Source organism: Lutibacter sp. B1 (genome assembly GCF_012524075.1).
In the GTDB taxonomy this organism is placed as follows: Bacteria; Bacteroidota; Bacteroidia; order Flavobacteriales; family Flavobacteriaceae; genus Lutibacter.
In genome coordinates, this window is the sequence record NZ_JAAZUI010000001.1 from 288,358 (window position 1) to 346,028 (window position 57,671).

Below are 57,671 nucleotides of genomic sequence, written 5' to 3' on the forward strand. Positions count from 1 at the left end.
CCTTATTTTAATAATATTAAAAACCCATTGTGTTAAACGCAATGGGTTTTTTTATAACTTTATTCAAATTTTTAAGTATGATTGTAGATATTCCAGGTTTTAAAAAAATTGAAATTCATCATTTAGTTTGTGATTATAATGGAACTATAGCTAATAACGGAAAACTTATTGAAGGTGTAGATATTTTAATAAATAAACTAAGTGAAAAAATTTCAGTTTACGTAATTACTGCCGATACTTTTGGTACTGTTGAAAAAGAATTGCAAAATACCAAGTGTACTGTTATCAAAATAGAGAAAAACAATCAGGCTGACCAAAAATTAAAATTGATACGCAAATTAAACCCTGAAAATACCGTAGCTTTTGGAAATGGAAGAAATGATGAGCTAATGTTGAAAGAAAGTATTATTGGTATTGGAATTTTAGAAAACGAAGGTATTTATACTAAAAATTTATTAAGTGCTGATATTTTATGTAAAAGTATTATTGATGCATTTGAATTACTTACAATTCCAAATAAATTAATTGCTACACTTCGAAATTAAATGCGTTAGGGATTGGAGCAAGTTACCGTGTAACGCGCAAAGCCCGACCGAACGGTTATTGAGCGTAGTCGAAATACTAGTGAAGGAACGCCCAAAAACAAAAAAACCTCCACAATTGTGAAGGTTTTTGTATAATTTTTAAACTAAAATTACTTTTTAAATTTAGCATATTTAGTTTTGAACTTGTCAATACGTCCAGCAGAATCAACCAATTTAGTTTTACCTGTGTAGTATGGATGTGAAGTTCTTGAAATCTCTAATTTTACTAAAGGGTATTCAACACCATCTACTTCCATAGTTTCCTTAGTGTTTACTGTTGAACGAGTCAAAAATACATCTTCATTAGACATATCTTTAAATGCTACCATTCTATAATTTTCTGGATGTATACCTTTTTTCATCGTAAACTCGTTTTAAATCTATTTTTATTTTTGAGACTGCAAATTTAACTATATTTTTGAAAATTCAAACAATTAATTTATTTTATTTACATAAATATTTACAAATCTTAGTTTTAATTATGTCACATAAACTTTTTATAAGCTTGCTTGCTATTTCAATATCACTATTTTCTTGCAATAGTGAGTACAAATTTATACTAAATTCTCCTAAACAAATTCAAATTAACCAAGAATTAAAAATTTCAATATCAGAAGAAAACAATAATCCTATTGATTCGGTTCAATTTTCTATTGATAGTAAAAAAATATATGCTACAGCAAATACTACAAGTTTGAAAATTAACGATTATAGACTTGGAAAGCATACACTAACTGCTATAGTTTTTTATAAAAATAAAACTAAAAAAGTAACTAAACCTATATATTTTATGGCTGATGAAGGTCCGGAAATTTATACTTATAAAGTTATAAACACGTACCCTCACGACAAAAGTGCTTACACCCAGGGTTTAGAATATTATAACGGATTTTTATATGAAGGTACCGGCAGAAAAGGAACTTCATCAATAAGAAAAGTAGATTTAAAAACCGGTAAAGTACTTCAAAGTTATGATTTGGATGATAAATATTTTGGAGAGGGAATCACTATTTTAAATAATAAACTTTATCAACTAACTTGGCAAAACGGAATTGGTTTTGTGTACAACTTAGAAACTTTTGAAAAAGAAAGTGAGTTTAAATACACTAAAAGTCGTGAAGGCTGGGGATTAACCAACAACGGTAAAAAACTGATTAAGACCGATGGTACAGAACGAATTTGGTTTCTGAATCCAGATACTTTATTGGAAGAAAACTACATTGAAGCTTACACAAATAAACAAAAAGTTGAAAAATTAAACGAACTTGAATATATTAACGGTAAAATTTACGCTAATATTTGGCAAAAAAATTCGATATTAATTGTTACTCCAAAAAACGGAAAAGTTGAAGGTGTTGCAGATTTGAACGGTTTAAAAGATTTAATTGAAAAAGAGCAAAAACTTGTAGATGATGATGAAGTTTTAAACGGAATAGCATTTGATAAAGAAAATAACAGGCTGTTTGTTACAGGTAAACATTGGAGTAAACTTTATGAAATTGAATTACTAAAAAAATAAATTTTAATAATAAATTAAGTAATTTTTACCAATATTAGCGTTTACCAACGTTTAATTTTTAATGAAATATGAAAAATGTAATATTAACAGGAACTAGTAGAGGAATTGGATTTGAACTGGCTCAGATTTTTGCTAATAATAATTATGAAGTTTTAGCTTTATCAAGAAATACAACTCCTTTAAATGAGTTGAACTTAAAAAATATAACCTCTATTTCTGTTGATTTAGCAAAAGAAGAAGATATTAAAAAAGTAATTGATTTTGTTTCCAATAACCGGAAAACTGTTGACATACTTATTAATAATGCAGGTAAATTAATAAACAAACCTTTTCAGCAATTAAATTCATCAGATTTTTTAGAGGTTTATAAAGTAAATGTTTTTGCTGTTGCTGAGTTAACTCGTCAACTTATACCTCACTTAACCAAAGGAAGTCATGTAGTTAATATAAGCAGTATTGGTGGTGTACAAGGAAGTGTTAAATTTCCTGGATTAGCTGCATACAGCTCTTCAAAAGGAGCTTTACTAACTCTCACTGAATTGTTAGCTGAAGAATATAAAGAACAACAAATAGCATTTAACGCACTTGCACTGGGCTCTGTACAAACAGAAATGTTAGAAGAAGCATTCCCCGGTTATAAAGCTCCTGTTTCAGCAAAAGAAATGGCACAATATTTTTTTAATTTTGCAACTACAGGGCATAAATACTATAATGGAAAAATATTGCAAGTTTCTTCAACAACGCCATAATTTATGATTGAAACACTTTCAAAATACATCCCTGAAAATGCTGTTGATTTAGTTGAAGAAATTCTGATAGAACACCCTATAAAAATAAAAATAGTAAATAAACGAAATACCAAACATGGTGATTTTAAAAGAACTGTTGATGGGAAATTTCAAATAACAATAAATAAAACTTTAAATAAATACCAGTTTTTACTTACATTAATACACGAAATAGCCCATTTTGTGACCTACAAAAAAAGTAAAAATGTGAAACCTCACGGAATTGAGTGGAAACGTAATTTTCAATATTTAATGCTTCCTTTTTTACAACCTAATATTTATCCACAAAATATACTTCCTCATTTAGCAAAATACCTTAAAAACCCCAAAGCAAGTACAGGAGCTGATGTAAATTTAACATATGTATTAAATCAGTATGATAAAATATCAGGAAAGAATTTTATCTTTGAGCTTCAACATGGTAGTATTTTTACATTTAATAACAAAACCTATAAAAAAGGAAATATAAGACGAACGCGTTTTGAATGTGTTGAACTATCAACAAACAAAATTTATTTATTCAATCAAAATGCCGAAGTAAAAAAACAATAAAACAACTATGAACAAAAATTATTATGCAGTTATAATGGCTGGTGGTGTTGGATCTCGTTTTTGGCCAATAAGTACACAAAAATTCCCAAAACAATTTCATGATATGTTAGGGACAGGTAATACACTTATACAAAAAACATTCAACCGTTTTGAAAATTTGATTCCTTCAGAAAATATTTTAATTGCGACAAACAAAAAATATGAAGACTTGGTTTTAAAACAATTACCTAAAGCAACAAAAAAACAATTGCTTTTAGAACCAGCCATGCGAAACACGGCACCATGCATTTTATACAGTGCATTTAAAATTTATAATGAAAACCCTGATGGAATAATGATTGTAGCTCCATCCGATCACTGGATTGAAAATGAAAGTGAGTTTTTAGAAAACATACAAACATCGTTTGATTTTTGTACTGAAAATGATGCTTTGTTAACACTAGGTATCCAACCAACACATCCCAATACAGGTTATGGTTATATACAATTTAAACAATCGGAAAACGCATTAAAAGAAGTTAAAAACTTTACTGAAAAACCTAATTTTGAAACCGCAAAACAGTTTTTAGAGAGCGGAGATTACCTTTGGAATGCAGGTATTTTTGTTTGGAGTGTAAAAAGTATTTTAAAGGCTTTTGAAACTTTTTTACCTGAAATGTTTGATCTATTTCAAAAAGGAAATACTTGTTACAATACTAAAACAGAAGAAAATTTTATTGAAGAAAACTATGCGTGTTCAGAAAATATTTCAATTGACTTTGGTATTATGGAAAAAGCAATAAATGTTTTTGTTTTACCTATAAACTTTGATTGGAATGATTTAGGCACTTGGGGTTCTTTATACAATAAATTAGGAAAAGATGAAAACCAAAACGCTACTGTTGGAGGAGAAATTATTTTTAGGGATGCCAAAAATAATATAGTAAAAACTCAAAAAGGAAAACGTGTTGTAATACAAGGATTAAATGATTATATTGTAGTTGAAAAAGAAGATGTTATTTTAATCTTCCCAAAAGACAAAGAACAAGAAATCAAACAAATAACCGAAGAAGTTAAAGTAAAATTTGGAGATAAATTTGTATAATAAAATTGAATATGGAAAATATCCCTTCAAACCAATCAACTAATCATTCAAACTCTAACACACCTAATAGTGAGAGTGACTTTAAAAATATTTGGGAAAGTATAAAAGCTTTTCTAAAAGACTTGTTAGATATTAGGAATGATACCGACAAAAAAGGCACCATTGAAGATATTAAAGGAAATATATCTATGAAAGGCCATACCGCTTGGGTTTTGGTTTTTTCAATTTTAATAGCCTCTATTGGTTTAAATGTTAGCAGTACGGCTGTTGTTATTGGAGCCATGCTTATTTCGCCTTTAATGGGTCCAATTTTAGGAATTGGCCTTTCTATAGGTATTAACGATGTTGATACACTAAGACGCTCTTTAATTAACTTAGGCGTTATGGTTGGACTTAGTTTAGCAACTTCATTTATATTCTTTTTAATTCCTTTATTTAGAACTGAAACTCCCGAACTTTTAGCAAGAACCGCACCTGATGTTCGCGATGTTTTTATTGCAATTGCAGGTGGTTTGGCATTAATTATTGCACTAAGTAGAAGAAACCAACAAACAAATACTATAGCAGGTGTAGCTATAGCAACAGCTTTAATGCCTCCTTTATGTACTGCAGGTTACGGTTTAGCAACCTGGAATTTAAGTTACTTTGGAGGCGCTATGTTTTTATTTACAATTAACACTATTTTTATTGCTTTGGCAACCTTTGTAATTGTAAAATTTCTACATTTTCCAATGGTAAAATATATAAATTCAGCTAAAAGAAAACGCATTTCACAAATAGCTTCTTTTATAGCTTTTATTGTTTTAGCAGGTAGTGTGTATATGTTTCTTAATTTATTAAAAGAAGACCAATTTAAACAAAATGCCCAAAAGTTAATAAATGATATAAAAGAGACAGGAATTAGTATTATTGATGAAGAAGACAAAAATATCAATTACAAAAAAAGAAGTGTTACACTTGTGGTTTATGGTAATAAATTACGAAAAGAAGAAATTGAAAATTGGGTTGCTAAACTTCCTGATTATGGGTTAGATAATACCAGTTTAATTGTGCATCAAGGTATAGATGATTCTGACATTAGAAATGAAGTGAAAAACTTAACCGATTTATATACCCAAAATCAGAAAATTATTTCTTCACGTGATGAATCTATCAAAGAAAAGGAAGACAGAATTAAACTTTTAGAATTAGAATTATCTAAGTATTACAACTCTCAAATTCCTTTTGTTCAAGTTAGCAAAGAAGCTCAAATAAATTACAACGGTTTATCTCAATTAAGCTTTGCTAAAGTTATTAAAACTAATTTTAATACTATAGACACTATAACGGTATTTAATGCAAAATGGTATGATACTGTACCAAATACTTCACAACAAGAAATACTCTTAAAAAAATGGCTTAAAACCCGTTTAAATTTAGATACTTTAATTGTTAATAAAGAATAAAAAAAGCGAGCAAATTATTTGCTCGCTTTTTTTGTGGTGAGAGGAGGATTCGAACCTCCGAAGCTTGCGCAGCAGATTTACAGTCTGCCCTCGTTGGCCACTTGAGTATCTCACCTTAGTTTTTAAACTAAAAAACTTCTCTAATAATGAGAAGTTTTAGTGACCGGGCTGGGGCTCGAACCCAGGACCACCTCCTTAAAAGGGAGGTGCTCTACCAACTGAGCTACCAGGTCATTTTTTTCCTTTTTAGCGGGTGCAAATATAAAGGTAATTTTTAAAAAAACAAACTTCTTTTCTATTTTGTTTCATTTAAATATGCTTCCCTAACTTTCATAAATAAATTAGAAGAATATACAAAATTTACAATCGCCTCATTTTCAGTTTTAAATATCTCTTTATTGGTTCCTTCCCACGCTTTTACACCATCTTTTAAAAAAATAATTTTTTCTCCAATTTCCATAACCGAATTCATATCATGTGAATTTATTACAGTTATCATTTCATATTCTTTTGTAATTTCCTGAATTAAATTATCAATTACAATCGCTGTATTTGGGTCTAAACCTGAATTTGGTTCGTCACAAAATAAATATTTTGGATTCATTACAATTGCTCTTGCAATTGCCACACGTTTTTGCATTCCGCCTGATAATTCTGCCGGGAATTTTTTATTTGAATTATCTAAATGTACCCTGTTCAACACAAAATTTACACGCTCTAACATTTCAGAATATGTTTTTTTTGTAAACATTTTCAAAGGAAACATTACATTCTCTTCTACAGTTAAAGAATCGTATAAAGCACCTCCTTGAAACACCATCCCAATTTCTTGTCTTAATTGCCTTTGCTGTTTAATATCTAATTCTGTATGCTTTCTTCCGTCAAAAGAAATAATTCCCTTTTCAGGAATATGTAATCCTAATAAGCATTTTAAAAAAACCGTTTTACCCGATCCGCTCTGGCCAATAATCATACTGGTTTTTCCTTTTTCAAATGTTGTGGAAATTCCTTTTAAAACAGGTACTTCTTTAAATTCCTTATATAAATTTTTAACTTCTATCATTTAACCTAAAAGCATTTGAGTTAAAAAATAATTTAATAAAATTATAACAACACTAGTCCAAACAACAGCTTGTGTACTTGCTCTTCCAACTTCTAAAGAACCTCCTTTAACATAGTAGCCATGATAAGCAGGTATAGTTACTATTACAAAAGCAAAAACCAATGTTTTTATTATTGCATATTTTACATAATACGGATTAAATTCAAATTGAATACCATATAAAAAATCTTCACTATAAAATAAATCGGTTAATAAACCCGCACAATACCCTCCCAGTATTCCTAAAAACATAGCTAATAAAATGAGTAAAGGATAAAATAATAATGTAGAAATAATTTTAGGTAATACTAAATAATTTAAAGAGTTAATTCCCATCACTTCTAACGCATCTATCTGTTCCGTAACTCTCATTGTTCCAATACTTGAAGCAATATATGAACCAACTTTACCTGCTAAAATAACAGACATAAATGTAGGTGCAAATTCTAAAATAACCGATCGCCTTGTTGCAAAACCGATAATAAATTTGGGTATAAACGGATTATCAACATTTAAAGCCATTTGTATAGCAATTACCGCTCCTACAAAAAATGAAATAAAAACTATTATTCCTAATGATTTTAAACCTAAATCTTCAATTTCTCTAAAGAACATTTCTTTAAAAACTGACCATTTTTGAGGCTTTTTAAAAACTTGTTTCAGCATTAAAAAATACTTTCCAACATGTTCTATGTAGTTCATTTAAATTACTTTTTGGCTAAAATATTAAATTAATGTAAGGTATATTCCTTTTGTAACATAAATTTAATATTACCCATTAAAAAAATAGTAATTTTGAAAATATTTATTCTTTTAAACTAATTTCTAATGAAGAAACTATTTTTATTAATTTTTGTAGGCTTTACGTTTATACAATGTATCGCTGTAAAATCAAGCACTACCACTGCCACACCTGTTAAAAATTCGAATGTAACTGTTGTTGAAAAAACAAATCAACCTAAAACAAAACTTGTTGTTGGTGTAGTAGTTGATCAAATGAGGTATGATTATTTAGTTAAATTTTATGATAAATATGGTGATGGCGGATTTAAACGGTTAATGAATGATGGCTATAATTTAAAAAATGTTCATTATAATTATATTCCTACTTATACAGCTGTTGGACATACATCAATATATACAGGAACAACACCTGTAAATCATGGAATTATTTCTAATAACTGGTATGATAAATATGAAAAAAAATCTATTTATTGTGTTGATGATGCTTCTTATCAAACCGTTGGAGCAAATTCCGGAGGAAATAAATCGCCTCACAGAATGTTAACCACTACCATTACCGATCAGCTACATTTAGCACAAAATATGAAAGGCAAAACTATAGGAATAGCCATTAAAGACAGGTCTGCTATTTTACCCGCAGGGCATACAGCAAATGCTGCCTATTGGTTTGAAGGAGGTGATGTAGGAAAATTTATAAGTAGTACTTTTTATATGAATAATTTACCTAGTTGGGTAACCGATTTTAATAATTCGGGTAAAGCAAACAATTATTTAAATGAAACTTGGGATACGTATTATGACATTTCAACATATACTGAAACTTTACCAGACAATAATGAGTTTGAAGGATTATTTAAAGGAAAAAACACACCTACTTTTCCTTATAATTTAGCCGAATTAAGAAAAACAAATGGTAATTACAACTTAATTAAAGGGATTCCTGCAGGAAATTCAATTACAACCGATTTTGCTGAAGCCGCTATAATTGGAGAAAATTTAGGTAAATCGGATTATACAGATTTTATAGCAATTAGTTACTCGAGTACTGACTATGTTGGTCATCAATTTGGAGTTAATGCAAAAGAGTTAGAAGATACTTATATTAGATTGGATAAAGACTTAGAAAGACTTTTAAATTTTTTAGATACACAAGTAGGTAAAAATAAATATACGCTTTTTTTAACTGCCGATCATGCAGCTGTACAAGTTCCTTCTTACTTAAATTCTTTAAAAATTCCTGCAGGCTATTTTAATGCAAGTGAATTTGAAGATTATGTAAATAATATTACTTTAAAATATTTTAATTCTTCTGATTTGGTAGAAGATATCTCTAACTATCAAATATTTTTAAATAAAGATAAAATAAGAGAATTGAATTTAGACGTTCATAAAGTATCTCAGGTAATAGCCGATGAGATCATCAGTTTTGAAAACGTCTATAAATCTGTTACAGCACTTACATTACAATCAACAAGTTTTTCATCAGGTATATTACAAATACTTCAAAAAGGCTATAACCAAAAATTTTCAGGTGATGTATTATTTATCCCTAATCCATCAACGGTAACTTACTCTAAAACCGGAACTACTCATGGCTCCGGATATATTTATGACACTCATGTGCCATTAATTTTTTATGGAAACAACATCAAACAAGGAAAATCGGATGTTTATTACCCAATTGTTGATATAGCTCCAACTATTTCAAGTTTATTAAATATTACCGAACCAAATGGTTGTACAGGAACAACCATTATTGAAGTTTTAAAATAAAAAAAAGCCCTCAAAATGAGGGCTTTTTTTTATTGATTATTTTCAGGAATTAATATTTTTTCTAACTCCTCTTTTTCTTTTTTTACTCTTTCTTTTTCCTTTTCAACTTTTTCATCAAGTTCATCTAGTTTTTGCTCTGCTTTTTTAATTTTTTCTTCTTTAAGTATGGCTTCTTCTTTGGTTATTTTTTTCTTTTCTTTTTCTTCATTTAACCTTTCTTTAGCTTTTTGAACTTTTTCTCTACCTGATCTCACAACCTCATCACTTTCACGAATTTTATCCTCTTTATCTTTCACTTTATTTTTGGCTTGTTCAGATCTCATTTTTCCAAATTCTCTTCCGCTCATGTCTCCTTTTTGCTTTCCATACTCATTACCTTTATCCATTTTTTCTTGAACCTGCTCTTTCTTTTCTTTCATTTTTCCCTCTCCTTCTCTCATCTTATCTTCCTTTTCTTTCATCATTTTATCCTTCTTTTCTTTCATTTCATCATCAACATCTTTCATTTTCTGCTCTTTCTTTTCCTTCATTTCTTTTGCTTTTTCAACATGCTCTTTTTTAGGTTCTTTCTTTTTTTGTTGAGCATTGATTGTACTAACTCCAACAAAAGCAAAAATCAAAAGTACTGATACAATAAATTTTAAATTCTTCATAATTGCGCTATTTTAAATACTGTCTAATTCTTTAACTGCATCTTCAACCTCTTTTACTGTTTCATCTAATTGTTTAGTAGACTCTTGTACATCGGTAGCTATTGAATCTATTTTTTGAATTGATTCTTCTACTTTTTTTTCTTCTTCCTTTTTATTATTGGTACAAGCTCCAAAAATAAATAGTGCTGTCATTAAAATTAAAAGTTTTTTCATAGAAATATATTTAATAATTAATATTAATAAGACACTAATTTGTCACATATATAATTAATGAACGCTAATATTTATAAACTATTGCATTTATATTCATTCCTGCTCCTACTGATGCAAAAATTACAATATCTCCTTTATGTATTTCTTGATCTTCTATTTCTCCCTTTTTAATTAGATCGAATAAGGTAGGTACAGTTGCTACAGAACTATTTCCCAAAGTATGAATACTCATAGGCATCACATTTTTAGGAACCGGCATCTTATGCAAACGATAAAATCGTTTAATTATAGCTTCATCCATTTTTTCATTTGCCTGATGAATAAATATCTTTTTAATATCTTTTATATCTATTTCACTTTTATCTAAGGCTGCTTTCATTGCTAAAGGAACATTATTTAATGCATACTCGTATATTTTGCGCCCATACATTTTTATATACCTTACATCCGGATCATCCGTTTTATCAAAAGAGTTTCCAAAAAACAGATAATAGCATTCATCTAATGTATCCGTTTGAGCTGCATAACTTAAAATTCCTTTTTTACTGGAGTTTTCTTCTGCTTCAACAATACATGCTCCTGCTCCGTCAGAATAAATCATAGAATCTCTGTCGTGATCATCAATAACTCTCGACAGTGTTTCAGTTCCAATAACCAAACATTTTTTGGCTATACCAACTTTAATATATGCTTCTGCCTGAATAACACCCTGTATCCAGCCTGGACAACCAAATAAAATATCGTACGCAACACATTTTGGGTTTTTAATACCTAACCTGTATTTAACTCTAGAGGCTAAACTAGGTAAAATATCACTTTGTATCGCCGCACTTTTTACATCTCCAAAATTGTGAGCTAAAATTATATAATCTAAATCTTCTTGGTTAATTCCTGCATCTTCAATTGCTTTTTTAGCGGCAAAATACCCTAAATCTGAAGAGTTTAAATCTTTAGTAGCGTAGCGCCTTTCTTCAATTCCTGTAATTGCTCTAAATTTTTCAATAACCACTTCATTTTCATATTCAAATGGACTGCCGTCTTCTTTTAAAAATTTATTAGTTAAAAAGTCTGAATTCTTTTTTACAAGTGTAGGAATATAACTTCCTGTACCTGTTATTACTGAATTTATTATCATAATTTATTTTTGAACGGTAAATTTAAAAATCTACGAATTATTTGACTCTGAAATTTTGATTTTCATTACGGTGGCTATCGATAGTGCTCTTAACTTTATTGCATGCGAATTTTCACCTTCAAACATGTCATCAACTGTAGCATTAAAGTCTGATAACCAACAATTAAAGTGATTGGAATTAATGGATGTTTTTTGATGTAATTTTTGGTGAATTTCCATGGCATTTTTACGATACCCACCCGAATAAAATAGAATGTTATCCCAAAAATCTACAAGTATTTGTAAGTGCTCTTCTAATAGTTTTGGATTGGTAAAATCTTCAAAAAAATGATACATTTTTTCATCACTCATCAATTTTACATAAAAGCATTTTACCAATAAATAAAGATCTTCTCTATTTTCAATATCTTTCTTCATAAAATCATTATAAAAACGACTTGTCGAAAGCAATTGGAAGTAAATCTAATACCGAATCTGTTTTTATTATTTTGCCTTCTTGACCCATAAAATAAACTTCAATCGTATCTTTTTGTTTTATTTCATATTCTGATAGTGTTTGCCTGCAAGCTCCACAAGGAGCAACGGGTTCTTTTACTATTTGGGAAGAAGAACTTGCTGAAATTGCTAATTTTAAAATTTTAATGTCTGGAAAATCGGAAGATGCTTTCCATATTGCAACACGTTCAGCACAAATTCCTGAAGGATAAGCTGCATTTTCCTGATTATTACCAATAATAATTTTGCCGTTTTCTAAAAGAAGTGCTGCACCTACAGTAAATTTTGAATATGGTGCGTATGCTTTTTGTTTAGCTTCAATAGCTTTATTCATTAAACTTTTGGCTAAATCCGGTAGTTCATTAATTGAATCGAATACGGTAATTTGAGTTTTAATTTCAACTTTTTTCATTAAAAATTGCTGTTACATTATTAATATGCCTCGTATAAATCTCCAAAATCAAACGATAGTGAAAAACGAAGTGTATTTTCCAGAGGATTATTAATATCAGAAGAATTAAATAAATATGAAATATCCATTCGTGTACTTTTAAATTTAAATCCGGAGCCAATTGTAAAATATTTTCGAGCTCCTTTCATATCACTTTCATTAAAATAACCAGCTCTTAGTGCAAATGAATTATCGTACATATACTCAGCACCTAATGCCCAAGTATATTCTTTTAGTTCTTCACTGCCTCCATCAGGAGCGTCACCAAACGATTTAAATATTCCACTAAAAAAACTAACATCTTCTTGTATATATGGAGGTTCTCCATCATCATTAATTGATACACTTGGCGTAGGAACAAGCAATTTATTTATTTCTAAATTTAAGCTCACTTTATTATCACCGTCTAGTATAAAATCAAAACCACCACCAATTTTTAAATTAGTTGGAATAAAATTATCTTGACCATCATCAGAATAAGATACTTTAGGTCCTATATTAGAAATGTTAAAACCACCTCTCCAAACTCCATTAAAATTTCCATAATTACTTTCTTCTGATTGGAAATAACCGGAAATATCAACCGCAAATGTATTAACAGGACTAATTGTTGAATTGGCAGACTCAATACCTAAATCGGAACGAATATAACGCAAGGTTACACCCATAGCATAGGTTTCATTTAATTTTAATGAGTAAGAACCATCAAGAGAAAATTCATTTAATTTCTCTGTACCTTCCGGTGCGCCGTTTATATCAGTTAAATCAATTTGTCCTAAATTAAAATACTTTAAACTTGCTGCCCAAGCACTTCTTTCATCAATTCGGTTTGCAAAAGAAAAACCACCTAAAAAAACATCGTTTGTAAGTTCTCTTAACCATGGTGTATAAATAACTCCTACCGAAAATTGTGAGGACATAAATGCAAATTTAGATGCATTCCAATGTTGAGAGTTTGAATCAGGTGAAGTTGCTACTCCGATATCACCCATACCTCCTGCTCTTGCATCTGGTGCTATTAATAAAAATGGTGCTGCTGTTGTAATTGGATTTGGTACTTCTTGAGCTTTAATTTCGAAAATAACTCCTAAAGTAATTATAAATAATACTATAAATTTTCTCATTAATCGATTAAATTTTACTTAACAAATATCTTAAATTATTATAGAAATAAAATTGTTTTTTAGCTTTTTGTACTAACAACCTTATTTATAAACACTTAATATAATATTCCACCTATCATTATTATTTAAATAAGCTATGCTATGCATATTGAACACTTCTATATAAGAAATTTTAACGTTATACATATATAATTATTGTTAAACAACCTAAATTAAATATTATGTTCAAGAATAGCTAAATTGGTTTGTTTAAAATACTAACTTAAACATATATACTCTAATTGTAAATAAAATTTAACAAAAAAATGAATATAATTTATACTTAACTATCTCTTTTATATAATAAATATTGAAAAGATTCGTTAAAAAAACATAATTAAAAAAATTTCTTGCGAAAAAATTTATTTAATGTAAATTGCAAAACATTAAACCCTATTAAGATTGAAATGAATATGAAAAATATATATAGCTTTTCTAAGTTATTACTAGCATCATTAATTATCTTATCTTTTGTGAGTTGTCACAATAGAACTAGTAGAAATAATGTATCACTCACCGGGTGGAGTTCCAAAGATAAAAAAGCAGCTGGTTTTATGGGTGAAGCTAAATACAAAGGTCAAAAAGCTCCTCCTGGAATGGTTTTAATTGAAGGAGGAACTTTTACAATGGGACATGTACAAGATGACGTTATGTTTGATTGGAATACAACACCTGTGAAACAACAAGTACGTTCATTTTATTTAGATGAAACTGAAGTAACAAATGCCGAATATTTATTTTATTTAGAATGGATTGAAAAAGTTTTTCCTCCAAGTGACGAAAATTACAAAAACATTTACCAATCTGCAGTGCCGGATACACTTGTTTGGAGAGATGTATTAGGTTTTAATGAACTACTTACAGAAAATTATTTAAGACATCCTTCCTATGCAGATTACCCTGTTGTTGGTGTTAGTTGGATTCAAGCAAATCAATATTGTAAATGGAGAACCGATAGAGTCAATGAAAAAATATTGATGGATAAAGATATTTTAAATCCGGTATTTGAGCTTGACTCAATGGATATTAAAGGCAAGCACTTCAGTACAGATCCTTATTTGGCGAATCCATATTTACTTTTTGAAGGAGATTCTACAATTTGGAAAAACAAAGGCGAATTTAAAGACCGATTTCCTAAAACTTCTGATGGCATTCTATCTCCTAAATTTAGATTGCCAACTGAATCTGAATGGGAATACGCAGCAAAAGCTGAAATTGAAAATAGAGAATATAATAACACTAGAGGAAGAAAAAAATATTCTTGGAATAGTAAATACACACGCAACAAATCTAAAAAATTTAGAGGAGACCAGTTAGCAAATTTTAAACAAGGTAAAGGTGATTATAGTGGTATAGCCGGTTGGAGTAACGATGGTGCCGATATAACTATTGCTGTAAAATCATACGATCCAAATGCTTTTGGCTTATACGATATGTCTGGAAATGTAGCCGAATGGGTTGCTGACGTTTACAGACCAATAATTGACAACGATGCTAATGATTTTAATTATTTTAGAGGGAATATTTTTACTAAAAAAATGATTGACCAAGAAGGAAAAGTTGTTATGGTTGATGATAACTCCATCGAATATGATACTTTAGATAATGGAAATATTGTTCCAAAAGCATTACCTGGAACACTTAAATACATCCCTATTACTAAACGTGATGCTTATATGAGAAATAATTATGAGAAGGCTTATAATATAGACTCAAAAGATGGAGATTTAGCTTCTACAAAAGTTTACTATAAAAATGAAGACGAATTAGAAACAAAACCCCGTATGTATAACTCACCTATTAAACCAAGAGAAATTGGTGAAAGTGGTTTTATAATGCAAAAGTATGATACCGAGCATCGTACAACTTTAATTAGTGATAAATCTCGTGTTTATAAAGGAGGCTCTTGGAAAGATAGAGAATATTGGCTAGACCCATCTCAACGTAGATATTTACCTGAGTATATGGCTACAAATTACATAGGTTTCCGTTGTGCAACGGATAGATTAGGACCTATGACATATAAACGAAGAAAACCTACAACTACAAAACCTAGATATTAAAAATATTATTCCATAAATTTATGCCTCACCGATTTATCTGTGAGGTTTTTTTATATTTAAACTATGACAATTGAAGAATTATATACTTTATATACTCAAAATTATTTAGTAGATACTGATACTAGAAAAATTAGAAAAAATAGCATGTTTTTTGCTTTAAAAGGCGAAAATTTTAATGGAAATAAATTTGCTGTAGATGCCCTTAAAAGCGGTGCTAATTATGCAATTATTGACGAAGCTGAATACAAAACAAATCCAAATATAATTTTGGTAGATAATGTGTTACAAACACTACAAAATTTAGCTAATTTTCATAGAAAACAACTTAACATCCCAATTATTTCATTAACCGGAAGTAATGGTAAAACAACCACAAAAGAACTCATAAATATTGTCTTATCACAAAAATACCAGACTACAGCAACTCAAGGGAATTTAAATAATCATATTGGTGTACCGTTAACCTTATTATCAATAATGCCAAGTACTGAAATTGGTATTATTGAAATGGGTGCAAATCATCTAAATGAAATTGAATTTTTATGTAAAATTGCAGAACCAACTCACGGATATATTACAAATTTTGGCAAAGCTCATTTAGAAGGTTTCGGTAGTTTTGAAGGTGTTATAAAAGGAAAATCAGAACTATATAATTTTATTAAAGACACTAAAGGAAAAGTTTTTATAAATAGTGATGATGAAATTCAAGTAAAAAAATCTAACGGAATAGATTGCATAAACTTTAGTTCTGAAAACATAGAATTTATAGAAGCTAATCCATATGTAAAAGTTAAATTCAAAAACACCTTAATTAAAAGTAATCTTATTGGTAAGTACAATTACAAAAATATATCAGTAGCACTAACCATTGGTAATTATTTTAACGTTCCTGTAAACGATATAAAAAAAGCTATTGAAAGTTATATTCCAACTAATAACAGATCTCAAATTATCCAAAAAGAATCGTTTAAAATTATTCTCGATGCCTATAATGCAAATCCAAGCAGCATGCAAGCAGCACTTGAAAATTTCAATCAACTAGAAGATACTCATAAAATGGTTATTTTAGGAGATATGTTTGAGTTAGGTGAAAATAGTAACTTTGAACACCAAAAAATTGCTGAATTAGCTACTTCTTTTAACTTTAATAAAGTGTATTTAATAGGAAAAGCATTTTCTACAACCAGTGTAAAAAATGCTTTTGTTTATGAAAGTTTTGAATCTTTTAAAAATTCAATTAAAAACTTCAACCTTGATAATACTACAATACTTATTAAAGGTTCTCGAGGTATGGCTTTAGAAAGAGTTTTAGAGTTGCTCTAGCTTTAATTTTTCTCTATGATACTCAATTAAACCATCTATTGGTCGTCTAACTATATTTCCAAGTTCTACCAAATGATATTTAGCCACATCAGCAATAATATCTTTAGCAAAAAAAGCTATAGAACCTACAAAATGTACAGGAACTTTTTTAGACTCTTCGTATGGTAATACTCTATTTTTAAAGAATTCTTTAATTCCTTTACGCAATACTTTATTAAAGTATGCATTTTGCTCATTTTTGAATATAAATTCAGCAAAATGAGCTAAATACGTGTTCGGATTTTCTTCTTTATAAATATTTCGTTTAATTACATCAGCTTCTAAATTAAATTGTTCACTAAATTTAATTGCTAAATCTTTTGGCATTTTTCCATAGTAATAATCTCTTATTAATTTTTTACCAAAATAATTACCACTGGCTTCATCCATTAAAATATATCCAAGCGAAGCAATTCTAACATCAACTTTTTCACCATCAAAATAGCAACTGTTAGAACCGGTTCCTAAAATACAAACCATTCCCGGATTTGTAGTAACTGCATAAGCTGCTGCGTAAGTATCTTCTTTTACATCAACTTTAGCATTTGTAAAAAATGATTCGAATATAGATTTTAGAAGTAATGTTGGTTTTTCAGTTCCACAACCTGCACCATAAAAGTAAACTTCTTCTACTTCATTTTTGCACTTGGTTAAATCTTCATTTTCTTCAATTCTGCTTTTTAACAAAGCTTCTGAGAAAACAGCCGGATTTAAACCACCAGTTCTGGTTTTAAATACCTGTACTCCTGACTTATTCAATAAAATCCAATCGGCTTTTGTAGAGCCTCCATCTGCTATTAGAACCATTTTTTACAATTTAGATTTATTATTTTACAGAGTTTACGTACTCAGCTAAATCAATTAATTTTGTTGAATAACCAAACTCGTTATCGTACCAAGCGATTAGTTTAAAGAAATTATCATTTAAAGCAATACTAGCTCCGGCATCAAAAACACTAGTTCTTGGCTCAGAAACAAAGTCTTGAGATACAACATCTTCTTCAGTATACCCTAAAACACCTTTTAATTCATTTTCAGAAGCTTTTTTAAGTGTTGCTAAAACTTCTTCAAATGAAACACTTTTTTTAGTTCTAACAGTTAAATCAACTACTGAAACATCAGGAGTAGGAACTCTAAATGCCATACCTGTTAATTTTCCGTTTAATTCAGGAATTACTTTACCTACTGCTTTTGCTGCTCCGGTAGAAGCCGGGATAATGTTAGCAATTGCACTTCTACCTCCTCTAAAATCTTTTCTTGAAGGACCATCAACTGTTAATTGAGTTGCAGTTGTAGCGTGAACTGTAGTCATTAAACCTTCAACAATTCCGAATTCATCGTTAATAACTTTAGCTAATGGAGCTAAACAGTTTGTAGTACATGATGCGTTAGAAACAATAGTATCACTTGGAGTAATTTTAGTGTGGTTAACACCCATTACAAACATTGGAGCATCTTTAGAAGGTGCAGAAATTGCCACTTTTTTAGCACCTGCAGTAATATGAGCTTGTGCCATATCTAAAGTTGTAAAAATTCCTGTACATTCTAATACAACATCTACTCCAACTGCATCCCATTTTAAATCTGCAGGATTACGCTCAGCAGAAACTCTAATAGTTTTCCCGTTTACAACTAAGTGACCATCTTTAACCTCTACTTCACCATTAAATTTACCGTGAACTGAATCGTATTTTAATAAATACGCTAGGTGTTCAACTTCTAACAAATCGTTGATTGCTACAACCTCTAAGTTTGGTCTTGTCATTGCTACTCTAAAAGCAATTCTACCAATTCTACCAAATCCGTTAATTCCAATTTTCATTGTTGACATTTTTATTATTTTAGTTTATTAATCTATTTTTATACTGAAGTTATTTCAGCAACTTTAAGTAATTCTTTATTTATATCGTGGTTCATTTTAATTGCTTTATCTAAACCAACCATTGAAACTTCATTATTCGTTATACCAATCATAACACCCGTTGAACGATCTAATAAAGCTTCTACTGCTGCAACACCTAATCTACTGGCTAAAACTCTGTCGTAACAACTTGGAGAACCTCCTCTTTGCATGTGTCCTAAAACAGATACTCTAATATCGTAATGAGGAAAATGCTCGTTAATATAGTCTGCCAACTCGAAAACGTTCTTACCGATTTTATCACCTTCTGAAACAACAACTATACTAGATGTTTTACCTGTTTCTTTACTTGTTTTAAGTGATTCAACCAGCCTGTCTAGCCCTAGATTTTTTTCAGGTATCAAAATCTCTTCAGCTCCTGCTCCAATACCGGTGTTTAAAGCTATAAATCCGGCATCGCGTCCCATAACTTCAATAAAGAATAATCTGTTATGTGAACTTGCAGTATCTCTAATTTTGTCAATTACTTCAACTACGGTATTTAAAGCTGTATCGTACCCTATTGTGTTATCAGTTCCATAAATATCATTATCAATAGTTCCTGGAATACCAACTAATGGAAAATTAAATTCTTCAATAAATTTTAATCCACCGGTAAATGTTCCGTCACCACCAATTAATACAAGAGCTCCTACACCATGTTTTTTTAAGTTCTCATAAGCTTTAGCTCTTCCTTCTTTGGTTTTAAATTCCATAGAACGTGCTGACTTTAATATAGTACCACCTTTATTGATTATATTACTAACATCTCGTGCAGTAAGTGGTTCTATATCACCTTCTATTAAACCTTGATAACCTCTATAAACCCCAACGCATTCAATTCTATAATAAGTACAAGCTCTAACAACAGCACGAATGGCTGCATTCATCCCCGGAGCATCGCCTCCGGAAGTTAAAACCGCTATTTTTTTTATTGGTTCATTCATTGTTTAAAATTATACCCCAAAAGTACTTTTAAATGCGTTTTTTTCCTATAAAATCAACTATTATTCACTAAAACGATTTCGCTTAAATTCATATAAAAAAGAAGATAAAATTTAACTTCTTCAACAAAATTAAACATTTTATTATCAATATATTAAAAATTAATTTAATCTATCAAAATTTTATATTCCCAAGGTTTGAATGTTAACGGTTTTTGTTTTGAAAATTCAATTGTTTTATCAGTAAAAAAATCAACCGATTTCCCTTCTTTATCACATGTAAATGTGACCTCTTTATCAGACAAATTAGCCATAAAAGTTATTTTTTTAGCTTCTTTTTCTCTAGAAAATATCAACACTTTATCATTATCAGAAGAATTTATTTTTGTATAAGAAGCTGCATCTTTCCCTCCGTTAAGTGCTTTATTATTGTTTTTTAATTCGCCTAACTTTACTAATAACGGCCATGCTTTACCTTTATTTTTAATAATAGTATCCTTTTCAAAAAATAAAAGTCGTTTATTCATATCATACTCTTGACCACTATAGATTAATGGCATACCGGGAGCACAATACGTTAGTGCCATCATAACTTCTGAAGCATCACCCATACGTTCTTTAACGGTTCCGTTCCATGAATTTTCGTCGTGATTGGTTACAAAATTCATTAAAATATCATCATTTTGATATAATGTATCAATTTGAGCCATTCTTTCATTCCAACCTTTTACAGTTTCTTTTCCTTGCGCAATATGATTCATTTTATGATGCGAATCCCAGTTATAACCCATATCAAAAGCGTTCTTTAATAATTCAGGTTCCCAACCTTCTGCCAACATAAAAATTGGTTTTACTTTTTTTAATTCGGCAACCGTAGGCTCCCAAAAGTCTACAGGAACCATCCCTGCAACATCACATCTAAAACCATCAACATCAACTTCTTCCAACCAATATTTCATATCTTCCAGCATTACAGCACGCATTTCTTGGTTATCATAATTCAAATCAGCCACATCGGTCCAGTCAGTTCCAACAGGATGTGTAATTTCACCGGCTTCATTTTTTGTATAATACTCCGGATGTTCTTTTATCCAAACATGGTCCCAACCTGTATGATTGGCCACCCAATCTAATATTACAAATATGCCATTTTCATGTGCTGTTTCTACTAATTCTTTAACATCATTTAGATTACCAAATTCAGGATTTACCTTAGTATAATCGGTTATAGCATAATAGCTACCCAAACTACCTTTACTTTTGGTTGACGAAATGGGATAAATTGGCATTAACCAGATGATTTTCACTCCTAATTCTTTTAATTGTGGAATGTCTTTTGTAAACTCTTTAAAAGTTCCTTCCGGTGAATATTGACGAATATTTGCTTCATAAATTACGGCATTTTCTAACGCTTCATCAGTAATAGCTTCTTTTACAATTACTTGGGGTTGATTTGTATTCTGCATAGGCTTATTTTCATTTTTACATGACACTAAAATTGTCGCTAAAAATAGTATATAAAATAGTTTTTTCATTGTTAAAGTTTTATTTTTTTGGTTTTAAACTAATTGCAAAGCCACCTCCCGGAGCCAGCTTTAATTTTAAATTTGATTGATTCGTAATTTCTATATTTCTGATGTTTATAGCTGTTGGATTATCATTCCAATGCGCATTTTCAGCATCTTCATAAATTATAGCTTCATAAGTTGTATTAGGTGATAAGAAATCAAATGAAATTTCCATTTCTCTTGCATTTTCATCGGTTATACCACCCACAAACCAATTTTCTGTATTTTTTTCTTTTCTGGCAATGGTTACAAAATCGCCTATTTCACCATTTAAAACTTTGGTTTGTTGCCAATCAACACCAACATCTCTAATAAATTGTAAAGCCGGGTTACCTTCGTAATTTTCAATTAAATCTGCTGCCATTTGAACAGGACTGTATATAACCACATACAATGCTAATTGCTGAGCTATAGTTGTATTTACCTGATTGTCTTTTTTATATTGATCAAACTTGATATCAAATATTCCAGGCGTATAATCAATTGGCCCGGCCAACATACGTGTAAAAGCAATAATTGGCAAATGTTCCGGTGGATTTCCACCGTCTGAAGACCAAGCGTTAAATTCTTGTCCACGCAAACCTTCACGAGAAATTGTATTTGGATACGTTCTACGCAAACCTGTTGCTTTTATAGGCTCATGAGCATTAACTGCTACTTGGTATTTAGCAGCCTTAATTACCGTATTGTTATAATGATTTACCATATATTGCCCATGATGGTATTCACCTTTTGGCAATATTTTACCAACGTAGCCGGTTTTAACTGTATGCATACCTAAATCTTTCATAAGTCCAAAAGCAGCATCTTGTTGTTTAGTATAGGTTTCGGTTGCGGCAGAGGTTTCATGATGCATAATAATTTCAACACCTTTTTCTTTACCGTAACGAACAACTTCTTCAATATCATAATCAGGATAAGGTGTTACAAAATCAAATACGCCTTCACGATCTTCAAAACCAATCCAATGTTCCCAGCCTGTATTCCAACCTTCTACCAAAACAGCTCCTATATTGTTTTTTGCTGAAAAATCTATAAACGCTTTTGTATTTTCAGTTGTTGCTCCATGTCTCCCATGAGCCTTACCATCATTTATCCAAGTTCCCATATCTTGAGTCATTCCATAATCCCAAGTAGATTTGCCTAAGTGCATTTCCCACCAAATTCCTGTGTATTTTGTTGGTTTAAACCATGAAATGTCTCCTAATTTATTAGGTTCATTTAAATTGACAATTAATTTTGATTCAATTAAATCGCCCGGTTTTTCAGCAATTTGAATTGTACGCCAAGGTGTATTAAAAGGTACTGTTCTTTTTACTTTATAACCTGTGCGCTCAGATCCTACCAACTCGCTTTGCATTGCCAGCTTTTCTTTGTCTATTTTTAATGTCATTCCCGAATAATCTACCAATGCTGCTTCATGAAAACTTAAATATAAACCTTCATCTGTTTTCATCGTAACTGGTGTATTAACTGCATTTTCAGGAATATATGTTTGTGCTAAATTGCTATGATTAGCTTTTGACAAAGCATCAATCTCGGTAAATTTAGTTGTATTGTACAAATGCTCGTAAATATCCCAATCTCCGGGAATCCACCAAACTTTATGATTCCCTGTTAAATTGAATTGCGTATTTTCATCAGTAATAATAACATCGGTTAAATTTTGCTGTTCAGGAAATTCATATCTAAAACCAATTCCATCATTATAAACTTTAAAAACAATGTTTAATTTACGTTGAAGTTCTTTTGTTTCCTGCAATTCAACTTTCAGTTCGTTATAATTATTCTCAACTTCCAATTGCTCACCCCAAGGCATTTCCCAAGTTTCGTTAAAATTTTGCTTGGTAACATTTAAAATTTCGAAACCTTCCGACAATGGAGGAGCATCTTTTAAATCGAATCCTAAAGAAGATGTTTTAATAACATCATTATCCTTATATACTACTTTATACGTTGGCACTCCTTCTATGTTAATTTCAAATTCAACTTGCACAGCTTCATTTGGAGAACTCACTTTCTGAACTCCAAATTTTTCTGAACATGAAAAAAGTAAAACCGTTACCAACAATACACTCATTTTTATTAATTTCATATTATTATTTATTTTTTTCCTCTAATAAAACTGTTGAAAACTCAGTATTTAATTTTACCAAACCATCTTTAACAATTGCTTCTGTACCCGAATAAGCATCATTTAAAATGATGCCTTCTTCAAAAATCCCGTTTATGTTGATTACTTTTTCGCCTTCATTTATATTTAAAGCAACTACAACTGCATCGTTATAATTTTCTTTTGAAAAAGTTCTTTGAAAAACATAAGGTTGTGCGGTTATCATTTTATGAATACCTGCACCTATTGACGGATGATTTCTTCGGAATGAACCTATTTTTTGCCAGTGCTGTAAAACAGATTGTATATGCTGATTGTTTTCAATATCATCCCAATTCATTTTTGAACGTAAATTGGCATCCCCTACAGCTCCTTCAACAATTAAATGTCTCGCTGATTCATCTCCATAATAAATTTGTGCTGTACCGGGAGCTAATAACAATTTATTTGCTGCTTCATAAACCTTTGTTCTTTCTTTATCAAAAGGATCTCCATCGTCGTGTGAACTTAGATAATTTAAAACACCGTAATCTTTTAACTCATTATTTAAAATAGTAGAATAACGAGAAAAAATAGCTTCATAATCATTTTGTCCGGCATTCCATTTAAATTCAAAATTGATCAAACTGTTAAATCCGTGTTTAAAGTAATTCACTTTTCTATCGCCAAAATCAAAATTCTGACCTCCTCCAATACCATAGTTATATACTTCTCCAACTAAATAGAAATTATTATCATCTAAAATTTTATCCGGATTATTTGTTTTCCATTGAGCAAAAGCATAATCACATTCTTTTTTAAATTCACTCCATACATTTTCTTCGGTATGTTTTACAGTATCAGCTCTATAACCATCAATACCAAATTCTCTGATATAATCGGCAAGCCATTTAATTATGTAGAAACGTGGAGATTTTGGATATCCTGTTCTGTTAAAAAATTCAATTAATTCTTTTACTTCCTGCTCGTATCTTCCTTCAGCTTTCCATTTTTCTACCAACTGTTTAGGAAGTTCAACACTTTCATCGCTTTCGGTTTTAATATCCGGTAGATTTTTAACGAGTGTACACGTAATTGTTGATTCGTACGAATCATAATTGCATTGTGGACCAGTTCTTACCCAACTATCCGGCCACACTTTATCTTCGTCGGTTACCGGACCGGTATGATTTATTACACCATCTAAAATAATTCTGATACCGTTTTTATGAGCAATTTCTACAAGTTTTCTCAAATCGTCTTTAGTACCAAAATTAGGATCTAAAGCCGTCCAATCTTTCGCCCAATAGCCATGAAAACCATAAGTTGCTCCTGTTCCTTCATCTACTTCGCCATGAATTTGCTCTACAATTGGAGTTAACCAAATAGCATTAACACCCAATTTATTAAAATAACCTTCTTCAATTTTTTGAGTTACTCCTTTAATATCTCCACCTTCAAAACCGCGTAATGTAGCAGCATCATCTTTTCTGTTAAAATTAGAGTCGTTTGAAATATCACCATTATTAAACCTGTCGGTTAATAAAAAGTAGATATTTGCTCCTTCCCAAACAAAAGGAATATCCGTTTTTTGAGTTTCCATAGTACTGTCCTGTTTTTTTTGATTACAACTTAAAGTTATACTATATATTATGGCTAAAAAAATTATTTTTTTCATTTTTTAGGGAATTTTATTCTTATGTTTTTTGATGTTGGTTTATCTATTAAAACAGCTATTTCAAGTGTTTTATTCTCTTCATTCCATACAAAATTATATCCTGCTACTTTTTTAGGCTTTTCAGTAATATTATGAATGATTACATTAATCTTTTTTTCTGAAAAAATGAAGTTTTTACCTAATTGATCTGAGATGCTAATTTTTAAACAATTTCCTTTTTGTTTACTGCTGAAATTAATGATTTCATACATTCCTTTTTCAAAAGCATTCGGTGTTTTTCCATCATCATTGTACAAATAATCATTACTTTTATTAATTTCATCATCAAAATAAAAATGTACATCAAATGATTTTAAACTATACTCTTCGGTTGTTTGAATAGGTTGAATTATTGGAATAAAAGCTCCTCCACGAACAAACGTTGGAATACTCTCTTCTTTTAACTGAATCGTTTTAGTTTGTCCGCCTTCATTTTTTTCATCGGTATAAAAATCAAACCAATTAAACGCTGACGGAAAATAAACTTCTTGTTCTTTTTTTCCTGACTCCACTACCGGACTTACCAAAAAATTATTCCCCCATAAGTACGTTTTATTGTTTACCAACGTTTTTGGTGTTTCATCTTCAAAAAATAATGGTTTCATTAAAGGTTCTCCAAACTGATTGTTTTTATAAACCAAGGTATAATTATAAGGTAACAATTTATAACGCAATTCAATAGATTTTTTAGCTAAAGCCTTTGTTTTAGGCTCTCTAAAAACAGGTTCAGAAGCAACTTCTTCTTGCGCATGTGGTCTGTAAATTGGCTGAAAAACACCGTATTGCAACCAGCGTGTATATAACTCGTCATCTAAATTAGCACCTGCGAAACCACCTAAATCGGAATGCATATAACTTAAACCTTGCATTCCCATTTGTAAGGCAATTTCAACCTGAGATTGTAAACCTCCCCACGTTCTGTTTACATCACCTGACCACGGAATTAAACCGTAATGTTGTGACCCCGAATATCCGGCACGCATTAAAATAAACGGACGTTGGTTAGGGAATTCTTCTTTGTAGCCTTCAAAAATAAGTTTAGCCCAATTGTGCCCGTAAATATTATGAACTTCATCGGCAGTTCCTGTTGCGTGTAGTAAATCTGAAGGATGAACTTCCGGCTCTCCTAAATCGCCCCACCAACCTTCAACACCATAATTGGCATATTTTTTATAAATATCCCAAAACCATTCTTTTCCTTCAGGCTTAAAAATGTCAATAATTCCTGTATTTCCAAAGTAAAAATCGTACGTATAAGGCTTACCTTCTTTCGTTTTTCCTAAAATATCTTTTTCAACAGCTTCATCCCATCTATTTGAAGTTGTTAAAATAAATGGTTCTGTTACCAATATTGTTTTTACTCCTTTTGCTTTTAAATCAGCTATCATTTTTTTAGGATTTGGAAACGAATCTTTATCAAATTCTAAATTTCCCATAGTTCCTTTTATATCTTTTCCAAACCAATACAAGTCCAAAATAACAGCATCAACAGGAATTTCTTCTTCAAAAAATTTACTGACAGTATTTACCATTTCTTCTTGTGAATGATATCCAAAACGGCTCGAAAAATTACCCAAAGCCCAACGCGGAATCATAGGTTGTTTGCCTGTTAAATTGGTATAATTATTAATTAAATCTTCCCAATTATCACCAGTTATAACTTGATATATTTTTCGTCCACTAATGGTTTGATATTGTAAGGAATTGTCTTTTTTACTGTCTAAATCCAAATAACCAATGGGAGCATTGTCAAAATGAATAGCGTACAAATTGGACGAATAAACCAATGGCATAGTGAAATTCATTAATTCCGAATGCGTTTCGTAACCATAATGCGCACGATTGTACAATTGCAATTTATAACCTCTTCGGTTCATTCCTAAAGCACGGGCACCACCACCATACAACACTTCATTTTTGGTTAAATTGAAATCAATCACCTCAAAATCAGTTGTTTTTTCATACCCATTTCTTTCAGAAATTAAAAATTTGTTATTGTAATAATATGAAATTTGAAAAGGCTTTTTAATGATGTTCACCGTTAAACCTTTGGTTTTTAATACCAATTGATTTTCTTGTTCTTCAAGAGAATATTTAACTGCATTTGGTTGTAAAACAACAGCATGAGATTCAGGATTATACGTTTCGCCTTTTGGTATAAATGAAGTCTCAATAATTTTAGTTGAATATGGTTGAATACGATACAAACCATCGTTGGTAAAAATTTCAACATACGAAGCATTTTTGGCGTATTTTATAAATTCTCTTTGGGAATTTTGCGCATTTAAAAACGAAAAAATCAATAAAAAGAGAACAAGATGTGTTTTAAAATATTTCATCAATTATATTTTTGTTGTTAACAACAAGCTTCCTTCTGAATTGATATTCAGAACATTATCCCACTCAAAAACTTCGTCTGTTACTATATTTCTCACTTTTTTACCTTTTAGTCCAATTTCATCAAACCTGTTAAGATTTAATTGAACTGCTTCATTATTTTTATTAAGAATTACGGTAACTATTTCGTCATTTTGAATTCTAAACAACACATAAATTCCGTTTTCAGGAGCAAAATGTATGGTTTTACCACTATGAATTGCTTCGCTGTTTTTTCGGTAATTCAATACTTTCTTTAAAAATGATTGCATTTCTAACTGTTCCGAGGTCAATCCTTTTCCTGAAAAAGCATTTGTAACATCACCTTTCCATCCTCCGGGAAAATCGGTTCTAATTAAACCGTGATCTCCCGGTTTTGCGGTATCATTCATTAAAATTTCGGTACCGTAATAAATTTGCGGAATTCTTGGCAACACTAAAATATAACTTAAAGCCATTTTGGTTTTAGTAACATCTTCATTTAATTGAGTATAAATTCTACTCATATCGTGATTATCAGGGAAAATCATAATTTTACTTGGATTAGCATAGTTAAAATCGTTTGCCAATCCTTCATACATTTTTACCAAACCACTACTCCAATTTTCTTCTTCATTTAATGCATCAACAATTGCTTTTTGCATTGGAAAATCCATTGAAGAAGTTAAATTAGATTGATATCCATCTTTATTTTTAGCACCTTTTTGCCAATAACCAACCAATAGCGGATTATAACTCCATTCTTCACCTACAATACTAAAATTTGGGTATTCATTGGTAATGGCACCTGCCCATTTGCTCATAAACTCTTTGTCAGGATAAGGATATGTATCTTGTCTGATTCCTCCTAAATCCAATTCCTCAATCCACCAAATACTGTTTTGAATTAAATATGTTGCCAATAAAGGATTTTTCTGATTTAAATCGGGCATAGCAGAAGCAAACCAGCCTCCGTTCATTAATTTTTTATCGCTGGCAGAAGCATAAAAATCTTGATTTGTAGTTCTTCTGTGGTTTGTTGTAACTATACTGTCATTCAAGTATTCTGTTTCAAAATTAACCCAATCTTCGCTTGGTAAATCTTTCATCCACCAATGTTCACTTCCTATATGATTGGCAACCTGATCCATAATTAGTTTTAGTCCTTTCTCTTTAGCTTTTCTACCTAGTTCAATATAAGTTTCTAAGGTTCCAAATCGTGGATCAACTTGGTAAAAATCGGTCATTGCATATCCGTGATAAGATTGATGAGGCATATCATTAATTAATACCGGACAAGGCCAAATGGCTGTAAAGCCCATTTCTTGTATATAATCTACATGATTTATAATACCTTGTAAATCACCACCATGCCTTTCATAATCATCTTTTCTGTTGATTGATTTTTCTCTCAATCCTTTTACAACATCATTTGCTTCATTTGCATTTGAAAAACGATCGGGTGTTATTAAATAAATCACATCAGAACTATTAAATCCTTCTCTATTTTTAGAGTTTTGGATTCTTTCTTTTAATTCATAATCAATTGATAACGTTTTTTTTCCTTTTTTAGAAAAAGTAATTTTAAATATACCTGAATTAGCTTCTGCTAAATCTAAATTTAAGAATATATAATTTTTGTTATTTGTTTTTTTTACACCAACTAACTTTATATTATCAGTATCTAATGTTGGTTTGTATTGAGCAATGTCTTTACCATAAACCATTAATTCTAATTGATTATGGTTCATTCCTGTCCACCAAAATGGCGGTTCTACTCTTTGTATGTTTTGAGCATTTATTGAAATACAAAAAAACATTACAATTAGTAAATATGTATTTTTCATCTGTTAAATTTAATGATTTATAATGTCAGATGTTACTAAGAAAACAAAAACTAATCTTTAACTTATGTTAAACTGATTAGTTTTTGTTTGAATTTATTTCATAGTTATTAAACTGTAACTAATTGTTTTGAAGGAATTGAAATCTCCGTATCATGCACCATCATTTTAATTTCATTACCGGATTCATTATAAAATTTACATTCTGTCTGACTCTTATAAACTTTAATAATATTTCCTCTGAAATTTATGGTAAACGAATATGATTTCCATTCTTTTGGAATTTGAGGGTTAAATGTTAATTTGCCATTTTCCCAAACACGCATTCCTCCAAATCCTTGAACTATTGACATCCACGTACCTGCCATACTTGTAATATGACATCCTTCATGTACTTCGCAATTATAATCATCTAAATCTAAGCGCGCTGTACGTAAATATTGTTCGTATGCTTTAGGCATTCTATCAATAGATGCAGCTAAAATTGAGTGAACACAAGGCGATAATGAAGATTCGTGAACTGTTAATGGCTCGTAAAAATCAAAATGACGTTCTAATTCTTCACTGCTAAATTTATCTTCAAAAAAGAACATGCCTTGTAATACATCGGCTTGTTTTATATAACACGAACGTAAAATTCTGTCCCAAGACCATTTTTGATTGATTGGACGTTCAGATTTTGGTAATTCATCTACAGGAATTATTTCTTTATCTAAAAATCCGTCTTGTTGTAAATACACATTATTTTCTTCGCTATATGGAAAATACATGTGTTCTGCTACTTTTAACCATTTATACGTTTCTTCTCCCGATAAATTGGTTTTAGCTACTATTCGTTTAAAATCTTCCGGGTAATTATGTTTTACCTTATTTAAACAATCTACAGCATATTCAATACACCATTTTGCCAAATAGTTGGTATAAAAGTTGTTATTCACATTGTTTTCATACTCGTTTGGACCGGTAACTCCTAAAATTACAAATTTGTTTTTGATTTTAGAAAAGTTAGCTCTTTGATGCCAAAAACGAGCAATTGCAATCATTACTTCTAAACCATATTGAGAAACGTACTCAAAATCTTGGGTATAGTTTACATAATTGTAAATACCATAAACCATTGCTCCATTTCTATGAATTTCTTCAAAAGTAATTTCCCATTCGTTATGACATTCTTCACCGTTCATTGTAACCATTGGATACAATGCTGCTCCGTTTTTAAAACCAAGCTTTTCTGCATTTTCAATAGCTTTATCAAGTTGGTTGTAACGATATATCAATAAATTTTTTGCTACACTTGCATCTTTGGTTGCCATATAAAACGGAATACAATATGCCTCAGTATCCCAATAAGTACTTCCTCCATACTTTTCACCAGTAAAACCTTTAGGTCCAATATTTAAACGAGCATCGGTACCCATATAAGTTTGATTTAATTGGAAAATATTAAATCGGATTCCTTGTTGAGCTTTTACATCACCCTCAATAATAATATCGGCAGTTTTCCATATCTCTTCCCAAGATTTGATTTGTGCTTCCAGCAAGTATTCAAAACCTAACTCTTTAGCTTCTTGTACATTTTTTAATGAAGCCTCAATTAATTCTTCATTCTCATAATTTAAAGAACTAACGTAGCTGCCATATTTATAAATTGTTGCAGTATCTCCTTCTTGTACATTAATTTTATAGGTGTATGTTAGAGATTTCTCTGCAATAATATTTTGTTGTGTTGTTTCAATTATGTTATTGTTTACAGCAAAATCTACTTTCATTGCTGTACCAACATTAAATTCGGTTTTAAGTGTTTTAGCTAAAATACTTCCTTCATTAGTTCCTTCAAGTATTTTTAAGGTTTTCCAAAAATATTCATTGTAATTAGAGTCTTCATTTTCGATACCGGCATCAATATAAGGTGAAAAAATAATGTCTCCTGAAAAGTTCAATGCTTTAATATTGTATTTTATAGCTCCAACTTCGTTGTATTTTACACTTATAAAACGCTTTGTACTAACTTGGATTTCTTCACCAGTTTGAAGTTTTGCTTTAAAAGAACGACTTAGCCATCCTTCTTTCATGTTTAACTCTCTTTTAAAATCTGAAACCTCGCACGTATTTAAATCTAATTTGGTATTATTTATTTGTATATGAATACCAATCCAATTTGGTGCATTTAACACTTTTGCAAAATATTCCGGATAACCATTTTTCCACCAGCCAACTCTTGTTTTATCAGGATAATAAATACCTCCAATATAACTTCCTTGAAAGGTATCTCCTGAATAATCTTCTTCAAAATTGGCTCTTTGTCCCATTGATCCGTTACCTATACTAAATAGACTTTCTGAGGCTTCAACATTTTTTTTATCAAAGCCTTCTTCCACAATAGACCATTCATTAGGAATAATATAATTCTTGTTCATCTCTTTCTTAATTAATTAGATTTTTTAAAAAATCAGTAGTTATAACAGCCATATTCTCAAATACAAATGTTGCTTCTCCTAATACTTCTTTTTCGCCAATTCCAACACTTATCATATTTGCTCTGTTTGCTGCTTCTATACCTGCAATTGCATCTTCAAAAACAACGCAATTTTCCGGTTTTATATGTAACTTTTTTGCTCCTATTAAAAACACTTCAGGATCAGGTTTTGCTTTTGAAACATCGTTACCATCAACAATAGCCGAAAAGCGGTTTAACAACCCAACTTTTTCTAAAATTAATGGTGCGTTTTTACTTGCTGAACCCAATGCGTATTTTATGTTATTGGTATCTAAAAAGTTTAAAAGTTCATTAACTCCCGGTAATATTTCATCAGAAGTCATTTTATTAACATACCCTAAGTATTCAGTATTTTTTTGAACTAAAAGGGTTTGTTTTTTTTCTTCTGATAATTGAACATTACCAATATTTAACAAAATTTCTAACGATTTTACTCTACTTACACCTTTTAAAAGTTCATTATTTTTTTCTGTAAAATCAAATCCTAAAGAATTTGCTAAATTTTTCCATGCTAAATAGTGATATTTTGCTGTATCAACTATTACACCATCTAAATCAAATATAAATGCTATCTCTTTTTTCATTTAATTATCTGTTATTACATCATCAACATCTTTTACTCTTGACACTAAAATTGCTGCAATTAAAAACGAAACACCACTAATAATTAATGCATATATTGGATTACCCCCATAAACATATTTTACAATTGGACCTCCAATTAAAGCGTTTACAATCTGAGGAAGGACTATAAAAAAGTTAAAAATTCCCATATAAACACCCATTTTTTTGGCTGGTATTGAACCTGCTAAAATTGCATAAGGCATTGCCAAAATACTAGCCCAAGCTATACCCACACCAATCATAGAAAGAATTAACCAATCTTCGTTTGGCATAAAATAAATTGAGATTAGTCCTAGACCACCAATAACTAACGAAATTGCATGTGTTTTTTTCCTCCCAATTTTTTTAGCGATTGCCGGTAAAAAGAATGCAAAAACAGCTGAAACTGCATTATAAACACCAAATAAAATACCTACCCAATCACCTGCGTTTTGATAAGCTTTGCCGTGGTCATCTAATCCCAGTCCATAAATATGATGTGCAATAGCCGGAGTTGCAAAAACCCATAAACCAAATAAACCAAACCATGAAAAGAATTGAACAAAGCTCAATTGTTTCATTGTTAAAGGCATCTTTTTAAAATCGGTGAAAATATCTAATAAACTAGATTCTTCTTCTACAACCTCATCTTCATCAACACTAAACTGAGCCATTTCCTCAGGAGTATATTCTTTAGTGCTAAATACCGTTATTAAAATACTAATAACTAATACAGCAGCACCAATTACAAAAGAAAGCAATAAATTTAGAGGTACTTCACCCGGCTTAGCATCGTTTAAAACCCCAAACCAGTTTGTTAATACGTAAGGTAACCAAGAACCTACCACGGCTCCCACTCCAATTAATACAGTTTGTATACTAAAACCAAGCGTTCTTTGATCTGAAGGTAAAATATCAGCCACCAAAGCTCTAAATGGTTCCATTGCTACATTAAAAGAAGCATCCATTATCATAAGCATTCCTGCACCAACCCATAATGAAGGTAAAAATGCTGTAAACATATCAGCATTAGGCATTAAAACCAACCCTACAGAAGCTAATAATGCTCCTACTAAAAAGTATGGGCGCCTTCTACCCAATTTTGTCCAAGTTCTATCGCTATAATATCCAATAATTGGCTGAATAATTAAACCTGTTAAAGGAGCTACTATCCAAAACCAAGATAATTCGTGTACATCTGCACCAAAAATTTGTAATATTCTACTAGCGTTGGCATTTTGCAATGCAAAACCCATTTGAATTCCCAAGAAACCGAAACTCATATTCCAGATTTCCCAGAAACCTAGTTTCCGTTTTTCCATAAATGTCAATATTAAAATTAATACAATTTAAGGCTGATTAACCTTAATTGCTTGGTGTGAAGTGTGAAAAATAGTAATTGTAAAATTGCTTTTACGGTGCAAATATACAAAATTATACTAAATCAGTAATTTAAAAGTTATCTTTTTGTAGATTCTCTAATTTTTAAGTTTGGAGAAATCACCTCTTTTTGGTAATCTTCATCCACACCTTTATGCTCTATTCTATTTATTAATAACTCGGCAGCTTGTTTTCCCATTAAAGCACCATGTTGCATTACAGATGTTAATGATGGTGAAGTAAATTCTGATATTAGACCGCTGGTAAATCCAATAATTGCAATATCATTAGGTATAACAAGTCCTCTTTCTTTTGAAATTTTTGAAGCTATTGCTGCATATATTTCATTTACGGCTAAAATAGCATCAGGCGGATTTTTTACATTAATAACTTTTTTAATTTGTTCATACAAATCTCTTTTATCATCAATTTTATAAATTAAATTTTCATCAACTTTAATTCCATTTTTAATTAATGATTTTATATAACCCTCTTTACGCAATGAACCTACCGAAATATAATCTTGCGTGGTTAGTAACGCTATACGTTTAGAACCAATTTCAATTAAGTGATCTGTCGCTTTAATAGCACCTCCAATATCATCAATAATAACTTTATCACATTTAATTGAATCAACTACTCTGTCAAATAAAACTAGAGGAAAATCATCTTTAATAAGCGCATCAAAATGTTTATAAATTTGATTTTCTTGTGTCTCTCTTGCAATTGATACAATTAAACCATCTACACTACCATTGGTAAGCATACTAATATTTGAAACTTCTTTTTCATACGATTCATTTGACAAACAAATCATTACATTATAACCTCTTTCATTAGCATACTGTTCAATACCATTAATTACTGTAGAAAAAAAGTGATGCACAATCTCCGGAATTATCACTCCAATTACCGAAGTTTTTTGGCTGCGAAGTTGTAACGCTAAACTATTTGGTTTGTAATTATAATAATCTGCATATGCTTGAATTCTCTCTCTGGTTTCTTCACTAATTTCGTGGCTACCTTTCAATGCTTTAGACACTGTTGAAATTGACACTCCAAACTCCTTAGCTATATTTTTTAATGTAATTCTTGGCTTCATATAATCGGTCTAAAATATACTCAAATACAAATATAAACTATATATTAAATATACGAAATTCAAAAAAACAATATTGCCATTTTTCATTATAAATATAAAATAAGAGGCTTATTTTGAGAATAATCAAAAAAATTGCAAAAAAAAGTTGATAAACTCTAACGTTTGAGTAAAAAAGTTATAAACACGAAAACGTTTTCGAAAGTTAAAAAGTGACTTGTATCATTGTTAACTAATCGTTAACTTATTATCTTCACAGAGTGAAATGAGTAAAATAGTAAAATTATTTAAAAACCTTAATTATTAATTAACTTAAAATAGATGAAAAATTTTAAATTTTTATTGTTTAATGTCACACTTCTGTTCCCTTTATTTATGTTTGCACAGCAAACTATTCAAGGTACCGTAACAGATGCAACAAGTGGTTCTACACTACCTGGAGTTGACATTATAATTAAAGGAACTACAAGAGGTACTTCGACTGATTTTGACGGAAATTATACGTTAGAAAATGTCAAAAAAGGGGATGTGCTGGTGTTCTCTTATATTGGGTTTAAAACTCAAGAAATTACTGTATCATCTTCAACAACAATTAATGTTGTTTTACAAGAAAGTTTAGAAACGCTTGAAGAAGTAGTTATTGTTGGGTATGGTGAAGTAAAGAAAAAGGATAAAACAGGAGCTGCTGTTAAAGTTTCAGCTGCTGATTTAAATCAAGGTACTTTAGTTGATCCAATACAAGCACTTCAAGGTAAAGCTGCCGGGGTTAGTATAACTAAACAAGGTGGTGACCCTAATGCTGGTTTTAATGTAAGAATTAGAGGTGCTGCTGGTTTTGCTGCTGGAGGTGACCCTTTATATGTAGTTAATGGTGTTAGAGGAGTTGATATTACAACAATTGCTCCCGAAGATATTATAGCTTTTGATATTTTAAAAGACGCTGCCTCAACAGCTATTTATGGTGCTGATGGTGCAAATGGTGTTGTCTTTGTTACCACAAAATCAGGAAAAGAAGGTGTTGCAAAAATTGAATATAACACTTATGTTGCGATAGATGATGTTGCAAATGATTTAGATCTTCAATCTGCTAAAAGCTATAGAGCTTATATAAATGAAAACCAAGATAAATACAGTGATTTTTCTGATGCAGGTGGAAATATTGATTGGCAGGATGAAGTATATAGAACAGGTGTTACCTTAAATAATAACTTTGCAATCTCTGGAGGATCTGATACAAATACTTATAGAGCTTCAATTACAAATACAGATTTTGAAGGCGTTATTGATGGATCAAATAAAAACCGTACTACAGCAAGAATTGATTTAACCCAAAAAACATTTGATGACAAACTAAAAATTACTATGGGTTTGTCTGGTACTATTGAAGAAAATGATTATATTAATTATGGTAGTAATGAAGCTACTGATGCTTTATTCCAATCTTTTCAAAGATTACCAACCGATCCTATTTATAATGCCGATGGTAGTTATTTTGAAACTGCCAGAGTATATAACTATTACAATCCGGTAGCTAGTTTAGATCAAATTCAAAATGAAAGAGATGCTAAAAAATATACAGCTAACTTAGGGTTGAATTATACATTTATAGAAGGTTTAACAGGAGCCTTAAACTTAAGTTACTTAAGAAATGACAGTGAATCAACTTATTTTGAACCTAAATATAGCAATACAATAGGAACTCAAAACACGCTTATTAGAGCTGGATATGGTAAAAGAGCTTATGATAACTGGGCGCAATCTATGCTTGAAGGAACATTAACTTACAAAAAAACATTTAATGATGTGCACAACCTTACTGCCTTAGCTGGTTATTCCTATAGAAAACAGGATTGGGATGGTTTCCTTGCTGAAGGTAGAGAACCTATTTCAAATTCTCTTGGAGCAGATAAACTTCAAAATTTTGAAAATATTCAATTAGGAGATATTGAGTCATACAAAGGTGAAAGAACTGATATCGGTTATTTTGGACGTATAATGTATGATTATGATTCTAAATATTATTTAACAGCTATGATTCGTAGAGATGGATCATCTGTTTTTGGTCGTAATGAAGACTGGGGTTGGTTTCCTTCAGTACAAGTAGCTTGGAATATGGCTAATGAAAACTTTTTAGTAGAGAACAATACAATTAACCTTTTAAAATTAAGAGCCAGTTGGGGGCTTTCCGGTAATAGTAATATTGATAGCTATTTATATCAACTAAGAGTAGGACCTTCTGGAACATCAATTGACCCGGAAACAGGAAATCCTATTGTAAATTTAGATTATTACAATAATGGTAACCCTGATTTAAAATGGGATGAAAATGAAGAAATCAACATAGGTTTAGATTTTGGATTATTTGACAACCGTATTTCAGGTTCTGTAGAATATTATTCTAAACAAATTTCAGACATGCTATCTGTTTATGATGTTCCAACTGAAACAAATTATTCAGGAAAAGTGTATTATAATGGTGGTGAAATGGAAAACACAGGTTTTGAAGCAACATTAATGGGAAAAATATTTAATACTGGTAATTTTAAATGGAATACTACATTCACTTATTCCACAAACAGTATGGAAATTAAATCTCTTGACGGTGGTAAATATGATTTAGATTACAGAGATGTAGGATATATTTCTGCTCCAGGTATTGTTGGTGTTGCTACCCAACGTATGCTCCCTAAACATGATTTAGGAACTTTTTATGGTTTTGAATATGCAGGAGTAAGCGATGGAAAATGGATGATTAAAGGTACCGATAATGAAATTTACTACTTAGATGATGTTTCTCAATCTGATGAACATAAAAAACCGATTGGAAATGCTTTACCTGATTTTGAATTAGGATGGAGTAATAATTTTACTTATAAAGATTGGGATTTAAGTATGTCATTTAGAGCAGTAATTGGGCACGACATTTATAATGCCACAAAACAAGTGTTTGGTAATCCTGATTATATTACTCAAAGAAATGTACTTGATGAAGCTCTAGATTTAGATGGCTATGTAGGAGGTGCATACCAATCTTTGAGTTATTATGTTGAAGATGGAAGTTACCTGAAATTAGATAATGTTAACTTAGGATATACTTTCCCTAAAACTTTAGTTAAAGGTATAAGCAAATTAAGAGTATATGCTTCAATAAACAATGTTTTCACTTTAACAAATTATGATGGCATTGACCCAGAAGTTAACTATAGTGGTGGAGACAGAGATAAAGGAGAAATCTATTTTGGTATAGATCAATACAATATTTATCCAAAAACACGTACAATTACATTCGGTTTAAACGTTGAATTATAATAATTTAAAGAAATGAAATACATATATAAAATTATAGTAGTACTTGTTGTAAGTTTTACGCTTTACAATTGTACTGATTTAGAAAGTGATGTTTCAGATTTTATTCCGGGAGATGAATATCCTGAAAATTCTGAACAAGCTATACGTGTTGCTAATCCGGTTTTTACTAAAACTCAAAGTATGCTAGATGGTGGCGGTTGGTGGTTTCTTCAAGAAGTAACCAGTGATGAAGCAGTAGCTCCTACCAGAGGATCTGACTGGGATGATGGTGGTAAATGGCGTGTACTTCACAATCATACATGGGGAAATACCACCGAAGCTGTTAATCAATTATGGGGATTAATTTATGATGCTGTACCTAGAGCTAACAGAGCAATAGAATTATTAGAAGTAAATGCTGATAATGAGGAAGTTGCAACTGTTTTAGCACAAACAATTGTTGCAAGAGCTTATTACTATTATTTAGCAATAGACAATTATGGAGCTGTACCGTTCCCAAGAACTTTTACTGGAGCTAATGAGTTTCCAAGTAGAACACCTAGAGCAGAAGTGTTTAACACTATAGTTCAAGATATTTTAGATAATATAGACAAATTACCAACTCCAACACCAGGAGTGGCATCAAGTTCTATAAACCAAGGAACAGCTTATGCGCTATTAGCAAAATTGTATCTTAATGCTGAAGTATATACAGGTACACCTATGTGGGCTGAAACAATTGATGCTTGTAATAATGTAATTGGTTTAGGGTATGAATTAGAGGTAAATCCTTTAGATGCTTTTAAAACAGATAATGGTGCTTCCAAAGAAAATATATATACAATTGCTTATGACGAAGATAAGTTTACAGGATTTAATTTCCATATGAGAACATTACATTACCTGAATCAACAAACATTCAATATAAGTGTTCAACCGTGGAATGGTTTTGCAATATTAGAAAGCACTTATAATTTATTTGAAAGTTCAGATTTAAGAACAGAAGGGCTTTTGGTAGGGCAACAGTATGCAAAAGATGGTAGTGAAATTTTTGATGACGTAGCTGGGGTAAATTTAATTTTAACACCTGAAATACCTGCATTATTAATAGATGCTAATACATACAGTATGAACGAAATTCGTAATTCTGGAGTAAGAGTTGCTAAATGGGAAATTAAAGAAGGTGCCAAAGGGAACTTAAGCAATGATTTTGCTATCTTCAGTTTACCAGACATTATATTAACTAAAGCAGAAGCTATGGTCCGTTTAGGGCAAAATGGTGATGCGCTTGTTAATCAAATTAAGCAAAGAGCTAATGCACCTATTACCGGTAATTATTCACTAAATGATATTTTAGATGAGCGTGGAAGAGAACTCCTATGGCAAGGTTACAGAAGACAGGATTTAATTCGATTTGGTGAATTTAACAAAGAATGGGACTTTAAAAACCCTTCTGCACCTACAAGAAATATTTTCCCCGTACCACAATTTGCTATCAATGCAAATGATAACTTGTTACCTCAAAACTCAGGATACTAATTTAAAAATCGTATTAAAATGAAAAATATAAAATTTATACTAGTATTACTTTTATCTATAAGTATTTGGTCTTGTGAAGATGACGATGATGCAGATATAAACATCATGCCTTCAGAAACTGTTGAAGGAATAGCGGTACTAAATACACCAGAAGTACTAGACTTTGAAATTACAGAAACCACAGAAACTTTTGTAGGTAATGAAGAAGAAGTTGCCACAACTTTCTCATGGTCACCCGTAACAAGTAATTATAATGGCACTATACTTTATTTTCTTGAAATGGATATTCAAGGAAATAATTTTAAAAATGCAGCATACATTCCTTTAGATAGTGGAGGATCAACCGAAACATCTTTAGACATAACTAATGGCGACTTAAATTTGGCTGTAAATCAAATTAATACATATCTTGTAACTTCAGGTTCTGCTTTAGCTGTTAACTTTTCAGTAGCTACAGAATTTGAGGTGAGAGTTATTAGTAAAGCAGATGTTTCTGGCGACAAAACCTACTCAGAACCAATTTCAATATATGTAAATGCATATGAGGAAATTGTAGTTATTGAACCAGAATTATTCTTGGTTGGATCTATACAATCTTATTATGGAGTAAGCTCATGGACACCTGAACAAGCCCTAGAAATGAGATATATTGGAGATGGAACGACTAAAGTTTTTGAAGCTTATGTAAAAGGAACATCTGGAGATATCTTTAAATTTATCTCTAACCAAGTGGGCTGGGATGATATTGTAGGCAATTATGGTGTTATAGATGGTGCACAAGATGGCAACTTAATGGACGGAAGTGATAGTGGAAATATCGAAATACCGGAAGAAGGTCAATATTATGTGCAAGTAGATTTAGATAACTTAACATACAAGTTAGTGAAAATGCAATGGGGTGTTATTGGTAGTGCTACACCCAATGCATGGGATGGAGAAACTGCAATGACATACGATTTCAATTCAAACTCTTGGACTATAGATATCGCCTTAACAGATGGAGAAATTAAATTCCGTTCTAAAAATATAGGTGATGAAGTTTACGGAGATGAATGGGCATTTAATGTAGGTGTTAGTGATCCTATGGTTACTTATAACCCAGCTGCTTCAAATTTTGCTGTTAGTGCGGGAAATGCGACACTAACATTAAAAATTAATGTTAATGGAACTGCAGAAGTATCAGGAGTATAACGTTTAAAACAAAATAGAATAATATGAAAAAATTAATTTATATACTAATTGTAATAATGAGTGTTAGCTTTGGAGCTTGTTCTCCAGATGATGTATCTATTAATACTTTAGAAGAATCTGAAGCTGAATTAATTGCATCTGAATTAAATACTCCTGATGTTAGTACATTCGAAATTATACAAACAACTGATGCCGTACAAGGAAACGAAGCTGAAGAGGCTGTCACTTTTTCATGGACAGCTGCTTCAGGTGATAACGATGGTAATATTATGTATTACTTACAAATGGATGTTACAGGTAATGATTTTGAATCTGCCGTAACAATTCCTTTAGCTCAAGATGGCACATCAGAATTATCACGTTCCTTAACTTATGGAGAATTAAATGACGCTTTCAACAAAATAAAAACAAATTTAACCGCCATAGGATCTAGTTTATCTATAAGTTTTGATGAGGTAAATAATTTTGAAGTTAGAGTAGAAAGTGTTTTAGGAGCTTCCATAGCAAAAGCATACTCACAACCCATAACCATTTCATCTAATGCCTTTTACAATGGTATGAGTCAAGAATTATTAATTGGAGGTGAAGCTTTAAGTGAAAACACAACTTTAATAAATACAGATGGTGTGTTCGCAACCCGAGTTAAATTAACCTCTGGCACATTCAGATTTTTTGCTGTACCTACAGATTCAAATATTAGTTATAACTATGACTATTTTGCTTCCAAAGGCTATACCATAGATTCTTTATTAGAAAATGCAAATGACGATGCAATGAACTTTATGTTTACAGGTGGTGAAGGCACTTGGGATTTAACTTTAAATACTATAGATAAAACAATAACATTAGAGGAAGTTATAGGACCACTACCAACCACTTGGGGTGTTGTGGGGTCAGGATATAATAATTGGGGAGCTTATGCAGATGCTCCATTTTATACCACCTCTCAATTAAATGTTTATGTGGCTTATGCAACTTTAGTAGATGGTGAAATTAAATTTAGAGAAGATAATGCATGGGATCATAATTTAGGTGATACTGGTGCAGATGGCACTTTAGAAGATGGAGGAGATAATATTATGGTAACTGCCGGAACTTATAAAATTACTATGAATTTAAACGACAGTACTTATACTATAGAACCTTTTTCTTGGGGAATTGTAGGTTCTGGATATAATAATTGGGGAGAAACTCCAGACGCCAAATTTTACTACGATTATACAACAGATACTTTTAAAGCTGGTGTACATTTAGTAGATGGTGAAATTAAATTCAGACAAAATAATGCTTGGGATATTAATTATGGTGATACTGGTGCTGATGGTACTTTAGAAGATGGAGGCGACAATATTGTCGTTACGGAAGGTTATTACACAGTAACTTTAGACTTCAATAGTAACACGTACACCATAGAACCAGATGATTTATTGGGTATTGTAGGGTCTGGATATAATAATTGGGGAGAAACTCCAGATTTCACGCTTACAGAAGTTAACCCAGATATTTGGGTTGGTGAAATTGTAACACTTTTAGATGGTGAAATTAAGTTCAGAGTAAACAGTGCTTGGGACACTAATTATGGAGATACTGGTGCTGATGGCACATTAGATAATGGAGGCGATAATATAGTTGTTACTGCAGGAGATTACAGAGTGATGTTAAATCTTGCCACAGGAACTTATTCTATTAATTAATAATAAATTATTAATTAAACAAAAAGGCTGTTCAAAATGAGCAGCCTTTAATTTCTAATATTAATGTTAAAATAAATCCGAAATATTCGGATTTATTTTAATTTTGATTAACTTATAAAAGATGAAAAAACTACTACTCATATTATTCTTTTTAGTTTTTAACCTTAGCTATTCTCAGGTTACTACTTCCCCCACTGTTCCTACTGCAAATGATGAAATTACCATTTATTTTGATGCTACAGGAACAGATTTAGACGGATACAGCGGAGATGTATATGCACATACAGGACTAACTGTTAATGGTGAAACATGGAAATATGTTATAGAATCTTGGGGAGATAATACTACACAACCAAAGTTAACTCATATTTCAGGAAATCAATATGAATTACTTATTACACCTAATGTTTATTCTTTTTATAATGTTGCTTCAACTGAAACTATTACTGGATTAAACTTCGTTTTTAGATCTACAGATGGAAATACACAAACAAGCGATTTATTTATTCCAATTTATGAAGCTGGTTTAAATATAACATTTACCCAACCTGCAAACAATAGTGTTTACAACCTTAACGAAACAATTACTATCACTGCAGAAACTTCAATAAATGCTGATTTGGAGCTTTTTGTGGACAATGTTTCACAACAAACTGCTTCAGCAACAAATACTATAACTGCTAACTATACATTTACAGCTTCAGGTACTTATACTTTAAAAGCTGTTGCTACTTCTACTACTGAAACCAAAGAAACCGAAATTTCAGTTTATGTAAAAACTCCAACACAAAATCAAACTTTACCTTTAAATGTAACTAATGGTTTCAATAATAATGGTGATGGTACAGCTACTTTTGTACTATTAGCACCAAATAAAACAGACGTTTTTTTAATTGGCGATTTCAATAATTGGGAAATTGATGATACTTACCAAATGTATAAAGACGGTGAATATTTTTGGATCACTTTAAATAATTTAGATGCAAATACTGAATATGCTTATCAGTATTTAATTGATTATAACATTAAAGTTGCCGATCCTTATTCTGAAAAAATACTAGATCCTTGGAATGATCAATACATTTCAAACACAACATACCCAAATTTAAAGGCATATCCTGAAAATTTAACAACAGGCTATGTTTCAACTTTTAAAATAAATAACGAAACTTACACTTGGAACATTACCGATTTTGTAAGACCGGCTCAAGATAATTTAATAATATACGAATTACATGTAAGAGATTTTACAGAAAGTGACTCCTACAATGAAGCCTTAACTCATTTAGATTATTTGGCAACATTAGGTGTAAATGCTATAGAGCTAATGCCAATAAATGAGTTTGAAGGTAATGACAGTTGGGGATATAATCCTGCACTATATATGGCTTTAGACAAAGCTTACGGAACAAAAAACGATTTTAAAAAATTTGTTGATGCTTGCCACGAACGTGGAATTGCTGTTTTAGCCGATGTGGTTTTTAACCATTCTTATGGGCAATCTCCTTTACTTCAAATGTATTGGAACAGTGCACTTAACAAACCTGCTGCTGATAATCCATGGTACAATCAAGATCATAATTTAGTTGATAATACAAGTGCACATTGGGGTTACGACTTAAACCACGAATCATCTTACACAACTTCATTTTTTAATGATGTATTATCTTATTGGATGACTGAATATAATGTAGACGGATTTAGATTCGACTTTACCAAAGGATTTTCTAATACCTTATATTATGGAGCTGATAACTGGGCAAGTGCTTATGATGCAACAAGAATTTCTATCTTAAAAAATTATGCCGATCATGTTTGGAATCAAAATCCTTCAAATAAACCTTACGTAATATTTGAACATTTATCAGAAAATTCGGAAGAAACAGAATTGGCTAATTATGGAATTATGCTCTGGGGAAACATGAACCATAGTTATAATGAAAATACCATGGGGTGGCCAGAGGAAAATAATAATGACAGCACTAATATTTCTTGGATTTCATACAAAGAACGTGGTTGGAATAACCCTAATGTTGTAGGTTATATGGAAAGTCATGATGAAGAACGCTTGATGTATAAAAACTTACAATATGGCAATAGCAGTGGTGATTATAATGTTACCGATTTAAATACTGCTTTATCTCGCCAAGAATTAGCCGGAATGTTCTTTTTCACCATTCCTGGACCAAAAATGATTTGGCAATTTGGAGAATTGGGGTATGATTACAGTATTGATTATAATGATCGTGTTGGAAGAAAACCAATTAAATGGGATTATGTTGATAATGTAAACCGAAAACAAATTTATAATACATGGTCTACTTTAATAGAATTCAAAAAACAACAACCTGTTTTCAATTCAACGGATTTTACTTTAAATGTTAGCGGCTTAACAAAATCTATAACATTAGAACATACCGACATGGATGTTGTTTTAGTTGGAAATTTTGATGTAACAAGTAAAACTATTAGTCCTCAATTTACACAAACTGGTACTTGGTACGAATATTTTACAGGTGAAGAAAAAAATATTACAAGCACTTCAACATCAATAACTTTAAATCCGGGAGAGTATAAATTGTATTCAACAGTTAAACTTTTAGATCCTAGAGGAGGAACATCTTCCGACGATAGTGATAACGATGGTGTTGTTGATACTGAAGATTTATGCCCTAACACACCAGAAGGAGAAACAGTAAATAGTACAGGATGTCCTTTATTTACATTGTCATCCGATAATTTTACTATTGAAGTTGTAAGTGAAACTTGTCCTGATAAAAATAACGGACAAATTATAATTTCTGCTGATGCTTCATATAATTACGTTGCTTCAATAAACGGTGCTGACTATAATTTTACAAGCTCAAAAACAATTGAGGCTTTAGCTCCGGGTTCTTATGAATTATGTATCTCAATTCCGGAAAAAGGATATGAACAATGTTATATTGTAGAAATAGCTGAAGGTACTATTATTTCAGGAAAATCATCAAGCACAAAATCGGGTAAAACTTCTATTGAAATAGAACAAGGAACTGCTCCTTATCAGGTTTTTGTAAATGGAAAACAACTTTTTCAAACATTTTCTCAATCATTTGATGTTGATACTAAACACGGTGATGTAATTGAAGTTAAAACTGCTGTAAGTTGTGAAGGCGTTTATGCTAACAAAATAGAGTTATTCAATAATTCGTTGGCTGTTTTTCCAAACCCAACAAGCGGCGCTTTTGAAATTTCAATACCTACAACTAAACAAGAAGTAAAAATCGATATTTATAATATACATTCACAATTAATTTCATCAAAAACTTATCCTGTAATTTATGGTAAAGTTTATTTAAATATTGAAAATAAACCTTTAGGTTTGTATATTGCAAAAATTAATTTAGATAATCCTACAACCCTAAAAATAATAAAACAATAATAATGAAAAAGTTTTTATTTATAACAATATTAAGTTCAGTGCTTTGGTCATGCGGCGGTGGTGGCGGAGATAATCCTCCTACTCCTACTCCTGTTAACCATGCACCAACTAAACCAACATTGGTTGATCCTATAAATAATTCGTTATGTATAGACAATGTTGTTAATTTTCAATGGAATGCTTCAACAGATAGTGATGGAGATGCTATAACTTATGAAATACAAGTTGCGACCGACAATCAATTTTCAAATATAGCTCATACTTTTACACAGTCAGCAACATCAAAAAATATAACCTTAGAAAAAGGTGTTGCCTATTACTGGCGTGTGAAAGCAAAAGACAGTAAAGATTCCAGTGATTATTCTTCAACTTTTCAATTATATACCGAAGGTGAAGGTGAAATAAATCATTTACCATTTAGCCCGGCACTTGTAAGCCCGGATTTGAATAGTGTTGTACAAGAAACAAGTACTACCTTAGAATGGACTGCCAGTGATGTTGATAATGATACTTTAACTTTTGATGTTTATTTTGGCACAGATGAAGATCCTGTTACTATAGCATCAGAAAACCAAACGGCAACTACTCTTGATGTTAATTTGGAAGCATCAACTAATTATTATTGGAAAGTAGTTGTTAAAGATACTAATGGAGGACAAACTATTGGTCAAGTTTGGAACTTTAAAACCGATTAATTCTTTCTTTTTCTTAAAATTGAAAAAATGGGTAAAAAATATTTTTTACCCATTTTTTTGTAAGAAATCTTTAAACACATTCCAATAATCTTCATTTCCAGCAGTAGAATCCCATAAGGCTTTTGAACCATGAATACCTTCTACACTTGGTTTAAATTGAGTTACATATTTTGAATCTATTAAAGAAATTAATTCTTCTAAAGCAACAGATTCTTTTTGAGATGAGGTAACAAAAATAGGTTTCGTTATACTTTTAATTGAATTTTTAATATCAATACCTTTAAAATATTCTCCGGGACTAAAAGCAGCCACAGCTTTTATCTTTTCAGATTCTGTAGCTATTAATAATGCTAAAGTGGCAGAATAAGAACTTCCGACTAAAATAATTGGCTGATTTCCATTCATTTCATACATATAATCAATAGCAGCTTCAATATCCTGTTTGGCATCTAAATAATTTCTTGGCAAATTTTTCTTTTCCGCAGCTACAGCAGTTTCATTTATTACACCATTAACCTCTTTCCCTGACCGTTGATCAATTGCAATACTAGAAAAGCCTAAATCCATTAATTTTAGAGCCGTGTTTTTATATTCACCTCTGCTAAATCCGGCTTGATGACATAAAAGTATTGTTGGTTTCTTATTATTTACTTCGTATATATCAGCTGAAATAGGCAAACTGTCTTTAGAGTAAATAATTGTTTTAACAATGTAAATATTTGGCAATTCCTGCTCATTTACAATTGCTTTATTTACTTGTTTAATTTCTTTTTTTTCAGTTGAATTATTACAGGCAAATAACGTTAAGCTAAAAAATAAAATTAAATAACGCATAATACTAATTTTTACATTAAATATACCAAAAATATAAAAGAGAAAAGTAGTTGAAATAAAAAATGACTAATTGACTGATACAGAAACTAAGTTTATAATACTTCTTATATTTTAAAAAGATAATTATTTGTTAAATTCATTTTTTTAATTTCGTTTGTTTTGTTTATTTCGTTTATTTCGTTTATGTTTGTGATATAAACTGTTGTACCTAATTAAAAAAAATGGAAAATTTAGAATTAATAAAGAAACCTTCAAAAGAGGAACAAATTACAGCTATGAAATCTTACAGAACACTTGCTGCAACTCTGGAAGGTTTGCATTCAGAAAATCCTGAAATTGAAATTGAAGAAACTTCGGAAAAAATTGTAATACCACTAAGGGCTCTTAAATTATTAGCACAAATATTAGAAATTACAAGTCAAGGAAAACCTATTTCAATTATTCCAATTGCTACTGAAATGACAACACAAGCAGCTTCTGATTTTTTAGGATGTTCAAGACCACATCTCGTAAAATTACTTGAAGAAGGCAAAATATCATTCACTAAAATAGGAAGACATCGAAGGATAAAATTTGATGACATAAAAGAATATAAAAATAAAATCAAACAAAATCAGAAAAATCATTTAATAGAAATAATGAAATCTGATGAAGAACTAGGCTTGTATGATTCATAGCGTTAAATTTATAGGTGTTTTAGATACAAACACCATTTACCCAATAGAAATAAGAGATATCTTATTTTGGTTTGCTCACTACGATTTATTTACACCAAAATGGAGTAAACATATTTTTGATGAATGGGAAAATGTAATATCAGAAAAGGAATTATTATAGATGAAGCTAAGAAAAGGTCTAACAAAGCTAATTTAGCTTTTCCGGATGCAATGGTTGAAAATTACGCAAATTTAATACCAAATTTAAAATTACCTGATAAAGATGATAAGCACGTATTAGCTGCTGCAATCAAAACAAATGCTAACGTAATAGTTACAAATAATTTAAAAGATTTTCCACAAAAATATTTGTCACAATTTGGCATTTCAATCAAATCTGCAGATGATTTTATTGCTGACATTATAGATTTAAACAATGAAAAAGCAATTAAGGCATTTCGTGAATTAGTTTTAAATAGAAGAAACCCAAATTTAGATGAGTACCAAGTTTTAGATAACTTAAGAAAAAATGGGGTAAAAAACTCTGCTGATTACTTGCACTCTCTACTGTAAATTAAGAACCCTTCGTCAACTCATCAGCCAATAACTCACTTTGCTCTAAAACCTTATCAGCTTCTAAACGCGCCAAATCCGGTGGATAGCCATAGCGCATTAATATTTTACGTACAATTACACGTAATTTAGCTCTTACATCACTTCTTTTACTCCAATCTACCGTAGCATTTTTACGAATTACATCTACAATTACGTGAATTAATTCTTTCATTTTATCATCATCTAAAAATTTGGTAGAATCATTTTGATTTAACACACTGTAAAATGCGTATTCTTCTGAAGTTAAGTTTAACTCTTCGGCTTTGTGATCTTCCAAACGCATTTCACGTGCTATTGATGATAATTCTTCCAATACCTGTGCAGAGTCTATTTGATTGTTATGATATTTTTTTACTGCACTTTCAATCATTTCAGAAAACTTTTTAGCTTGTGAAATATTTTTAGTTTTCCGAACTCGTACGTCATCACTCAGCAATTTTTTAAGCAATTCAAAAGCTACATTTTTTTGCTGCATATTTTTTACTTCCAACAAAAATTCATCTGATAAAATACTAACCGAAGGCGTTTTAATACCTGCGGCTTGAAATACATCAATAACACCATCGCTGCTTAGAGCGTCATCAACAATTTGTTTAATGGCGGTGTCAACTTCAAAATCAGATTTTACGCCTGTGCTTGAAAATTTGCTTATACGAGCTTTTACTGCCTGAAAAAATGCTACTTCATCTTTAATAAAATCTGCTTCAACACTTGGAACAGACATTGCAAATAATTTAGACAATACTGTTACTTCCTTTAAAAATCGTTCTTTTAATTTTTCATCTGCCAATATAAAATTTTGAGCAGCTAACAATATTTGCAATTTTTGATTTGTTTCAACTTTAAAATAATCGTTAAAATTAAAACCGTTAAACATTTGCTCAACAATTTCAAATTTTTCTTTCATTTTTGCAATGGCTTCTTTAATATCAACAAATGCTTTTCCTTCACCTCCACTTTGTAAATACGTTGCCATTGCACTGCGCAACTCCTGTCCTATTCCAATATAATCTACAATTAATCCTCCAGGTTTGTCTTTATAAACGCGGTTTACACGTGCTATTGCCTGCATTAAATTTGCACCTTGCATTTTTTTATCTACATACATTGTATGCATACTTGGTGCATCAAATCCTGTTAACCACATATCACGAACAATTACTAATTTTAAACCATCATTAGGATCTTTCATTCTAATAGCTAATTCTTTACGCTGTTGCTTTGTAGTATGATGCGGTTGAAAACTTTCCGGATCATCGGAAGTACTTGTCATAATTACTTTGATAGTTCCTTTAGCTAAATCATTGTTTTGCCATTGTGGTTTCAGCTTAGTAATTTGAGCAAATAAATCAACGCATATTTGGCGAGTCATACACACTATCATTGCTTTACCTTCAAAAAATTGCTGACGCGCTTCAAAATGAGCTACAATATCTTTTGCTATATCTTGTAACCTGTCAGGATGCCCAACAATGGCATTTATTTGCGCATTTTTTTGTTTGGATTTTTCTAATTGCTCTTCAGTTGCTCCAGAAATTTCATTAATTAAAGTATCAATGTTAGCACTAACTGTAGCATCTAATTTAATTTTTACCAAACGAGATTCATAACTGATAGGTACTGTTGCGCCATCATCTACAGCTTGTTTAATATCATACACATCAATATAATTTCCAAAAACTGCCGGTGTAGATTTATCTTCTTTTTCAATGGGCGTTCCTGTAAAACCAATATAAGATGCATTTGTTAACGCATCACGCAAATATTTAGCATTGCCATACCTAATTTCAGATCCTTCTTCTAATTCAACAATACGCCCTTTAAAACCATATTGACTTCGGTGCGCTTCATCTGCAACTACTACAATATTTGTTCTTTTTGACAGTGTATCATACACATTGCCTTCTTCCGGACTAAATTTTTGAATGGTTGTAAAAATAACACCTCCGCCTGATACTTTTAGCAGTTCTTTTAAATGCGTTCTGCTTGTTGCCTGCACCGGAGTTTGCCGCAATAAACCAACACAATTTCCAAAAGTTCCGAACAATTGATCGTCTAAATCATTTCTATCTGTTAAAATAACAATGGTCGGATTTTTCATTTGCGGATGCGTAATAATTTGCCCACTGTAAAAAACCATTGATAATGATTTTCCGCTGCCTTGTGTATGCCAAACAACTCCAACTTTTCGGTTTCCATCTTCGGTATTTGTTGCTCTTATAGTTTGTTGTACCGCTTTTTGTACAGCATAATATTGATGGTATGCGGCAACTTTTTTAACTTTTAAAATAGAAACCAATCCGGTATTTTCATCTTTTTTTTCTTCAGATTCAAAAACTGTACAATACCTTATTAAATTTAACAACACTTCTTTTTGAAGCATAAACTCGGTTACATTTTGCAATTCGGTATTGCCGTACTCTAAAGGTGATTCAGCAGCTAATTGTATGTTATTTATAGAAATTTGATTGCTTTCTTTTGGTGCTTTCCATGTTAAAAATCGTGTAAATGGTGCCGATAAACTGGAAACTTTGGCATCTATTCCGTCAGAAATAACACATAACGCATTGTAATAAAAGATACTTGGAACTGCTTTTTTATAGTTTTGAATTTGTTGATAAGCTTTGTAAACAGTTGCTTTTTCATCAGTAGCATTTTTAAGTTCTACCAACACCAACGGCAAACCGTTTACATAAATAACAACATCCAATCGTTTTTCATTATTATTTTCTTTAATAATTAGTTGATTAACTACCCAAAACTCATTTTCAGTTTCATTTTCAAAATCTATTAATTGTACCTTAATACCTTTGGTAACGCCATTTTGAGTATATTCAACAGTAACACCATTGGTAAGTAGGGTGTGAAAACGTTCGTTATTTTCCATCACATCTTGCGTACCTAAATTAATTACTTTTTGGTAAGCTTCAGTTAAAGCACTTTCCGGCAAAGATGGATTTAGCCTTTGTAATGCTTTTTTAAATTGCTTTTCTAAAATAACACTTTCAAAACTTTCGCGTTGTGAATTGTTGCTGTATGGCGCAATATCAGGTCCGTAAAAATACGTGTACTTTTTAGCAATTAATTGGTTTATAAAAGCGCGCTCTATGGTATTTTCGTTCATTGTAATTTATCCTACTATTTTATATACATATTGGTACCCTTTTGTTATAAGTATTGCTAACCCAAAACTTAAAAGTGTTCCTATTAAAATATATTCGGTTAATTTTCGGTCCATTGCTTTTGAAAGATCTCCAAATCTAAAAACTGATTTTGCGGCTAATAAAAACCCAATGCCGGACCATTGATTGGCTAAAATAAATCCGAAAATGAATAAACGCTCTAACATACCAATATAACTGCCCGCATTGTTTAAAGATTTTGAAGTATTTTGTGAATTTACATCTTCATTTTCAGGATTCCATTTTGAAATAATTACTTTCATTACTATTGACGTAACTTTTGTAAGCACTAAAATTACAATAATTGTTAAAATAGTTGTGGGTTCAAAAACCTTTGAAAACTGTATTGTAAAAGGTTTATAAAAATAAACAACCGCTGTAATTACTAAAAAATGCAGTAGCTGATCAATAAAAAATAGCGCTGTTTTAAAAAACTTATTGTTAAGATATAATTTAACAACATCAATACAAAAATGACTGAGAACAATTACTAAAACACCCGCTATATACTTAAAATTAAATTGAAGCACTACCAACAACGCCAAAAAATGCACCAATAAATGCCAATATAAATAGTGAGATTTTATCTTTTTTTCTTCCTTATCTTTTATCCAACTATCCGGTTGAAGTAAAAAATCTCCAACAATATGAGCCAATACAAGTTTTAAACTAAGTACTAACATAACGCGTTTATTTGGTTGGTATAGTAATGTATTATTTTTTGAATTTCATCATAACCGGCTCTTTTTAAACCTGCGCTAATGTTGCTTTGGCTTTTATGCAGCAACTGTGCCAATTCTTTTTGAGTGCTGTTAGGATTTTCTAAAATTTCTTTAATTAACAGTGCCGAATTTTGAGACCAACTGTTAATTGTAATTCCCATAATTTCTAACATTAAATTTATGGCAGTATCAAACTCTTGCCAAGGCGATTTAATTGCCAATGTTTGCTTTTTTAAGTCTTCAAAACATCCGCCTGAATTTATAAACGCTTCACCATTAGATTCTGTTATTTTTTTTGCTTGATACGTTACCTTGCCAATACCTATTGCCATTCTAACATCTAATTGTTTAAACTGTTTTACGGCAGCTTTAATTTTAAATGCAGTAACAAGTGCTTTTTGTGGCGGTACTTGTAACTGAAAGCTGTCTCCCCTATATATTTCCCAATGTTTTGGCGTTGTACCTATGGCGTTTAGTTGTTCTTTTAACGTAGGCATCCACAAAGTAACATCTTCACTTCTTGAATTTATAATATCGCCGGTTATTATTGCCTTCATTCTGTTTTTTTATCAAATATACGCTTTTTTGCGTATAATTAAAAATATCTGCTAATTTGCATATAATTTAATATATCTGATAATTAGCAACTAACTATTTTTTATAGTTTAATTGGTACTTGTTTTTACTTCGGAAACTCTCAATGCACCGCTCATTAATTTGGGTAATAAAGTATCTCTGGTTTTGGTTAAAGATTGGATTTGTGCGTTGTTAATTTCTAACTTTTCAAATAAAGGTATAACTAGACCTAAATATTTTTTCAGCATATAATCATCTGGAACTATTATTTTAAACAATCTAACTTTTCCTATATTTAACATAAGCATTCCTGTAGTTCCAGATATTTCATTCATAAGTCTAAAATTCCCCTTTTTAGATATAAGAACCTGATATACATAAAATGCTAATGCTTTCTTAAATCTTAAAATTGTGATATGCTGATCAGCCACAACATTTGATGTTTGCTCGCAATAAAGATGAACTCTCCCCAAAGTTCCTTCTCCTAGTGAGTTAAGTAAAAGATCATATTTTTTTATAAATTTATTTGTAGGCACCTCTGTTTCATTACTGTAATATTTAAAATGTTGTTTTTCTAAATATTTGCCTTTATTCACTTTCTGATTTAAGTTAATTAAATTACTTTTATCAACGTATTTTGTTGTAAAACCTCTAGTTATTTCTTCTGAAATATTTTCTAAACTATCGACTCGCCAACCCTTTGGCAACTCATCATTCAATTGATATTTACCAAACCACGCTGCAAAAATAGTTTGTGCAATGGTTTCTAAAGTTTGGTTTTGTTGTTGCAATAACTCTATTTTGTTGTCAAAAGAAGTTAAAACATTGGCGATGGCTTTTTGTTCCGAAAGTGGTGGGAGATGTATTGGAGTATTTAATACATCATTTTTTGAAATATTTGCTTGACTTGCGCTACCACTTGATTGGTTACCTAAATAAAACTTTGTATTCTTCCAATTAAAAAAATAGTAAATATAATTTTCATCTAATTTATTAATATTTTGCGAATATATTTTTCCTACACGTTGATTTAAAAAGGCTTTTTCATTCATTTTAAATCTAGAAACACCTCCTACAACTTGCGTCTTAGCAAACGGATGATTTCCTGTTAAAGCAATTAAAATATCATCTTTTCCTAAAATATATTTCTCAAGATTTGGCTCAATCTTATGATACACAACATCATTAAAATTTACATCACCATTGGCAACATTTTTAATTTTAATAATTGGTAAATAATTGTCATTTAATTTACTTAAAACGAAGTCATTTGATTTAAACGCATACCCATTTAACAGTTCAATATATCCAACTAAAGTTGTTTCTTTCCAATCATTCATAACTCAAATCCAATTTTAGCAAGCTGCTGTTTAATTTCTTTATTTAAGGCTTCTTCTTTAGCCATTTGTTCTTTTAAAACAGTTGTTAAATCTGCCATTTTGGTTTCAAATGGTATGCCGTCATCTTCTTCGTCCGGTATGCCTACATAACGTCCGGGTGTTAGTACGTAGTTGTGTTTTATAATTTCTTCTTTTTTTGCCGCTTTGCAAAAGCCTTTAATGTTTTTATAAACAGATTGCTTCGTTTCACTCGCAATAACGTTTCTCCAACTGTGGTAGGTATCTGCTATTAATTGTATGTCTTCTTCTGCTAAATCTCTGTGGGTTCTGTCTTTCATATAACCCATTTCAGAAGCATCAATAAATAAAATTTCTCTGCTGCTCACACTTACGTCTCTTCTTAAAAACCAAATACAAGCCGGTATGCCTGTATTGTAAAACAGTTGTTTTGGTAAGGCTACTATACACTCTACCAAATCTTGTTCTACCAAATTTTTACGAATGGTTCCTTCACCGGAGGTATTAGAACTTAACGAGCCATTGGCTAATACGGTTGCCATTACTCCTGTTGGTGCTAAATGGTACAACATATGCTGTATCCAACCAAAATTGGCATTGCCACTTGGCGGTATACCGTATTTCCAACGTGCATCGTCTTGTAAAATATCTATTCCCCATTCGCTTTGGTTAAATGGCGGATTGGCTAAAATATAGTCTGCTTTTAAATCAGGATGTGCATCTTTTAAAAAGGAGCCTTCGGTATTCCAACTTACAAATTGTGAGTTTACATTGCGTATTGCCAAGTTCATTTTAGAGAGTTTCCACGTTGTTTGGTTGCTTTCTTGTCCGTAAATGGTTATGTCATTAATATTTCCTTGGTGTTCGGTTACAAATTTTTCGCTCATTACAAACATACCTCCACTGCCACAAGCCGGATCGTACACACGCCCTTTGTAAGGTTCTATCATTTCTACCATTAATTTTACAATGGCTTTTGGTGTGTAAAATTGACCTCCTTTTTTGCCTTCGGCATTGGCAAATTCACCTAAAAAATATTCGTACACTCTACCAAAAAGGTCTTTTGATTTTTCGTTTTCTGCTTGTAATTCGGTATTTGAAATTAAATCTATCAACTGCCCTAAAGATGCTTTATCTAAATTGGCTTTTCCATATACTTTGGGCAATACATTTTTTAACTCCTGATTTTCCTTTTCTATGGCTTCCATTGCCTGGTCAATAAGTTGCCCTATGATTGGTAATTTTGCATTGTTATGCAAGTGATACCAACGCGCAGTTGGCGGTACAAAAAACACATTTTCAGCCAAATACTCATCTCTGTCTTCCGGATCACTCCACTCGTCTGCTTCTAATTTGTGATAAAGCTCATCAAAACTTTCTGATATGTATTTTATAAAAACCAAGCCTAATACTACGTATTTGTATTCTGCTGCATCAATATTTTTACGTAATTTATCAGCTGCTTTAAACAGTTGTTGTTCAAATGTTCCTCCGTTTGTTTTTTTAGCCATTGAATAGGGTTAAATTAGTTGGGCAATTTTTTTATAGGATAAATGTAAGAAAGATTTGAATAATCTCCATTTTTTAACTTAAAAAACCCGGTAACTTGACTTTTGGAAAAAAATAAGGCATAAAAAAAATCCTACTATTTCTAGTAGGATTTACTTTGGTGGGCAATGAGGGATTCGAACCCCCGACCCCCTCGGTGTAAACGAGGTGCTCTGAACCAACTGAGCTAATTGCCCTAAGCGGATGCAAATATATAACGAGTTTTTATATTATACAAAGCTTTTTTGCAAAAAAAATCATCTTTTTAGAATTTTAGTATTTAATTAAATATTAATCAATAGTATAGGTGAACATATTTTTTAAAATATCTTTTTAAAAGTATGTTAAATAACTTCAGCAACTACAAAAGTACTTCCTCCAATAAAAATCAAGTCATTTTTAGTGGCTTTATCTAATGCAGATTTGTATGCACTTTGAACTGATTTATAGCCTTTTCCTTTAAGCTGAAATTTAGAACACTCTTTCTGTAATGCAACAACCTCTAAACCTCTGGGAATATCAGGTTTACAAAAATAATAAATAGCATTTTTTGGAAATAAAGGAAGAATATTATCTAACTTTTTATCGTTAACAACACCAAAAACAATGTGTAAGTTTTTAAATTCTTCTTTTTGAAGTTGATCTAAAACATATTGTAAACCCTCTTTATTATGTCCGGTATCACAAATTACTTTTGGCTCATTTTTAAGTATTTGCCATCTTCCTAAAAGATTAGTGTTCTGCACAACATTTAAAAGACCATCTCTTGTATTTTTATCTGATATAATAAAGCCCTTATCAACTAATACTTTTATGGTTTGTACAACTGTTTTTATATTTTTTATTTGATAGCTTCCTTTTAAATCGGTTTCAAAATTTGTAATACTGTTTTTCTCGGCTAAATATAGTTTTGAATTATTTTGGTTGGCTATGTTTTGAAATAACGGAAATATTTCTTCTTGATATTCGCCAATAACAACAGGTACATTTTTTTTTATTATTCCTGCTTTTTCAAAGGCTATCTCTGGTAATGTTTCGCCTAAAAACTGAGTGTGATCAAAACCAATATTGGTAATTACAGAAACTTCCGGAGTTATAATATTGGTAGAATCTAATCGCCCTCCTAATCCAACTTCTACTACGGCAATATCAACATGTTGTTTTGCAAAACAATCAAAAGCCAAACCAACAGTCATTTCAAAAAAAGAAAGTTTATTTTGACTAAAA

General features: G+C 30.9%; 46 protein-coding genes and 3 tRNA genes (1 of these 49 running past the window's edge). 18 read left to right on the forward strand and 31 right to left on the reverse strand.

The genetic code is table 11. From position 1 onward, the window contains the following. Positions 1–77: 77 nt before the first annotated feature. Positions 78–545 (forward strand): HAD family hydrolase, encoded by a 468-nt coding sequence (locus tag HGB55_RS01275; RefSeq protein WP_168813870.1) that lies wholly within the window; start codon positions 78–80, stop codon positions 543–545. Positions 546–694: 149 nt separating this feature from the next. On the opposite strand, the gene HGB55_RS01280 is transcribed toward HGB55_RS01275, so the two are convergent. Further along, a complete protein-coding gene (locus HGB55_RS01280; RefSeq protein ID WP_168813872.1) occupies positions 695–946 on the reverse strand; it encodes a type B 50S ribosomal protein L31 in 252 nt (83 codons plus the stop codon). Between the two features lie 119 nt (positions 947–1,065). Between HGB55_RS01280 and HGB55_RS01285 the strand changes: the two genes are divergently transcribed. The 5 genes from HGB55_RS01285 to HGB55_RS01305 all read left to right on the forward strand — a co-directional run bounded on the left by HGB55_RS01285 (position 1,066) and on the right by HGB55_RS01305 (position 5,972). Next, entirely contained in the window at positions 1,066–2,103 is a 1,038-nt protein-coding gene (locus HGB55_RS01285; RefSeq protein ID WP_168813874.1) for a glutaminyl-peptide cyclotransferase, read from the forward strand. A 68-nt stretch (positions 2,104–2,171) separates the two neighbouring features. Next, entirely contained in the window at positions 2,172–2,852 is a 681-nt protein-coding gene (locus HGB55_RS01290; RefSeq protein ID WP_168813876.1) for an SDR family oxidoreductase, read from the forward strand. 3 nt (positions 2,853–2,855) lie between these two features. Beyond that, on the forward strand, positions 2,856–3,443 hold the full coding sequence (locus HGB55_RS01295) for a SprT-like domain-containing protein (protein WP_168813878.1): 588 nt from the start codon (positions 2,856–2,858) through the stop codon (positions 3,441–3,443). Between the two features lie 7 nt (positions 3,444–3,450). Beyond that, complete coding sequence (locus HGB55_RS01300) at positions 3,451–4,527, forward strand: mannose-1-phosphate guanylyltransferase (RefSeq protein WP_168813879.1); 1,077 nt, start codon at positions 3,451–3,453, stop codon at positions 4,525–4,527. Positions 4,528–4,538: 11 nt separating this feature from the next. Beyond that, positions 4,539–5,972 (forward strand): DUF389 domain-containing protein, encoded by a 1,434-nt coding sequence (locus tag HGB55_RS01305; RefSeq protein WP_168813881.1) that lies wholly within the window; start codon positions 4,539–4,541, stop codon positions 5,970–5,972. Positions 5,973–6,006: 34 nt separating this feature from the next. On the opposite strand, the gene HGB55_RS01310 is transcribed toward HGB55_RS01305, so the two are convergent. The 4 genes from HGB55_RS01310 to HGB55_RS01325 form a co-directional block, all read right to left on the reverse strand. Continuing rightward, positions 6,007–6,087, reverse strand: a tRNA-Tyr gene (locus tag HGB55_RS01310). A 45-nt stretch (positions 6,088–6,132) separates the two neighbouring features. Further along, a tRNA-Lys gene (locus HGB55_RS01315) sits at positions 6,133–6,205 on the reverse strand. 62 nt (positions 6,206–6,267) lie between these two features. Beyond that, a complete protein-coding gene (locus tag HGB55_RS01320) occupies positions 6,268–7,035 on the reverse strand; it encodes an ABC transporter ATP-binding protein (protein WP_168813883.1) in 768 nt (255 codons plus the stop codon). Next, a complete protein-coding gene (locus tag HGB55_RS01325; RefSeq protein ID WP_168813885.1) occupies positions 7,036–7,776 on the reverse strand; it encodes an ABC transporter permease in 741 nt (246 codons plus the stop codon). A 126-nt stretch (positions 7,777–7,902) separates the two neighbouring features. On the opposite strand from HGB55_RS01325, the gene pafA reads away from it, so the two are divergent. Then, the gene (gene pafA / locus HGB55_RS01330) at positions 7,903–9,591 is read left to right on the forward strand and encodes an alkaline phosphatase PafA (protein ID WP_168813887.1); all 1,689 of its coding nucleotides are present in this window, start codon (positions 7,903–7,905) and stop codon (positions 9,589–9,591) included. Between the two features lie 29 nt (positions 9,592–9,620). Here pafA and HGB55_RS01335 read toward each other — a convergent pair whose 3' ends face one another. From HGB55_RS01335 to porV, 6 genes are all read right to left on the reverse strand, one after another. Continuing rightward, positions 9,621–10,244, reverse strand: coding sequence for a hypothetical protein (locus HGB55_RS01335; protein WP_168813888.1), 624 nt, complete (start codon positions 10,242–10,244; stop codon positions 9,621–9,623). A gap of 12 nt (positions 10,245–10,256) precedes the next feature. Then, positions 10,257–10,457: a hypothetical protein gene (locus tag HGB55_RS01340; protein ID WP_168813890.1), complete on the reverse strand. Its 201-nt coding sequence runs from the start codon at positions 10,455–10,457 to the stop codon at positions 10,257–10,259. A gap of 64 nt (positions 10,458–10,521) precedes the next feature. Continuing rightward, positions 10,522–11,586, reverse strand: coding sequence for a 3-oxoacyl-ACP synthase III family protein (locus tag HGB55_RS01345; RefSeq protein ID WP_371807790.1), 1,065 nt, complete (start codon positions 11,584–11,586; stop codon positions 10,522–10,524). 36 nt (positions 11,587–11,622) lie between these two features. Beyond that, positions 11,623–12,009 carry a group III truncated hemoglobin gene (locus HGB55_RS01350; RefSeq protein WP_168813892.1) on the reverse strand — a complete coding sequence of 129 codons (387 nt, stop codon included), beginning with the start codon at positions 12,007–12,009 and terminating at the stop codon, positions 11,623–11,625. A gap of 7 nt (positions 12,010–12,016) precedes the next feature. Beyond that, a complete protein-coding gene (cdd, locus tag HGB55_RS01355) occupies positions 12,017–12,499 on the reverse strand; it encodes a cytidine deaminase (RefSeq protein WP_168813894.1) in 483 nt (160 codons plus the stop codon). Positions 12,500–12,519: 20 nt separating this feature from the next. Further along, positions 12,520–13,662 carry a type IX secretion system outer membrane channel protein PorV gene (gene porV / locus HGB55_RS01360; RefSeq protein ID WP_168813895.1) on the reverse strand — a complete coding sequence of 381 codons (1,143 nt, stop codon included), beginning with the start codon at positions 13,660–13,662 and terminating at the stop codon, positions 12,520–12,522. A 452-nt stretch (positions 13,663–14,114) separates the two neighbouring features. Here porV and gldJ point away from each other — a divergent pair, with 452 nt between their 5' ends. Together gldJ and murF are read left to right on the forward strand one after the other, a co-directional pair. Then, the gene (gene gldJ / locus HGB55_RS01365; RefSeq protein ID WP_168813897.1) at positions 14,115–15,764 is read left to right on the forward strand and encodes a gliding motility lipoprotein GldJ; all 1,650 of its coding nucleotides are present in this window, start codon (positions 14,115–14,117) and stop codon (positions 15,762–15,764) included. A 63-nt stretch (positions 15,765–15,827) separates the two neighbouring features. Further along, complete coding sequence (gene murF, locus HGB55_RS01370; RefSeq protein WP_168813898.1) at positions 15,828–17,087, forward strand: UDP-N-acetylmuramoyl-tripeptide--D-alanyl-D-alanine ligase; 1,260 nt, start codon at positions 15,828–15,830, stop codon at positions 17,085–17,087. Here murF and HGB55_RS01375 read toward each other — a convergent pair. From HGB55_RS01375 to HGB55_RS01430, 12 genes are all read right to left on the reverse strand, one after another. Next, entirely contained in the window at positions 17,073–17,933 is an 861-nt protein-coding gene (locus HGB55_RS01375) for an N-acetylglucosamine kinase (protein WP_168813900.1), read from the reverse strand. The genes murF and HGB55_RS01375 overlap by 15 nt on opposite strands. Before the next feature lie 19 nt (positions 17,934–17,952). Continuing rightward, positions 17,953–18,957 carry a type I glyceraldehyde-3-phosphate dehydrogenase gene (gene gap, locus HGB55_RS01380; RefSeq protein WP_168813901.1) on the reverse strand — a complete coding sequence of 335 codons (1,005 nt, stop codon included), beginning with the start codon at positions 18,955–18,957 and terminating at the stop codon, positions 17,953–17,955. Between the two features lie 29 nt (positions 18,958–18,986). Beyond that, positions 18,987–19,973, reverse strand: a complete 987-nt coding sequence (pfkA, locus tag HGB55_RS01385; protein ID WP_168813903.1) for a 6-phosphofructokinase — start codon at positions 19,971–19,973, stop codon at positions 18,987–18,989. Between the two features lie 164 nt (positions 19,974–20,137). After that, positions 20,138–21,505 carry an alpha-amylase family glycosyl hydrolase gene (locus HGB55_RS01390; RefSeq protein WP_168813905.1) on the reverse strand — a complete coding sequence of 456 codons (1,368 nt, stop codon included), beginning with the start codon at positions 21,503–21,505 and terminating at the stop codon, positions 20,138–20,140. Positions 21,506–21,515: 10 nt separating this feature from the next. After that, entirely contained in the window at positions 21,516–23,633 is a 2,118-nt protein-coding gene (locus HGB55_RS01395; protein ID WP_168813907.1) for a glycoside hydrolase family 97 protein, read from the reverse strand. A gap of 4 nt (positions 23,634–23,637) precedes the next feature. Next, entirely contained in the window at positions 23,638–25,308 is a 1,671-nt protein-coding gene (locus tag HGB55_RS01400) for an alpha-amylase family glycosyl hydrolase (RefSeq protein WP_168813909.1), read from the reverse strand. Beyond that, positions 25,305–27,686, reverse strand: a complete 2,382-nt coding sequence (locus tag HGB55_RS01405; protein ID WP_168813911.1) for a TIM-barrel domain-containing protein — start codon at positions 27,684–27,686, stop codon at positions 25,305–25,307. The genes HGB55_RS01400 and HGB55_RS01405 overlap by 4 nt, the downstream gene beginning before the upstream one ends. Positions 27,687–27,689: 3 nt before the next feature. Further along, positions 27,690–29,549, reverse strand: coding sequence for a glycoside hydrolase family 13 protein (locus tag HGB55_RS01410; protein WP_168813913.1), 1,860 nt, complete (start codon positions 29,547–29,549; stop codon positions 27,690–27,692). A gap of 107 nt (positions 29,550–29,656) precedes the next feature. Further along, positions 29,657–31,963: a glycoside hydrolase family 65 protein gene (locus HGB55_RS01415; protein ID WP_168813915.1), complete on the reverse strand. Its 2,307-nt coding sequence runs from the start codon at positions 31,961–31,963 to the stop codon at positions 29,657–29,659. Between the two features lie 7 nt (positions 31,964–31,970). Next, the gene (gene pgmB, locus HGB55_RS01420; RefSeq protein ID WP_168813917.1) at positions 31,971–32,627 is read right to left on the reverse strand and encodes a beta-phosphoglucomutase; all 657 of its coding nucleotides are present in this window, start codon (positions 32,625–32,627) and stop codon (positions 31,971–31,973) included. Next, positions 32,628–33,968 (reverse strand): MFS transporter, encoded by a 1,341-nt coding sequence (locus HGB55_RS01425; protein ID WP_168813919.1) that lies wholly within the window; start codon positions 33,966–33,968, stop codon positions 32,628–32,630. It lies immediately after the preceding gene. 137 nt (positions 33,969–34,105) lie between these two features. Beyond that, complete coding sequence (locus HGB55_RS01430) at positions 34,106–35,128, reverse strand: LacI family DNA-binding transcriptional regulator (protein WP_168813921.1); 1,023 nt, start codon at positions 35,126–35,128, stop codon at positions 34,106–34,108. 318 nt (positions 35,129–35,446) lie between these two features. Between HGB55_RS01430 and HGB55_RS01435 the strand changes: the two genes are divergently transcribed. The 6 genes from HGB55_RS01435 (at position 35,447) to HGB55_RS01460 (ending at position 46,953) form a co-directional block, all read left to right on the forward strand. After that, a complete protein-coding gene (locus HGB55_RS01435) occupies positions 35,447–38,434 on the forward strand; it encodes a TonB-dependent receptor (protein WP_168813923.1) in 2,988 nt (995 codons plus the stop codon). A gap of 12 nt (positions 38,435–38,446) precedes the next feature. Then, a complete protein-coding gene (locus tag HGB55_RS01440; RefSeq protein ID WP_168813925.1) occupies positions 38,447–39,952 on the forward strand; it encodes a RagB/SusD family nutrient uptake outer membrane protein in 1,506 nt (501 codons plus the stop codon). Between the two features lie 18 nt (positions 39,953–39,970). Continuing rightward, a complete protein-coding gene (locus HGB55_RS01445) occupies positions 39,971–41,143 on the forward strand; it encodes a SusE domain-containing protein (protein ID WP_168813927.1) in 1,173 nt (390 codons plus the stop codon). Positions 41,144–41,166: 23 nt separating this feature from the next. Further along, complete coding sequence (locus HGB55_RS01450) at positions 41,167–42,837, forward strand: SusE domain-containing protein (RefSeq protein ID WP_168813929.1); 1,671 nt, start codon at positions 41,167–41,169, stop codon at positions 42,835–42,837. Between the two features lie 121 nt (positions 42,838–42,958). After that, on the forward strand, positions 42,959–46,258 hold the full coding sequence (locus HGB55_RS01455) for an alpha-amylase family glycosyl hydrolase (RefSeq protein WP_168813931.1): 3,300 nt from the start codon (positions 42,959–42,961) through the stop codon (positions 46,256–46,258). A gap of 2 nt (positions 46,259–46,260) precedes the next feature. Continuing rightward, the gene (locus HGB55_RS01460; protein WP_168813933.1) at positions 46,261–46,953 is read left to right on the forward strand and encodes a hypothetical protein; all 693 of its coding nucleotides are present in this window, start codon (positions 46,261–46,263) and stop codon (positions 46,951–46,953) included. A gap of 45 nt (positions 46,954–46,998) precedes the next feature. Here HGB55_RS01460 and HGB55_RS01465 read toward each other — a convergent pair whose 3' ends face one another. Next, positions 46,999–47,787 carry an alpha/beta hydrolase gene (locus HGB55_RS01465; RefSeq protein WP_168813935.1) on the reverse strand — a complete coding sequence of 263 codons (789 nt, stop codon included), beginning with the start codon at positions 47,785–47,787 and terminating at the stop codon, positions 46,999–47,001. Positions 47,788–48,008: 221 nt separating this feature from the next. Between HGB55_RS01465 and HGB55_RS01470 the strand changes: the two genes are divergently transcribed. From HGB55_RS01470 to HGB55_RS01475, 3 genes are read left to right on the forward strand one after another with little or no spacing between them, the layout of a single operon-like run. Next, a complete protein-coding gene (locus HGB55_RS01470; RefSeq protein ID WP_168813937.1) occupies positions 48,009–48,464 on the forward strand; it encodes a helix-turn-helix domain-containing protein in 456 nt (151 codons plus the stop codon). Then, complete coding sequence (locus HGB55_RS15425) at positions 48,454–48,624, forward strand: hypothetical protein (RefSeq protein ID WP_211047320.1); 171 nt, start codon at positions 48,454–48,456, stop codon at positions 48,622–48,624. The genes HGB55_RS01470 and HGB55_RS15425 overlap by 11 nt, the downstream gene beginning before the upstream one ends. After that, positions 48,588–49,016 (forward strand): PIN domain-containing protein, encoded by a 429-nt coding sequence (locus tag HGB55_RS01475; protein ID WP_211047321.1) that lies wholly within the window; start codon positions 48,588–48,590, stop codon positions 49,014–49,016. The genes HGB55_RS15425 and HGB55_RS01475 overlap by 37 nt, the downstream gene beginning before the upstream one ends. Position 49,017: 1 nt before the next feature. On the opposite strand, the gene HGB55_RS01480 is transcribed toward HGB55_RS01475, so the two are convergent. The 7 genes from HGB55_RS01480 to HGB55_RS01510 all read right to left on the reverse strand — a co-directional run. Then, positions 49,018–52,182: a type I restriction endonuclease subunit R gene (locus tag HGB55_RS01480; protein WP_168813939.1), complete on the reverse strand. Its 3,165-nt coding sequence runs from the start codon at positions 52,180–52,182 to the stop codon at positions 49,018–49,020. Between the two features lie 6 nt (positions 52,183–52,188). Beyond that, positions 52,189–52,923 (reverse strand): DUF3307 domain-containing protein, encoded by a 735-nt coding sequence (locus tag HGB55_RS01485; RefSeq protein ID WP_168813941.1) that lies wholly within the window; start codon positions 52,921–52,923, stop codon positions 52,189–52,191. Continuing rightward, entirely contained in the window at positions 52,917–53,519 is a 603-nt protein-coding gene (locus HGB55_RS01490; RefSeq protein ID WP_168813943.1) for a SatD family protein, read from the reverse strand. Before HGB55_RS01490 ends, HGB55_RS01485 begins: the two co-directional genes overlap by 7 nt. Positions 53,520–53,627: 108 nt before the next feature. Continuing rightward, positions 53,628–54,878 carry a restriction endonuclease subunit S gene (locus tag HGB55_RS01495; protein WP_168813945.1) on the reverse strand — a complete coding sequence of 417 codons (1,251 nt, stop codon included), beginning with the start codon at positions 54,876–54,878 and terminating at the stop codon, positions 53,628–53,630. After that, the gene (locus HGB55_RS01500) at positions 54,875–56,407 is read right to left on the reverse strand and encodes a class I SAM-dependent DNA methyltransferase (RefSeq protein ID WP_168813947.1); all 1,533 of its coding nucleotides are present in this window, start codon (positions 56,405–56,407) and stop codon (positions 54,875–54,877) included. Before HGB55_RS01500 ends, HGB55_RS01495 begins: the two co-directional genes overlap by 4 nt. Before the next feature lie 156 nt (positions 56,408–56,563). Continuing rightward, positions 56,564–56,641, reverse strand: a tRNA-Val gene (locus HGB55_RS01505). Positions 56,642–56,788: 147 nt separating this feature from the next. Beyond that, positions 56,789–57,671, reverse strand: partial view of a folylpolyglutamate synthase/dihydrofolate synthase family protein gene (locus HGB55_RS01510; protein ID WP_168813949.1) — the 3' portion only. The gene runs 335 nt beyond the window's last position; only the last 883 of its 1,218 coding nucleotides appear in the window; its start codon lies off the right edge, out of view — the gene reads right to left on this strand; the stop codon is at positions 56,789–56,791.

What these genes read in the sequence shown, in the direction of transcription:
- HGB55_RS01460 (WP_168813933.1), top strand. Translation starts at nt 46,261, where the DNA reads ATGAAAAAGTTTTTATTTATAACAATATTAAGTTCAGTGCTTTGGTCA.
- HGB55_RS01415 (WP_168813915.1), bottom strand. Translation starts at nt 31,963, where the DNA reads ATGAACAAGAATTATATTATTCCTAATGAATGGTCTATTGTGGAAGAA.
- HGB55_RS01465 (WP_168813935.1), bottom strand. Translation starts at nt 47,787, where the DNA reads ATGCGTTATTTAATTTTATTTTTTAGCTTAACGTTATTTGCCTGTAAT.
- HGB55_RS01435 (WP_168813923.1), top strand. Translation starts at nt 35,447, where the DNA reads ATGAAAAATTTTAAATTTTTATTGTTTAATGTCACACTTCTGTTCCCT.
- HGB55_RS01335 (WP_168813888.1), bottom strand. Translation starts at nt 10,244, where the DNA reads ATGAAGAATTTAAAATTTATTGTATCAGTACTTTTGATTTTTGCTTTT.
- HGB55_RS01340 (WP_168813890.1), bottom strand. Translation starts at nt 10,457, where the DNA reads ATGAAAAAACTTTTAATTTTAATGACAGCACTATTTATTTTTGGAGCT.
- HGB55_RS01285 (WP_168813874.1), top strand. Translation starts at nt 1,066, where the DNA reads ATGTCACATAAACTTTTTATAAGCTTGCTTGCTATTTCAATATCACTA.
- pfkA (WP_168813903.1), bottom strand. Translation starts at nt 19,973, where the DNA reads ATGAATGAACCAATAAAAAAAATAGCGGTTTTAACTTCCGGAGGCGAT.
- pgmB (WP_168813917.1), bottom strand. Translation starts at nt 32,627, where the DNA reads ATGAAAAAAGAGATAGCATTTATATTTGATTTAGATGGTGTAATAGTT.
- HGB55_RS01490 (WP_168813943.1), bottom strand. Translation starts at nt 53,519, where the DNA reads ATGAAGGCAATAATAACCGGCGATATTATAAATTCAAGAAGTGAAGAT.
- HGB55_RS01500 (WP_168813947.1), bottom strand. Translation starts at nt 56,407, where the DNA reads ATGGCTAAAAAAACAAACGGAGGAACATTTGAACAACAACTGTTTAAA.
- HGB55_RS01350 (WP_168813892.1), bottom strand. Translation starts at nt 12,009, where the DNA reads ATGAAGAAAGATATTGAAAATAGAGAAGATCTTTATTTATTGGTAAAA.
- HGB55_RS01475 (WP_211047321.1), top strand. Translation starts at nt 48,588, where the DNA reads ATGGGAAAATGTAATATCAGAAAAGGAATTATTATAGATGAAGCTAAG.
- HGB55_RS01440 (WP_168813925.1), top strand. Translation starts at nt 38,447, where the DNA reads ATGAAATACATATATAAAATTATAGTAGTACTTGTTGTAAGTTTTACG.
- gap (WP_168813901.1), bottom strand. Translation starts at nt 18,957, where the DNA reads ATGTCAACAATGAAAATTGGAATTAACGGATTTGGTAGAATTGGTAGA.
- murF (WP_168813898.1), top strand. Translation starts at nt 15,828, where the DNA reads ATGACAATTGAAGAATTATATACTTTATATACTCAAAATTATTTAGTA.
- HGB55_RS01300 (WP_168813879.1), top strand. Translation starts at nt 3,451, where the DNA reads ATGAACAAAAATTATTATGCAGTTATAATGGCTGGTGGTGTTGGATCT.
- HGB55_RS01395 (WP_168813907.1), bottom strand. Translation starts at nt 23,633, where the DNA reads ATGAAATTAATAAAAATGAGTGTATTGTTGGTAACGGTTTTACTTTTT.
- HGB55_RS01405 (WP_168813911.1), bottom strand. Translation starts at nt 27,686, where the DNA reads ATGAAATATTTTAAAACACATCTTGTTCTCTTTTTATTGATTTTTTCG.
- pafA (WP_168813887.1), top strand. Translation starts at nt 7,903, where the DNA reads ATGAAGAAACTATTTTTATTAATTTTTGTAGGCTTTACGTTTATACAA.
- HGB55_RS01375 (WP_168813900.1), bottom strand. Translation starts at nt 17,933, where the DNA reads ATGGTTCTAATAGCAGATGGAGGCTCTACAAAAGCCGATTGGATTTTA.
- HGB55_RS15425 (WP_211047320.1), top strand. Translation starts at nt 48,454, where the DNA reads ATGATTCATAGCGTTAAATTTATAGGTGTTTTAGATACAAACACCATT.
- HGB55_RS01305 (WP_168813881.1), top strand. Translation starts at nt 4,539, where the DNA reads ATGGAAAATATCCCTTCAAACCAATCAACTAATCATTCAAACTCTAAC.
- HGB55_RS01390 (WP_168813905.1), bottom strand. Translation starts at nt 21,505, where the DNA reads ATGAAAAAACTATTTTATATACTATTTTTAGCGACAATTTTAGTGTCA.
- HGB55_RS01275 (WP_168813870.1), top strand. Translation starts at nt 78, where the DNA reads ATGATTGTAGATATTCCAGGTTTTAAAAAAATTGAAATTCATCATTTA.
- HGB55_RS01455 (WP_168813931.1), top strand. Translation starts at nt 42,959, where the DNA reads ATGAAAAAACTACTACTCATATTATTCTTTTTAGTTTTTAACCTTAGC.
- HGB55_RS01410 (WP_168813913.1), bottom strand. Translation starts at nt 29,549, where the DNA reads ATGAAAAATACATATTTACTAATTGTAATGTTTTTTTGTATTTCAATA.
- HGB55_RS01485 (WP_168813941.1), bottom strand. Translation starts at nt 52,923, where the DNA reads ATGTTAGTACTTAGTTTAAAACTTGTATTGGCTCATATTGTTGGAGAT.
- cdd (WP_168813894.1), bottom strand. Translation starts at nt 12,499, where the DNA reads ATGAAAAAAGTTGAAATTAAAACTCAAATTACCGTATTCGATTCAATT.
- HGB55_RS01430 (WP_168813921.1), bottom strand. Translation starts at nt 35,128, where the DNA reads ATGAAGCCAAGAATTACATTAAAAAATATAGCTAAGGAGTTTGGAGTG.
- HGB55_RS01295 (WP_168813878.1), top strand. Translation starts at nt 2,856, where the DNA reads ATGATTGAAACACTTTCAAAATACATCCCTGAAAATGCTGTTGATTTA.
- HGB55_RS01280 (WP_168813872.1), bottom strand. Translation starts at nt 946, where the DNA reads ATGAAAAAAGGTATACATCCAGAAAATTATAGAATGGTAGCATTTAAA.
- HGB55_RS01470 (WP_168813937.1), top strand. Translation starts at nt 48,009, where the DNA reads ATGGAAAATTTAGAATTAATAAAGAAACCTTCAAAAGAGGAACAAATT.
- HGB55_RS01320 (WP_168813883.1), bottom strand. Translation starts at nt 7,035, where the DNA reads ATGATAGAAGTTAAAAATTTATATAAGGAATTTAAAGAAGTACCTGTT.
- HGB55_RS01425 (WP_168813919.1), bottom strand. Translation starts at nt 33,968, where the DNA reads ATGGAAAAACGGAAACTAGGTTTCTGGGAAATCTGGAATATGAGTTTC.
- HGB55_RS01400 (WP_168813909.1), bottom strand. Translation starts at nt 25,308, where the DNA reads ATGAAAAAAATAATTTTTTTAGCCATAATATATAGTATAACTTTAAGT.
- HGB55_RS01290 (WP_168813876.1), top strand. Translation starts at nt 2,172, where the DNA reads ATGAAAAATGTAATATTAACAGGAACTAGTAGAGGAATTGGATTTGAA.
- porV (WP_168813895.1), bottom strand. Translation starts at nt 13,662, where the DNA reads ATGAGAAAATTTATAGTATTATTTATAATTACTTTAGGAGTTATTTTC.
- HGB55_RS01480 (WP_168813939.1), bottom strand. Translation starts at nt 52,182, where the DNA reads ATGAACGAAAATACCATAGAGCGCGCTTTTATAAACCAATTAATTGCT.
- HGB55_RS01445 (WP_168813927.1), top strand. Translation starts at nt 39,971, where the DNA reads ATGAAAAATATAAAATTTATACTAGTATTACTTTTATCTATAAGTATT.
- gldJ (WP_168813897.1), top strand. Translation starts at nt 14,115, where the DNA reads ATGAAAAATATATATAGCTTTTCTAAGTTATTACTAGCATCATTAATT.
- HGB55_RS01495 (WP_168813945.1), bottom strand. Translation starts at nt 54,878, where the DNA reads ATGAATGATTGGAAAGAAACAACTTTAGTTGGATATATTGAACTGTTA.
- HGB55_RS01325 (WP_168813885.1), bottom strand. Translation starts at nt 7,776, where the DNA reads ATGAACTACATAGAACATGTTGGAAAGTATTTTTTAATGCTGAAACAA.
- HGB55_RS01450 (WP_168813929.1), top strand. Translation starts at nt 41,167, where the DNA reads ATGAAAAAATTAATTTATATACTAATTGTAATAATGAGTGTTAGCTTT.